Below are 49,351 nucleotides of genomic sequence, written 5' to 3'. Positions count from 1 at the left end.
ATCGGCCTCCGGCCCCGGAAACGGCAACACCGCCATGGCTGCCCTCCGGTTCCGCTTCGCTTCACCTGCGGCCAGCCATGGCGCCGGAGGCAGTTTTACACTAACAAATAACACGGACCACTCGGTGGGGGCCGGTCAATCGCGAATTCAATGCCTGGTGCGGTGCCGGTGATGAAGCGGATCAAGGCACGCAACCGTCAAGCTAAGCCATCAGATTACCTGTTCCTGCCAGAATACGAGAACCGTGAGACGGCATCGAAGATCATTCAACGCCAGTTTCGCGAGGTGATGAAAGCGGCCGGTGTACAGGACGATCCAGCGGCGGGGGTCAAGTATACGATCTATTCCCTACGTCACACGGCGATCTGCATGCGACTGATTCTTTCGCACGGACAGGTGAACATCTTCAATCTGGCCAAGAACGCGGGGACATCGGTTGAGCAAATCGAGCGCTTCTATGCCCGCAACCTGCCCTTGAGTCGCGAAATGGCCATTAATCTTCAGCAGTTTAGCGGACAGGGATGACACTCACATTATCAGTGAACATATTTTGAGGTGGTGCCGACGATGATCACATCAGCAAGGACATGTGATCATGGAACTTAAGTTCAGCGCAACACGGCAGCCTGATGCCGTCAACACAGCAATCCAGCGCCGTCAGAGGCTGGTTCGACGTCTCGTCCAGCAAGTTGACCTCATTCGGAATGCAATAGACGGTGTCTTGCCCCGTATGTCGCTGGTCTGGATGGGCGAGGGCGATGCAGATAGTGCGCACAGGGGATACTGAACCTAACGGTGTACCCCGGATTGCTCGATCAATTTATCGATCTTTGAATCGAACAACGCATCCGGATGGAAGCCATCCGCAAGGCGCTTGGATGCGAAATTCCAAGCCGAACGAATGCCTAACTCAAGCGGAATGTCGCATTGCCATCCGTTAACCAGGCTTTTCAAATTGCTTTGTTCAAAGATAAGGCTGCTGGCCTTGTCTCCCGATAAAGTGGGTTCAAGGTCTGGAATAGCAGTCTCGAGCGGGAGCGTCGGGATCGCCCGAATATCGGGAGTAACGCCGATCGCCGTTGCGACATTCGTCAGAATTTCATTCCATGTATGGCCAGTAGAATCGGTAATGTTGAGGGTCTGCCCGACTGCCCCGCCAAGGCCGCACAAGGCTACAAAAGCTCGCGCAAAATCATCGGCATGGGTCAGCGTCCAGAGGGACTGACCGTCCCCGTGAACGGCGACCGGCTTGCCGCGCAGCAAGCGCCAAGCCAGGTGGTCTCCGCTCACAATTGTGCTCGGCAGTCGGTGGCGATATGTGTGGCTTGGACGGATTATGGTCACCGGTATCTGACCTTCGTCATGGGCCTGCCGATAAAGAGTTTCACAACGCAGCTTAGCCTCAGCATAGGGCGAAAATCGGTTCCCGACTGGCGAAGTCTCGTTGACAGGCAGTTGCAAGACCGGCCTCCGATAGACGGACGCGCTGGACACAAACACAAATTGTCCGCAGCGCCCCTTAAACGTCGTGATGTCCTCAGCCGCGTCGGGTACATCGAACGCAAGGAACTGACAGACGACGTCGAAGTTTTTGGAGGCTAGTTCGGTAAGAGCAACGTAGTCTCTCCGGTCGCCGACAATTTGCTCGACACCTGAAGGCAAGGCCTCACTTGTGTGGCCACGGTTGAACACAGTTACCTGGTGCCCGGCCCTTGCAGCTTCGGCAACACAGGCGAAGGAAATCTCGCCTGTCCCCCCGATGACCAGCAGCCGCAATTCAATAACCCCGGCCGTATAGGTCGGTCACTGGTCCGCGCGATGCCCTACAAGCCTCCGGCAGCTGCTGTTGCCTTTGTGATCCGCCTGCAAGCGGCGGGCCCTTCGACCTAGTGATGGAATGTCGGCGCAATCGGTCCCCCACGCTTCCCTCCTCTGCCTCTGTCCAAAACCAAGCGATGCCTTGCTGCAGCATTGGTTGCATGCTTAATGACATTCTGTCAAATGGTGTACTGATCATAGCGCGGCGTTAGGCCGAGGTGGGGAGCAGGCAATGACCGTGTTTAAGCCGCGTCTACGATGGACGCTTTTCCTGCTCTTGTGTTTGGCCGGCATCTTCAACGCGATGGACCGGCCGATCATTGCCATCCTCAAGCCTGATATGGCCGCCGATTTCGATTGGGATGACCAGGATTTCGGCAATTTAGCCTTTTTAACGCAAATGGCGGCGGCCTTTTCCTTTCTATTCACAGGTTGGTTGGTCGACAAATTAGGGCTGATCAGGGGTACGATCGCCGGCGTTACCACATGGAGCCTAGCAGCGATTTCTCACGGCTGGGCGATGAGCACATCGCAAGTGGTGGCTGCACGGGTGGGACTGGGTGTGACCGAAGCGATACAAACGCCGCTCATCATCAAGGCTTTGGCCGTGCTTTTCCCACCCAATCGGCGGTCCTTTGCATTCGGTACGGGGCAGGCCATCGGTGGACTGGGATCTATCAGCCTTCCTTTCCTCATCCCCATTTTGGCAGCATGGGTGGGTTGGCGCGGGGCGCTCATCTTCGGCGGTCTAGCGGGATTTGTCATCCTAGCGATTTGGCTATTGCTGGCGCGCGGTTCAGCGCTCGCGGCTGAAACTGAGAAAGCAGAACCGCGGCTTAGCGAGACCAGTTCCGAATATGGCGCGGTGCTGGCCGACCGCCGCACCTGGGCAATCGTTATTGCCAAGGCGCTGTCCGATTCTACTTTTTGGATGATGGTCTTTTGGCTGCCTGATTTTTACCGGAAAACCTATGGCCTAACGGCAAAGGAGCTCGCTATCCCGCTCGCGCTAGCCGCGCTCCTTGGCGGTGTCGGTTCCCTAACTTCAGGGTTGGTTTCAACGCGGCTGCTGGAGAGCGGCTGGAGCGTCAATCGCACCCGCAAAACGGTCATGTTCGTTTCGGCGCTGATGGTCTTACCTTTGCCGTTCCTGCTACAAATCCAGTCTTTCTGGGTCGTCGCAGTGCTGGTCGGTGTTGTGATGGCGGGCCATGCCGGCTTTTCCCTCTCTATCTTTTCGATGATTACTGACATCGTGCCGCGCGCAAAGGTTGGCCGTGTCACCGCCTTTGGCGCATTCATGGGGAATATGGGTGGAGCCCTTATCCAGCTTGTCACCGGCGCCGTTCTGACCGCTCAGCTCGGCTTCGGCCTTCTATTCATTTTCGGAGCGGCAACCTACCTAGTCGCTCTGGCTTGGCTGCAACTCATGCTGCCTACCTTGCGCCGTTACGAGGAATGACCGCCAATAAAAAGTTGCTTGCTGATATTTTGTATAATAAGCAAGCGACGTGAGGGGATGACTGCGGCCGGTCTTTTGTCGGCTCAGATCCCTGCAGCGCGATTTGAATTCGCCAAGGGTGAGAATAATCAGCCACAGCAAGCTCATGCTTGAGCACAGACGTATCGTGACAAAAGTGGTTTGGGAGGCATATCTGATGGCAATCACGCATAATGCTGGAACTCGGCTCTCGTCATTCGCTCGCAAGGCAGCAATGCTGAGTTTATTTTCTTCTTCGTTTTTCGCTTATGTCACACCCGTTTTGGCAAAAGACGAGGCAGCCAGCGCAGCTGAGTCCAGTGACGAAATTATTGTTACGGCCCGCCGCCGCGCGGAATCGCTGCAGGACGTACCGATTGCCGTGAGCGTCGTCGGCGGCGATTTCCTTAAAGAGCAAAATCTCAACAACGTGCCCGAACTTATCAGTTTTGTGCCCGCCATTACCCTGCGCCCATCGGGCACAAAGGACACGGGTCTGCTGATCCGCGGCCTTGGCACAATCACCACGTCTCCTGGCGCCGAGCCGACCGTGTCGATGGTGTTGGATGGCGTGGTGCTTGCGCGGCCCGGCCAGATGGTGGCCGACCTTATCGATCTGGAGCGGATCGAGGTGCTGCGCGGTCCGCAGGGCACGCTGTTTGGTAAAAATGCCTCGGCAGGCGTGATCAACGTCATAACCCGTGCGCCGACACCCGAACCAGGCGGATATGCAGAGGCGAGCTATTACAGTGGCGACGAGTATCGACTGACTGGCGTTGCCAATGGTGAATTGGTCCCCGGCTTGCTCAGCGCACGGCTCGCCTTGGTCGCCGCCGACTTCCGCGGCAATGTTAGGAATATCACCACCGGGTCGCAGGTTAATGGCTATAACCGCAAGGGCGCGCGCGCCAAACTCCTGTTTACGCCAAGCCCCGATATCGACATCCTGTTCAGCGGCGATTATCTAAAAAGTAATGCCACCAGCTCAGGCGTCGTCTATATCGGAACGGCCACTGCCGCCTATCCGTCTGGTGTGGTAACCCAAAGTACCACACTGCCGCTGATCCTGCAGGCACAAGGCATTACGGCATCCTTCCGCAACCGCGAATCCGCGTCCGAAATGAACAACCAGTTCAAGGACGAATTCTATGGCGTGTCAGCCCAGATTGATTATCGCTTTGGCGAGTATGAACTGACATCAATCACGGGATATCGTGGCTGGAAGGGGAGCCAATTTGTCGACGGGGATGGCTATAGCGCATTGACAGCGCGGACCCCTTTTCAGCTCGTCGACTTTGGCACAGTGGATTCGACCCAGTTCACGCAGGAAATCCGGCTCGCTTCGCCAAAGAATGTGATCGATTATGTCATCGGCCTATATTATTTTCATTCCAAGAATGATGAAACCTATCGTCGCGACGTAACGGCCATTGCCGGTGCCGGGACTACGTCAAACTTCGGGTTCAACCGCTACAGCGTGGTGTCGGACAATTATTCCATATTCGGCGAAGCGAACATCAACTTCACCGACAACTTCCGGGGCATCGTTGGCGGTAGATTGGTCCGCGACGAATTGAAATTTGTCGCTAACCGCACCTCGACGTCGGCCGTCGCTATCACCGGCGTGCAGCCAGCCTTTGAGGGGAGCGGTTCTAAAGGGGTCACCGATTTTGCTGCGCGCGTCGGCCTTGCGTTTGAGGCAAGTAATGCATTCAACGGCTACCTCACCTATTCGCGTGGCTACAAGGGGCCGGCGTTCAACGTGTTCTTTAACATGATTGCGCGGGACGCCATTGCTCTAGCGCCGGAAACGTCGGACAATTTTGAATTGGGTTTCAAAACGAGCCTGATCGATCGAAAAATCGATCTGAATGTCGCGCTATTCTATGATAAGGTTCAGAATTATCAGGCAAACCAGCCCGATATCGTCGCAGGCGCGATCGTCACCCGACTGATCAATGCCGGTGAAGTGTCAACGCGCGGGATTGAGATTGATGCGGTGGCCCGACTGGCAACCAACTTCACGCTTGCTGCTGATTATGCCCATGTCATTGCGCGCATCGACGCCTTCCGCTGCCCTGTCGGAGCGGCGGCATCCTGTGACGTTAATGGCCAGCCGTTGCCCTTTGCGCCGCGGCACAAGCTCGCACTGCGCGCCTCTTACGAGGCTAATCTTTCCGCGCGTTTGAAGCTGACCCTCAATGGCAATTTCACCTATCAGTCGCGCCAGCAAAACTCGATCACGCAAACGCCGTTCACCATCGCGCCAGGCTATGGCTTGTTGGGCGCATCGATGACGCTATCCGATGAGCCGTCGGGCTTGGACTTCACACTCCTAGTCAAAAATGCAGGTAATAAATTTTATCGCTCTACTTACTCGCAGGCCAATGGCGGGATCTTCTCCGGACTTCCGCGCGATTATCGGCGTTACTTCGGTTTCACTGTTCGCAAGAGTTTCTGAAGCTTCAGGAAGGATGGCACTCCGCCATTTTTTGCCTTCCTGACCTTGCGGACGGCTGCGCTCTGGCGCAGCCGTCTACTTTCCAGGGCTATTTACACAGGGCTGGTTGTGCCTGATGCACAATCAGTCGGGAGGCGCTTTGCCCTATTATAGCTCGCAAACATGGAAATTGAGGCTAATGGGAGCAGCCGAATGGAGAATTGCCGTGTCCGGAAGAGCTCGAACCCCACGACGGATGAACCCCGAAGACCGCGAATCGGCAATTCTCGATTGTGCCGCCACAATCGTGGCTCTAGAAGGCGTCTCGGCGGTGACGATGGACCGGATTGCCCAGGATTCCAATGTCAGCAGATCGCTCATCTATGTCTATTTCAAAAATGTCACCGAGCTCCTGCGCAAGCTTTATTTGCGCGAAACCCTGGCGCTGCGCGAACGGCAAAGGGCGGAATCGGCGAAGGTGCAGGAATTTGAAGCCTATGTTCATTGCCTGACGCGGCTTTTCCTCGAGCATGTTCATGAAAAGGGTGATTTCATGAGCAAGCTCATGCACGAACCGTCGATCACCAACGTCTTGCAAACGGATTTCTTTAACGCGCGGAAAAGTGCAAGTCTGGCTATAGCGGAGCGGATAGCGAAGGAGCATGCTATTCCGGTCTCGCTCGCAGCCCGCCTTGCGGACATGCTGATGGGCCTGACGGCGCGGGCTGGCGAACAAGTCCAGCGCTTTGGCCTGCCGTTTGCCGAGGCCACCGATATTGTGGTCACCATGTTGCTCGGCGCTATCGAAGCAACCGCCAACAAATACCACCGCGGCAAAATTTCCTGGCCAAATGAATATGGCGACTGATCTGGCGTAGCAAAAGAAAGCACCGCCAAATTGGGTAACCCTGCCGCCTGATCTCTGGCCGGCAGTAAGAAGCTGCTGTATGCGCTGACCTAGCTTGGAAGCCTCGGCAACCGAGCCTACCACGCTACCGCGTGAGACGATGTCCACTACCGTCGGAACCGTAGATTCCTTTTCTCCCAATGCGGAATTAGCCATTGGCGCTTGTTGACATTTTGTACAATACTTGTTTGGATCACGAGGCTAAACTGTAGGCCAACCGATCGAGCGAATCGGCCGAATGGTAGCGGTTAGATAAGGTACTGACCGGAGCGGTTCAGAGAGGTTGAGTGACCAAATGATCTGCGGATTTGACCATGTCGTTATTGCCGTATCGGACATTGATGCCGCAATCAGTACCTGGCGCGATGGTCTTGGCTTGCCATTGAGTCACCGCGCCAGCCATCCCGACGCGCATCTGGAGATCGCCTTTTTCCAGCTTGCACATGGGGGCTTCATAGAACTGGTGGCGCCGTTGTCGGACCGGGCGCCGATCCACAAATTCCTGCAAGACAACGGAGAAGGCGTGCGGGTGCTATGCTTGCACGTCGATGACCTCGATCGGGCAGTTGCCGATCTGACCCGCAAGGGTGTGGCGCTTGACGGGGTTGGCACACCATGGGTGTTCGTTCGCCCTGAAGCGGCGAGCGGTGTTTTGCTGCAACTGTGGCCCAAAAATCGGCCCCATCGATGGCGCGACGGGGACATTCAAAAATAGGCAAGTGGAGAGTAACCATGGCATTCCATATTTCGGCCGAGGAACGCACTGCCGGGACCATCGGGTCCGCCAAATTGGCGGCGATTGTACATGACATCCGCACGGTCGGATATGCGGTGGTTCAGGACATTGTGTCGGCAGCGACCTGCGAACTGTTGACCCAGTCCATTCTCGAAGATGTGGAGCGCGTCAGGAGTACTGGAAAGATTACGCGTCATGAGGAAGTTACCGGTCCGGGCCATCTCCAACTCGGCTTGCGGCGCCACGCTCCGTTCGTCACCGGAGATCTGCTGGCCAACCCGTTTATCGAATGTGTGGTTGCGGCTACGCTCGGCCGGGGCGCCTGGCTGGGTTTCTATAACGGCAACGTCAACTGTCCCGGAAGCGGCTATCAGCCGCTGCATTTCGATCGGCCCTATTCATGGAAAACGCCTGAAGATGCAGCGCATGATGGGCAGCCTTGGCCGCCGCTGACGACCACTTTGAGCTGTTCGATAGCACTTGAGGAAATAACCGTAGCCAACGGGGCGACAGAGATTTACCCTGGGAGCCACTTGGAACCTGACGTTGCGACCTGGCCAGTACATAATCGTCTTCAGGACCATCCTGAGCTGTTGGCGCGGCGAAGCCCGGCGCGGATGGAGATACCTGCGCGCAGCGTTTGCTTCCGTGATCCGCGCATGTGGCACCGCGGCGTTACCAATCCTTCCGGCAAACCCCGCGCTATGATTGCCGCGACCTATCACGCAGCTATCTGCAAGCATTGGCGAGGCATTTATGTCCCCAATATCCCTCCTGCAACCTGCGAAGTGCTCGAACAGAATCCAGATTTGCGTATCATGGATAATGGCGAACTTGGCGACGGACGCTTGGTATTTGATGTCGACACCCGCGAGCTGTTCGAAAGGGAAAATTCGCGGCATGGCATTAACCGGAATGTCCGGTTCGTGATGCCGCCTAAGCGCGTGAATCATTTCCTCGATGCCCACGAAGTCGGCGGTGCGCGCATTATCGAACATGTCGAGCCAGCGCCGGTTTAGAACAGCAAACGCATATCCCCGCGCAGTGCCTCTCGGCTGGCAAGCAACTCGAAGTAGTTTGCTGGTTTGGCAGTGACGAATGCTTCGGCTATCGTGGATATGCTACGGTGGCCCGTGTGCAGCACGCACGCGAACCGCGGCAAAGCGGGCAGAGAGTTGTCCTTTGGTGCCGCGTCGCCAACTGACCTTGCGCCATGGAGCCGCCTCTAGCATCGCCTGTGCCGAGACTGCGGTGATGTCGGGTATAGCGTTCTTTCTCGGGCGTCCGCGAGCGGCGACGGGAAATGCCATGGTGACACCGGCTTGATAAACCCTCTGTTTGGACGGGATGCCAACCGCTGAAGTGAGGCCACGCTCGCTCAAGCCCTGCCGAAAGGGTGTAGAGAGACCGTATCCGGACATCTCGAAAAAGTTTGGTGTTCAAACGTGAGAGCCAAAGCAGAGATCGTTTCCTGAGGAATCTTGCGTATCTTAACCTCGGAATAAGGTGGTGCCATTCGTCGAGAATAGGAGGATGGTAGCGTCAAGCTATTGTTGGTTGGAAGGGACCAAGCTCCAGATCGTTTGTGTTGCCTGATCTTAGGCGCCACAGCAGTGACGTTGTTGCCCCTGTTGTTGCCCTACATAACAAAACATCACCTAACGACGAGGCGCTTCGAAAATTTACGCTATTAATACAGGATAATGGTGGTGGACGCACTAGGGCTCGAACCTAGGACCCGCTGATTAAGAGTCAGCTGCTCTACCAACTGAGCTATGCGTCCACACGGGCGGTACTCCGCGAGGTCCCGAATCGTCGGGAGCGCCCCCTATAGCGACCTTTGCGCCGGAGAAAAGGGGTTCTTGCAGCCTTTTTTCATCCAGCCAGGCCAGTGCCGCGCCTGCTCCATCGGTCGACGGCCATGATCGTGCCGAGGCAGATCATGTTGGTCATCATCGATGAGCCGCCGTGGCTCATGAAGGGTAGCGGAATGCCCACCACCGGGGCGAGGCCGACGACCATCAGCAGGTTGATCGCGACATAGAAGAACACCGTGCAGGTCATGCCTGCCGCCAGCAGGCGCGAGAAGCGGTCCGGCGCGTTCTGGGCCACGCGCCAGCCCCAGCGCAGGATCAGCATGAAGACGAACAGCACGGCCAGCATGCCGACGAGCCCCCATTCCTCGGCCATGGTGGCAAAGACGAAGTCGGTGTGAGCTTCGGGGAGGTATTCCAGGTGGCTTTGCGAGCCCTGGCCAAAGCCCTTGCCGAACAGCCCGCCCGAGCCGATCGCGATCTTTGACTGCGAGATGTGATAGCCCGTGCCGAGCGGATCGCTTTCCGGATCGAGGAAGGTCAGCACGCGATTGCGCTGGTAATCGTGGAGCAGGGTGAAGAAGGCGACCGGGGCGATCGCTGCCGCTGCAGCGCCTGCGCCAATGAACCAGCGTAGTGGCAGCCCGGCAAGGAACATCACCGAGACCGCGCCAAAGGTGATGGCCAGACCCGTGCCAAGATCGGGCTGGAGCATGACCAGCCCGGCCGGCACTGCCAGCAAGCCCGCCGCCGGCATCAGTGACCGCCAGCTCTGCGTCATCGCCGGGGGCAAGGCGTCATAGAACCGTGCAAAGGCGAGAACGATGGCCGGCTTCATAAGCTCGGAAGGCTGTAACTGCATGAAGCCCAGGTTCAGCCAGCGCTGGCTGCCACCCCCGACGGCACCGATCAGGTCGACCAGCATCAGCAGGAAAACCAGCCCGACATAGCCCGGATAGGCCGCCAGCTTGAACAGTTCGCGCGGCAGCCGGGCGATGACCATGGCCATGACCAGGAACACCGAGAACCGGATCAGGTGCTGGACTGCCCAGGGGGTCCAGCTGCCGCTCGCAGCCGAATAGAGCACCAGCGCGCCAAACCCGTTGAGCACGCACAGTGGCAGGATGATCCCCCATGGCTGGCGGGCAATCGCGGCCGGGATCACGCCCGCCCTCATCGCGGAGCCTCGCTGGCGGTGGGGGAGGGGGGCGGTTCGGGTGCCGCCGGGGCAGCCGCCGCAGGAGCCGGATCTTCGGGCCGGGGCGATGCGGCTTCGGTCTGTTCGGCCTGCGGCCGGGCACTGGCCGCTTCGGCCCGGGCATTGGCGCTGGCCACCGGATCGTCCTCGGTTGGACGCGGAGCGCTGGTGCCATAGCGCGTCTCGTATGCCCGGTACTTGGCATTCAGGCGTTCCTGAGGCGTCCCGCCCCAGCCCGTTTCCATGCCCAGCAGCACTTCCATCGCCTTCGCCGGATCGTAGAGATAGGTCATCACATCGCGCGCAATGGGATAGGCCGCGGCCGACCCGCCACCATGCTCCACCACCACGGCACAGGCATAGCGCGGCTTGTCGAACGGGGCATAGGCGATGAAATGGCCGTGATCGCGGAACTTCCAGGGGCCGGTCTTGCCATCGGAGATATGCAGGCCAACGACCTGCGCGGTCCCGGTCTTGCCGGCCAGCAGGACATCGGGGACTGGTAGCCTTGCGCGTCCGGCGGTACCGGGTCCGTTGACCACGTCGCTCATCGCCTTGTGGACGTAATCGAGGTGTTCCTGGCTGAAGCCCATGCTGGGTGCTTCGGGCACCTTCTGGTCAAGCAGCAGGCGCGGCTGGAGCAGTCGGCCGCTGGCAATGCGCGCGGCCATCACCGCCTGTTGCAATGGGTTTGACAACATGTAGCCCTGGCCGATGGTGGCATTGACCGTATCGAAGACGGCCCAGGGCTTGTCATACTTGCGCTGCTTCCAGGCGGGATCGGGCACCGTGCCATAGGACTGCGCGACCACCGGCAGGTCGAACTTCTGGCCCATGCCAAGCCGGCGCATCATCCTGGCGATGGGGTCCATCCCGATCTGCTGGGCGAAGTGATAGAAGTAGACGTCACAGCTCTGGTAAATCGCCTTGGCCATGTTGACCGTGCCATGGCCGCGCCGGTTCCAGCACCCGAACACGCGGTTGCCGACGCGCAGCCCGCCGGCGCAGTTGACCGTGGCCTCGGGATCGAGCCCGGCTTCCAGAAAGGCCATCGCCACCCCGGGCTTGACGGTCGAGCCCGGGGGGTAAAGCCCGCGCAGCACCTTGTTGCGCAGCGGCACGTGATCGTCATCCGACAGCATCTTCCATTCGATCCGGCCGATGCCGTCGGAAAAGCTGTTGGGATCGTAGCTGGGCATCGAGGCCATCGCGAGGATATCGCCCGTTAGGCAATCCATCACCACCACCGCGCCCGATTCCGGCCCCAGCCGCCGCGCGGCATAGTCCTGCAGGGGCGCACTGATCGTCAGGCGCAGTGGCTGGCCGGGAATGTCCTCGCGCATTTCGAGGTCGCGCACCACCTTGCCGCTGGCGGTCACTTCCACCCGCCGCGCGCCCGGCGTGCCGCGCAGGTTCTGCTCGAACCGCTTTTCGAGGCCGTCCTTGCCGATCTTGAACCCCGGCGTGATGAGTAGCGGATTGCGCTCCTTCTCGTAGTCCTTGGCCGAGGCCGGGCCGACATAGCCGATCAGGTGGCCCACCGATGGCCCGGTGGGGTACCAGCGCGAGAAGCTGCGCTGCGCCAGCACACCCGGCAGATCGGGCAGGCGCACGCTGATCGCGGCGAAACTGTCCCAATCGAGCCCGGCAGCCACTTCGACCGGCTGGAAGCCATTCGCCTTGTCGAGCTTGTCCCTGAGGTCCTTGAGGCGCACATCGCTGAGCTTGAGCAGGCGGCCCAGTTCGACCAGCGTCCGGTCTGGGTCGGTCAGCCGATCCGGCACCAGATCGACGCGAAAGTCGGCCCGGTTGGAAGCGATCGGCGCGCCGTTGCGATCGAGGATCGCCCCGCGCCGCGGCGGGATCAGCGTCAGGTTGACGCGATTGCTTTCCGAAGCGAGCGTGTACTTCTCGTTCTGGGCGAGGCTGATCCAGGCCATCCGCGCGGCCAGCAGCACGCCAACCCCGGCCTGCAACCCGGCGACAACCAGGGTGCGCCGGTCAAAGCTGTTCTGCAGCGTCCCCGAACTGACATGCGGGATCTTACCCGAAATCATCCCACCTCCCGCACCGGGATCAGACGCAGACGGTCAACCAGCCCGACCAATTGCGCGGCAATGGGATAGGCCAGCACGGCCATGGCCAGCTGCGGCGCCATGGCGATCAGCAGCATGCCATTGCTCGCCGCCCCGGCAAACTGGGCAGCAATCACCAGATAGCCGACGATCACCGCCGAGGCGACCAGCCAGTTGGTGATGAAACCGCGCCACGGGAACCGGGTTTCGAGGTAATCCATCCCGATCGTCGCCACCGACCACAGCAAGACGCCCGAACCCATCGGCTGCCCGCTGAACAGGTCATCGAACAGGCCCAGCGGCAGGCCCGCCCAGACCGGGAAGAGGCCGGGCCGCAGGTGCAGCCAGGCGAGCAGGAACAGAAAGCCGAGCGGCGGCAGAACCGGAGCCGAGGCAATGATCGGCCAGGTCGGGCTGAGGCTGCCGAGCATGACCAATACCCAGGGGAGCGCCAGCGCCAGCACCGAGGAAGGCGCGCGGTTGATCCGCGGCCGCGTCAGGTCCAGCAACGGTTCCGCGAAAGGCCCCGGCATCAGTTCACCGCCGCAGCGGGAGAAGGCGGGGCATCGGTCGCGGTCTGGGGTTCGGTTTCCTGCCACAGCGGCTGGACCGCGACGAATTCCGTCATGCCCGGATCACTGAGCGGGCGGGCGATTGCGCCATCGCGGGTCACGCGGGTGACCACGCCGACCGCCACGCCGGGCCAGTAGAGGCCGCCGGAGCCGGAAGTGACAAAGGCATCGCCCGGCTTCAGCGGATTGAGGCCCAGCGTGATCAGCCGGATCTGCAAGGTGCCGTCGCCACGCCCGGTTGCAAAGGCTGGCACGCCATCGCTGGCCCGCTTGACCGGCACCACGCTCTCGCCGTCGGTAATCAGCAGCACGCGGGCGCTGCGTTGCCCGGTTTCAAGCACGCGGCCGACCAGCCCCAGCGGCGAGCGGACCGGCATGCCAACCTGCACGCCCTGGCCGCTGCCCGCGCCCAGCGTGGCAAACCGGCGGGTGCTGGTGGACGTGCTGCCGATCAGCCGGGCAGTGGCCACGGGGCGCGGCTCGGCCTGTTCCAGGGCGAGCAGGGCCTTCAGGCGGCGGTTCTCATCCGCAACCGCAGCCGCTTCGGCCAGCTTGACCCGGGCGAGTGCCAGTTCGCGCTCGGTCCGAGCGACGTGGCTGCCAAAGGTGAAATATCCGGCGATGGTCGCCCAGACATCCTGGCCGGTGCTGCGACCGGTTGCGGCGGCACTGGCCGTTGGCGCGGTGGCATCGCTGGCGGCGCTGCGCCAGAATGCGAAGGCCCCGGCATTGCCGGTCGAAACGACCAGTAGGATGGCGCCAAGCAGGGCCCCTGCGAAAGCAATCACATAGCTGGCAAAGGTCGAGTATTGCGCCCTGCGCGAACTGCCGGGGCGTCTGTTCGCCGACGGCGCCATGCGGTGCCTTCCTCTCTCTTTGCGGCGCTCAGGCCGTCATCAACACGCCGCGATAGATCGGGTCTTCCATCGCCCGACCGGTGCCGAGGGCCACGCAGGACAGCGGATCTTCGGCAATGCTGACCGGCAGGCCGGTCTCTTCGCGCAGGTAATCGTCCAGCCCCTGGATCAGCGCGCCGCCGCCGGTCAGAACAATGCCCTGGTCGACAATGTCCGCGGCCAGTTCAGGCGCGGTGTTTTCCAGTGCGATCCGCACGCCTTCGACGATCGCCCCGATCGGTTCGGACAGGGCTTCGGCAATATTGGCCTGGGTGATGGTGATTTCCTTGGGCACGCCGTTGACCAGGTCGCGGCCCTTGATCTGGATCGTTTCGCCGATCCCGTCAGCCGGCACCATGGCGCAGCCATAGTCCTTCTTGATCCGCTCGGCCGTCGCTTCGCCGATCAGCAGGTTGTGGTGGCGGCGGACGTAGGAAACGATCGCTTCGTCCATCTTGTCCCCGCCGACGCGGACCGAGGTGGTATAGGCCAGGCCGCGCAGCGACAGGACCGCCACTTCGGTGGTGCCACCGCCGATATCGACCACCATCGAGCCGACCGGCTCGGTCACCGGCATGTCGGCGCCGATCGCGGCGGCCATCGGTTCCAGGATCAGGTAGACCTGGCTGGCCCCGGCGTTGCTGGCGGCATCGCGGATCGCGCGGCGCTCAACCGAGGTGGAACCCGAGGGCACGCAGATCACGATCTCCGGCGGGGAGAACATGCTAGTGCGCTTGCCGTTCACCTTGCGGATGAAGTGCTTGATCATTTCTTCGGCGATTTCGATGTCGGCGATCACGCCATCGCGCAGCGGGCGGATCGCCTCGATGCTGTCCGGGGTCTTGCCCATCATCATCTTGGCATCGTCGCCCACGGCCTTGACGCGCTTGATCCCGTTGATCGTTTCGATCGCCACGACCGAAGGCTCGTTCAGCACGATGCCGCGGTCCTGAACATAGACCAGGGTGTTGGCTGTCCCGAGGTCGATCGCCATGTTTTGCGAGCCAAATTTGAAGAATCGGGACAGGAACGATGCCATCGTGAATTCCATAAGCTTTCCAGCCACTTACTGCAAACAGCGCAGCAGCGTCAGGCCGGTTGGTTGGCGTGAATCGCGGCTCATTACCGCATGGCATCGGCAAAGGCCAAAAATTTGTCGTAAAACCGGGGATTGATCCCCTGCTTCTGTCTCGAATTCGGCGCGCTTCGCCGCTAGGGACTTGGGCCTGATGCCCGTGATCCGCCGCCTGCCCGAAACCCTCGTCAACCGCATCGCCGCGGGCGAGGTGATCGAGCGCCCGGCCGCGGCGCTGAAGGAGCTGGTCGAGAACGCGATCGACGCCGGTTCGAGCAGCATCGCGGTACGACTGGCCGAGGGCGGGCTGGGCCTGATCGAAGTGACCGACGATGGCTGCGGCATGACCCGCGCCGACATGGCCCTGGCGCTGGAACGCCACGCCACGTCCAAGCTGCCGGATGAGGCGATCGAGCTGGTGGCTACCCTGGGTTTCCGGGGCGAAGCCTTGCCCTCGATCGCCAGCGTCGCCCGGCTGACGCTGGAGAGCCGGGTGCGGGGTTTGGACGGTGGCTGGCAGATGGTCGTCGATCACGGCCAGTTGTTGTCCGAAGGCCCTGCCGCCCTGCCGCCCGGCACGCGGATCCGGGTGGAGGACCTGTTCGGCAAGGTTCCGGCGCGCCGCAAGTTCCTGCGCTCTGCGCGCAGCGAATATGCCGCCTGCCTCGACGTGGTCCGTCGCATGGCGATGGCTCGCCCCGAAGTGGGCTTCACGCTGGAACACGATGGCCGCCGGGTGCTGGCGGTGCAGGGCGGGCAGAGCCTGGCCGACCGCGTGGCACAGCTGGTGGCGCGCGAACTTGCCAGCGATGGCGTGGTGATCGACCTTGAACGCGGCGAAACGCGGCTGACCGGGGTGGCGGGTCTGCCCACCTTCAATCGCGGGGTCGCGGATCATCAGTACCTCTTCGTCAATGGCCGTCCGGTGAAGGACCGGCTGCTGGTCGGCGCGGTGCGCGGGGCCTATGCCGATATGCTGGCGCGCGATCGCCATGCCGTGCTGGCGCTGTTCCTCGACCTCCCGCCACAGGAAGTGGACGTGAACGTCCACCCGGCCAAGACCGAGGTGCGGTTCCGCGATCCGGCTTTTGTGCGCGGGTTCATTGTCTCGGGCCTGCGCCATGCGCTGGACAGTGAAGGCCGCCGCACCGCCCAGGCGCCCGCTGCCCCAGCCATGGCCAATTGGCAGAGCGAGCCGATCAGTCGACATGATCCCGCACCTGCGCTGGGATCGCTGTTCACCAATCCCGCGCCCTCAGCGGCCGTGCGCGAGGCGGGCCAGCAATGGCGCAGCTACGAAGCGAGTGTGCTGGCCCCGGCGGCGCGGGCGGAAGTGGCCGAAGCCGCGCCGGAGCCTGCCGCTTCGCATCCCCTGGGCGTGGCGCGGGGGCAAGTGGCGGGCACCTATATTGTGGCCGAGGCCGAGGATGGGCTGGTGATTGTTGACCAGCATGCCGCGCACGAACGGCTCGTGCTCGAACGGCTGAAGGCAGCGGGGGCACAAGGGGCCATGGCGGCATCACAGGCGCTGCTGATCCCCGAAGTGGTCGAACTCGACGAGCCGGACTGCGACCGCCTGGCCGAGGCCGCACCGCAACTGGCCGAGCATGGCCTGGCGCTGGAGCGGTTCGGCCCCGATGCCATGCTGGTCCGCGCCGTCCCGGCCGCGCTGGCGGGCGGCAATGTCCAGGCCCTGGTTCGCGACATCGCCGATGACCTCGCGCAGAATGGCGCTGCGCTATTGCTGGGTGAGCGGCTCGAACATGTCCTCGCTACCATGGCTTGCCACGGCTCGGTGCGGGCCGGGCGGGTGCTGTCGGTCGCGGAAATGAACGCCCTGCTGCGCGAAATGGAGCGCACGCCGCGCTCGGGCCAGTGCAACCACGGCCGCCCGACCTGGGTCAAGCTGGCGCTGGAAGATGTCGAGAAGCTGTTCGGGCGGCGCTAGTCCGGCTGACCGGGGTTCCGCACCGCGATCAAGCCGATCGACTTGAAGCTCATCACGCAGACATCGTCCTGGTTGAACACTTTCACGATCGAGCGGAAGCTGCCCATTTCCGGGCGCGAACGGCTGCGGGTCTTTTCCAGCAGTTCGGTTTCGATCCGCAGCACGTCGCCGGGATAGACCGGCTTGTGCCAGCGCAGCTCGTCCTGGCCGGGTGAACCGAGCCCGGCCTGCTTGCGCTCGGTAATGTTGTCCACCAGCATGCGCATGGTCATGGCGCAGGTGTGCCAGCCGCTGGCCGAAATCCGCCCGAAATGGGTTTGCGCTGCTGCCTCGTCGCTCAGGTGGAAGGGCTGGGGATCGTACTTGGCCGCAAACTCCAGCACTTCCTCACGCGTCACTTCATAGCGGCCGAAGCTGGCCTTCGTGCCGATTTCCAGGTCTTCGAAGTACAGCAAGTCATCACTCATTCCCTGTTTCCCGTCTCTGGCAATGTATTGGCCCCGTTCCGGTCATGGGAGAGCGTACCGGTACATCTGTCAAGCCGTCGGACGCTTGATCGCCTACAAATGTAGACATAACTACGAATGTAGACGAATTGACGGAGGCTCGATCATGCGGACTCACCACCACCTTGCGGCGGCTCTGACCCTGGCACTTGCCGCGCTGGCTCCGGAAGCCGCCTTGGCCAGCCCATGCCCGGTCCTGCCCGAAACGGAACAGGGCGAGAAGCATTGTGCCAGATCCGCTCATGGCATTGCCATTGCCGCAACCCCAGAGCGCGCTGAACGGTTGCTGGCGCTTGGCGAGGCGGCCCGGGCCCGGTTCGGCACGCTGTTTGCCCGCAGCGCCAGTCGCTATGCCATCGTCGAGATGGGCACTTCGGGCTTTTCCGGCGCGGCCCGTGCGGCCTTGCGACAGGCGGGCTATTCGGTGGTTCTGCCCTGGCTTTCGCCCCAGGCCTATCGCGATCAGGCCGTGGCATCGGTGCGGCGCGGACTGGAAGGGCGGCTGGCGGGGCTTCCCGAAGAATCTCGGCTGGCTGCGCTGAAATCGGCCGAAGCCCAGATGGAACGCCAGTTTTCCGAAACGGCAACGAATGATCGGGATGCCACCGCCATTCCCCACGAATTGGGTCACATGTGGCTGATCGAGGCATTTTGGCCGGGTCAGGGCAAGATCGATGGCGGCCATTATGGCGGACCAGGCCCCGATTGGCTGGATGAAATGGCGGCCATCGTGCTTGAGCCTGATTCCTCTGCCGAGCGCCGCCGCAGCCTGTTTGCCGAACGCTATCGCAAACATTTAGCCAGCGGTGGCGGCAGCGACGGCGGCCTGCTCGATCTGGCCGACTATTTCACCAAGGCGCACCCGGTAGGGGAGCAGGCGCGGGCACTGGTGGGATCGGCGGCGAACGAAGGCGGAATGCAGGTGCGCGTGCTGTCCGGCGAAGAGGCGCAGCGCTTTGCCGGGGACGGGATCCGGTTTTATCTGCAAAGCCGGGCGGTGGCGGACTATCTGCTCGACGAGGGGCGCAATCCCGCGCTGCTGGGTGAGATTGCCGCACACGTCGCGAAGGGCGGCACTTTCGCGAGCTGGCTGGCCAAGTCTGGCCCGAGGCATGGTTTGGTGGACGAACTTGACCGCTTCAGCGCAGACTGGCTCGCCTGGCTGGCCCGGCGCTATCCGCCCAGGGATTAGGCCTTCAACGTCATTAGACGTTGAACTTGAAGTGCATCACGTCGCCGTCCTGCACCACGTATTCCTTGCCTTCCTGGCGCAGCTTGCCGGCATCCTTGCACGCGGTTTCGCCGCCCAGCGCCACGTAGTCGTCATAGGCGATGGTTTCGGCACGGATGAAGCCGCGCTGCATGTCGGAGTGGATCTCGCCTGCCGCCTCGGAGGCCTTGGCGCCCTGGTGCACGGTCCAGGCGCGGGCTTCCTTGGGGCCGACGGTGAAGAAGGTGATCAGGTGGAGGAGGTCATAGCCCGAGCGGATCACGCGGGCGAGGCCGGTTTCGTGGAGGCCGATCTCTTCCAAGAACATCAGCCGCTCGTCCGGATCCATTCCGACCAGCTCGCTTTCGATCGCGGCGGAAACGATCACGGCGTTGGCGCCCTCGGCCTTGGCCTTTTCGAACACTTTGGCGGAGAACGCGTTACCATTGGCGGCTGCGCTTTCCTCGACGTTGCAGACATAGAGCACCGGCTTGGCGGTGAGCAGCTGGGCCTGGTTGAACACGCGCAGCTCGTCGTCGCCTTCCGGGCGGGCGAGGCGGGCGGGCTTGCCCTCGCGCAGCAGTTCCAGCGCGGGCTGGAGCACGGCGGCGATCAGCTTGGCTTCCTTGTCACCCTGGGCAGCCTTCTTCTGCGCGGCGGGGACGCGCTTTTCGAGGCTTTCGAGGTCAGCCAGCATCAGTTCGGTTTCGACCGTTTCGGCGTCCGAGACCGGATCGACCCGGTTGTCGACGTGCTGGATGTCATCATTTTCAAAGCAGCGCAGCACGTGGACGATCGCATCCACTTCGCGGATATTGCCCAGGAACTGGTTACCCAGGCCTTCGCCCTTGCTCGCCCCGCGGACCAGCCCGGCGATATCGACGAAGCTCAGCTGGGTGGGGATGATCTTGGCGCTGCCGGCGATCTTGGCCAAGGTATCGAGGCGCGGATCGGGCACGCCGACATTGCCGACGTTTGGCTCGATCGTGCAGAACGGATAGTTCGCCGCCTGCGCCGCCTGCGTCTCGGTCAGCGCGTTGAACAGCGTCGACTTGCCGACATTGGGCAGGCCCACGATCCCGCAACGAAAACCCATCTTGCACTCCACTTGCCTTTGCGAGCGGCGCCCATAGCGGGGTGCGGCGGGTTTGGCCAGTTGCCGCGCGGTTTCACCGATTTTTCAGGGATCGGGGCTATGGCGCCGGTCATGCGCAAACTCATCATCCTCTCCGCCCTTGTCCTTGCCGCCTGCACCGCCAGCCCGGCAGAGCAATATGCCGAGGCACAGGCCGCCTTTGCTGCCAACGACTATGCCAAGGCCCGCATCCTGATCGCCGCTTCGCTGGAGAGCGAGCCAGGGAATCCCGACAAGCTGCTGCTGCAGGCGCGAACGCTGCTGGCATTGGGCGATGGTGACGGCGCAGGCACTGCCTTGCAGAAACTCGCGGCGCTGGGCCCGCGTCCGGGTCTCGCGGAGCTGACCGCCGAAGCTGCCTTGCTGCGGAAGGCGCCGCAACAGGCGCTGGCTGCACTCGAAGGGGCGGATTCGTCCGAAGCCGATCGCCTGCGCGGCCTTGCGGCGCTGATGCAGGGCGATAGCGGCAAGGCTGCGGACTTCATCGCCCGGGCCACCGCGCAGGGCGACAATGCCCGCGCCTTTGCCGACATGGCCCGGTTGCGGCTGATGGAAAAGGATGTCGCCGGGGCCGAGGCCCAGCTCAAGCAGGCCGCCGCGCTTGAGCCGCAGGCAATCGACACGCTGCTGGTGCGCGGCCAGATTGCCCTGATCAAGGGCGATCTCAAGGCCGCGCTCGACGCCTATTCCGCCGCCAACAAGCGCTATCCGGCCAGCCTTGCCGCCCTGACCGGCAAGGCGGCAACGCTCGGCGATCTCGGCCGGTTCAAGGAAATGGAAGAAGCAGCCGGACAGGCGGCGCAGGTTGCCCCGCGCAACCCGCAGGTCGCCTATCTCAGGGCCCGTGCGGCACTGGCGCAGAAGGACTGGGAAAAGGTTCGCACCACCGTCCAGCCGCTTGAGGCGGAATTGCCCGAACTCGATCCCGTTCGGCCGCTCTATGCCGAGGCCCTGCTGCGACTGGGCCGACCGGAGCTGGCCGCGGCCCAGCTGGTGCCGATCGTGCGTGCGCAGCAGGGCAATCGCCAGGTCGCCGCATTGCTGGCTGAGGCGCGGTTGGCGAGCAAGGACCCACGCGGGGCCATGACCGCGCTGCAAGCGATTGCCGACAGTCCCCAGGCGCGCCCCGAAGAGCTGGCGCTCATGGCCCGGGCGGCCAAGGCGGCCGGCGATCCGCGCGCTGCGGATTACGAGCGGCGCGCCCGCCAGCCAGCGGTGCAGGTGCTGGCGGCCGACCTGTCCGAGGCCGATGCCGCGATCCGTCGCGGGGATTGGGCCAAGGCGGCGATTGCCTATGACCGGATCATCGCGGCCACCGATGGTCGAAGTGTACTGGTGCTCAACAACATGGCCTATGCCCAGTCGATGTTGGGCAACCATGCCAAGGCGCGCGATTTTGCTGACCGGGCGCTGCAGTTGGCACCTGAAAATGCCTCGGTGCTGGATACGGCGGGCTGGGTGCGGTTCCGCTCAGGCCAGGACCTGGATGAAGCGAGGCGCCTGCTCCGCCGGGCAGCGGAACTGGCGCCCCAGAATCAAACCATCAAGTTGCATCTGGCCGAAGCCAGTCGCACCGGAACCTGAAGTCAGGCGTAGACGATGCGAACCGTCTGGCGGCGGCGGCGGGCCAGCGCCATGCCGGCCAGTGCCAGACCCAGCAGGCCAAGCATGCCGGGCTCCGGCACGGGTGTGCCACCCGACGAGGTCGTGGTGGTGGTGCCGCCCGAAGTGCTCGTCAGCGTGCCGCTGCCAGTGGCCGAGGTGATCTTGCCCGCGCCGGTGATCGACTGGTAGCGAACGAAAAAGTCGCTCAGCGTCAGCGAGCTGAGTGGCTGGGCGAAGTTCAGTGTAAAGCTGCCGGTCCCGTTCTGGCCATCGAACAGGCCGCCGCCACCACCACCGGCGCAGCTGCCGGTCGAAGCGCCCTTGAAGCACACGTCCACGCTGCCAATCCCGTTGGGATAATTGCCGCCCAGGGTCGTGTAGCTGAACGCGCCGGTCGAGGTCGCGCTGGCGATGTTGGGATTGGTGTTGAACGCGAAGCCCGAAACCCGCGAATCCAGCGGATTACTGGTGGTGTTGGTCAGGCTGTAGCTGAAGGTATAGCTGGTCGGGGTCACTGCAGTCAGCGTGAAGCGGGTGGTCGCGGTCAGCCCGGTAATGGTCTTGCCGCCGGACGACCCATCAAAGTTGAAATCCCAGCTCTGGCCAATGTCGGTCGGGTCGAGCGTGATCGCATCGGCCCAGGCGGGCGTCGCCACCAGCGCCAGGCCAGCGACTGCGGTCAGCTGTGCGATCGAACGGGTCAGATTCATGGTACACCCTTGCGTTGAATTGGTTTACGCAAATCAATGCAAAGGGTGTGCCAAACGATGGAATTCGAGCGATACGTTGGTTAACGCTGCTTCGCCTGCTGGCTGAATGTAAAGTGACCCGACAGATACGGTCAGTCGTGGACCGCCTTGACCCAGGGGCCGAGCGGCGAATTGCCCAGCATGGCGAGCTGCGTTTCGGCCGAAACCCGGTTGATCGCTTCCTGTGGGCGGTTGCCGGGATGGACCGCGCGGCGCAGCGGACGGCGCCCGGCCGGCAGGGCGATGATTTCGGCAATCGCCTTGGGCACGTCGAGCGGATCGGCAGAGCGGCCACCGCCGGTTTCGGTGCCCATCCGCGCCACCAGCGCGCCATAGGCCGCAGCGCGCTCGGCATCGATCCGGCCCTTCAGTTCCTGGTTGTAGCGGTTGCGGTTCGACCAGACCTTGGTGGGATAGCCGCCCGGCTGGATGATGCAGACCTCCACCCCGTGCGGCACCAGTTCATAAGCGGCCTGTTCGCTGAGCGCCTCCAGCGCGAACTTGGTCGCGGAATAGGGGCCGCCCGAGGGGATGATGACCCGGCCAAGCTGCGAGGAGATGTTGAAGATCAGCCCGCTCTTGCGCTGGCGCATGGCGGGCAGGGCCGCGCGCATCAGCCGCTGAACGCCATAGACATTGGTATCGAAGGCCAGGCGCATGGCTTCCATGTCCTGCACCTCGATCGGACCGGATTGGCCGATCCCAGCGTTGTTGATCACCACATCGAGCGCGCCACCGGCCATCCTTTCGGCATAGGCCACTGTCTCGATAACCTGGGCATCGTTGGTGACGTCCAGCGGCAGGACGGTGATGTCCAGTTTCTGCGCGGCGGCCAGATCGACCAGTTCGTTGCCCTCGGCCCGGGGCAGGCCGCGCATCGTGGCGAAGACCTTGGCACCAAGGCGGGCATAATACTCTGCGCCGATCCGCCCAAAGCCCGACGAGGCTCCGGTGATCAGGATCGACTTGCCCTTGAGCGAGGGCGCGGCAGGTTCGGCCGCGATGGTGCGGGTCGCGGCAAGGGCGGCGGTGGAAGCGGCGGTGGCGGCGATCAGGCTGCGGCGGGTAAGCTTGGTCATGGGGCGCTCCGTCTTGAGGGGGATGCGCCCAGACTAGCTGTCCGGCCAGTGGCTTCAAGCCCGGTCCAAAGACCCTAGCCAGCGATCGGTCTCATCCGGCCGCGCGAAGCGGTGAACCGTGCCGGAAAAACCGCGCAGCGCCGCGGCATTGCGGGCTTGCCAGGCATTCCGGAAGTTGAGGACATAAAGCAGGAATTCGAGATTGAGGTTCTCTGGGCAGCCTTCGGTCATGTCCGGCCGGGCCCGGCCACGGTATTGCCACCAGCGCTTGAATACGCGGGCGAGGCACAGCGAGGTAGGGTAATCCAGCCAGACGATGGTATCCGCGCGGGCTACGCGCATTGGCAAGGTCGAGCCGTAGTTCCCGTCAATGATCCAGCGCTCGCCTGCCAGGACTTCCGCCAGTTCGGCGCGTCCCTCGTCGCGGTTGCGCTCGACCCAGCCCGGCAACCAGAACAGTTGGTCCAGGTGAACCAGCGGCAGATCGGTGCGGTAGGCAATGTGATGCGACAGCGTCGACTTACCCGCGCCGGGCGAACCGATCACGAGGACGCGTTGCATGACAGTCAGGCCTGCAGACGCAGGGCAAGATCGCTCATGAAGCGGGTATCGTCACCGCGTGCCAGCCATTCCGCCTCGGCCGCGATGGCGCCGAGCATGGCGGCGAGATCGTCGCCTTCGGATTTTGCGTAATTGCCCAGCACGTGCCCCGTCACCCGATCCTTGTGTCCGGGGTGTCCTATCCCGATCCGCACGCGGCGGAAATCGGGCCCGAGGTACTGGTTGATCGAACGCAGGCCATTATGCCCCGCAAGGCCCCCGCCGCTGCGGACCTTGACCTTGAACGGGGCCAGATCGAGCTCGTCATGGAAGACGGTGAGGGCGTCTGCATCCAGCTTGTAGAACCGCAGCGCCTCGGCCACCGAGCGGCCGCTCTCGTTCATGAAGGTCGCGGGCTTGAGCAGCAGGATCTTGGTCCCGCCGATCCGGCCTTCGCGCAGCCAGCCCTGGAACTTCTTCGCCTCGGGGCCGAAACTGTGCACCTCGGCAATGGCGTCGAGCGCCATGAAGCCGACATTGTGCCGGTGCAGCGCATACTGCGGACCAGGATTGCCAAGGCCAACCCAGAGCTGCACGTCCATCCTCCAAAACGAAGCCGGGCCGCATTGCTGCGGCCCGGCCTGTGTGGGGCAGCAGGGCCGCCCCGGTCAACCGGCAGGGCTGGTTAGCCCGCGTCGGTCTTGCTGTTATCGCCTTCTTCGCTGCGCAGGCCCGAGGGGGCAACGATGGTGGCGATGGTGTCGTCACGATCAGCGTGGGCGGCGGTTACACCGGCCGGCAGCTTGACGTCGTGGATATGGATCGAGGCGCCGACTTCGAGGCCGGTGACGTCGATCACGACTTCGTCAGGGATGTTGTCGGGGGCGCAAACGACGTCAAGATCGTGCAGGACGATGTTGAGCACGCCTCCGCGCTTCAGGCCCGGCGAGGCATCTTCGTTGGCGAAGTGGACCGGCACGTTCACGTGGACCTTGTGGTCCTTCGAAACGCGCAGGAAGTCCGCGTGAAGCGGACGGTCGCTGACGGGGTGGAAGGCAACGTCCTTGGGGAGCGTGCGCAGGGTCTTGCCGCCAACTTCAACCTCGACGATCGAGTTGAAGAAGTGACCGGTGCCGAGCTGCTTGACGAGCAGCTTTTCTTCGACGTGGATCGCCAGGGGCTCTTCATTGCCACCATAGACGACGGCGGGGACGCGGCCTTCACGACGCAGGGCACGGGAGGCTCCCTTGCCTGCCCGTTCGCGCGTCTCGGCCGGCAGGTGCAGCGTATCGCTCATTGCATTGCCTTTCAAAACTCTGGATCAAACAACTTCTCCGTCACGCCTCCAGGGATGACCATGACGGGAAGCGCGGGCCGTTAGCGGCAAAGTGGCGGAAAGGCAAGGTCCAAGCGGCGTTACTGCAGGCGCGTGACCGTGAAGCCCCGTGCCTGCAGCCCGGCAACCAGCCCATCCTGCCCGACCAGGTGCAGCGCGCCGACCGCCACCAGCGGCTTCGCTCCCGCCTTGAGCATGGGTTCCAGCTGGTCGAGCCAGGCCCGGTTGCGGCCGACCAGCAGGGCCTGGCGCAGCTCCGGATCGGCCAGCAGGCCATCGTGATCGAGCGCGACGAGGGCGGCGACATCGCCGCGCAGATAGGCCTGTTGCAGCTTCAGGCTCTCGGTCCTGGCCTCTCCGGCCGAGCGGACCACGGCGCCCAGCAGATCGCGCTGTTCGCTCTCCGGCAGGGCATCGAAAATCGCCAGTTGGCGCTCAGCGCCCTCGAATTCGGTCACAAGCTTGCCGCGCATGGCGCGCAGCACCAGCCGGTCGATCCCGTTGGCGCTGCTGTCGCCGCTGCGGGAGGAGAGGGTCTGCGCGAGGGTCAGCGCGGCAGCCCAGGTGTCCATCTGGCCAAAGTGATCGGGCGGCAGTTTCGCCTGGTCGAGCAGGGCGGCCAGTGCGGCGCGATCCTGCGGATGGGCGCGCGCGGTAATCGGCGGCGCGGCGGCCACGGCCGAAAGCTTGTGAAAGGCCAGCGCGGTCTGCCGGTCATCCTCCAGCGCGGCCACTTCCACCACCAGCCGATCGGCCTCGGCCATGGCGCGGTTGAAGGCCGGGCTTTCAAGGCTGACGGGATCGGGCAGGGCGTGGATCGTGCCCAGCAGCCAGGCCCGCTCCCCGCCGGGGCCATCGACCTGCCACAGCGCCGGGCGAGCAGTTTGGGGGGCGGGCTGGCAGGCGGCGAGCAGCAGCGCCGCCAGCGCGATCAGGAACCTATTGCACACGTTCGGACTTCACCCCCAGCCGGTCGAGCTGGTCCTGCACCGATCCCGTGCCGCCCAGATGCCCTGCGCCGACGGCCAGGAACACCGTGCCCGGCCGGTCAAGGCGCGCCGCGATCCATTTGGCCCAGTCGCGGTTGCGCTTGGTCAGCAGCGCCTCGATCATCGCCGGATCGTCTTCCTCGGCGTTCATCAGGCTGGCCAGCTTCGCCGCGTCGCCCTCGTGCCAGGCGGAGACCATTTGGGTCACTTCCTTGTCGAGGTCGGGCAGGGCGGCAATCACTTCGAACAGGTAGCGGCGCTGCACCGTAGCGGGGAAGCTGTCGAACAGGCCCAGCTGGTAATCGAGCGTTTCCAGCCCGATCCGGGGCCGCCCCAGCGCGGTATTGCGGGCGGCAAGGTCGGTTTCTACGCCGTGGGCCAGCGAATAGCCCTTGCGCTGCAGCGGCAGGGTGGCGAGCACCACCGCCGCATACCAGGGCTTGAACCGGTCAAAGGCGTTAAGCGGCAGCTCGTAACTGGCCAGCGTCCGCTCGAACAGGGCGCGCTGTTTGGGATCGAACTGGTCGCGCAGGCTTTGCCCGGCGGGCAGCATCCCGCGCTTGAGCAGCACGGCCTGGCTGGTCTCGGCATCGACCTCGGGTATCTCGGTCACCAGCTCGTCGCTGAGGGCAAAGGCCTCGGCCAGCGGGCCCCGGAACCAGTCAAGCCCCTCGGGCAGCAAGTGGATCGTGCCGAACAGGTAGATCGTGGTGTCGGCATCGGCCACCTTCCACAGCGCGGGGTGGACTTCGGCGGCAACCCGTTCGGCCACCACGGGTTGCTCAGTCGGCAGCGATTGCTGCTGGGCCGGGGCCGCGGCGGAAAGAAACAGGGCGAAAGGAGCAAGCAGGCGCGCGATCATGCCCTCGGTATAGCGCCGCTTTCATGCGCGTCGATGAACGAATCCGCGCAACGCCGAAGGTTGACCACTTGCGGGGCTTCCGCCAAAGGCCAGCCCCATGTCGGACACTTCGCGACCACTCTCGTTCCAGGAAATGATCCTGCGGCTCCACGCGTTCTGGAGCGCGCAGGGCTGCCTGATCCTGCAGCCTTATGACATGCGCATGGGCGCAGGCACGTTCCACCCTGCCACGACCCTGCGCGCGCTGGGGCCGGAGCCGTGGAAGGCCGCCTATGTGCAGCCCAGCCGCCGGCCGACCGATGGCCGCTATGGCGAGAACCCGAACCGGCTGCAGCACTATTACCAGTACCAGGTGATCCTGAAGCCGAACCCGGAAAACCTGCAGGAGCTGTACCTGCAATCGCTGGCCGAAATCGGCGTCGATCCGCTGGCGCACGACATCCGCTTCGTCGAAGATGACTGGGAAAGCCCGACGCTGGGTGCCTGGGGCCTGGGCTGGGAAGTGTGGTGCGACGGGATGGAAGTGACCCAGTTCACCTATTTCCAGCAGGTCGGCGGGTTCGACTGCAAGCCGGTGGCGGGCGAGCTGACCTATGGGCTCGAGCGCCTCGCGATGTACATCCAGGGCGTCGACAACGTCTATGACCTCGCCTTCAACAATGAAGGCGTCAGCTATGGCCAGGTCTTCCTGAAGAACGAGCAGGAGCATTCGAAGTACAACTTCGAAGTGGCCGATACGGCCCAGCTGTTCGAAGGCTTCAAGAATGCCGAGCGTGAATGCCAGCGCTGCATCGAAGCCCAGGTGCCGCTGGCCGCCTATGACCAGGCGATCGAGGCCAGCCACCTGTTCAACCTGCTTCAGGCGCGCGGCGTGATCTCGGTCCAGGAACGCGCCAGCTACATCGGCCGGGTCCGCGATCTGGCCAAGGGATCGTGCCAGGCCTGGATCGAAAAGAACAAGGCCGAATGGGAAGCAAAGTTCCCGGGGTGGACGGTATGAACCACACTCCCGTTCCGTCTTTTCGTCATCCTGAACTTGTTTCAGGATCCATGCCTCGTTTTGCCCAATGCTTGGTAGACCGTGCATCGCGAAGGCGTTCAGCCAATCCGGCGACCGCCGGGTGTGCGGCTCGATGGACCCTGAAACGAGTTCAGGGTGACGGGTTTGGATTGTGCGGCGGAGTTGCCCATGTCTGACTTCCTCCTTGAGCTGCGATCGGAGGAAATCCCCGCGCGGATGCAGGCCGGCGCGCGCGCTGACCTGGAAAAGCTGTTCCGCAAGGAAATGGAAGCGGCTGGCGTCGCCGTGGGCGAAGTCACCGTCTGGTCCACCCCGCGCCGCCTCGCGCTGATCGCGCGCGGGCTGCCCGCCGCGACGGCTGCCGTTTCGGAAGAGGTAAAGGGCCCGCGCGTCGGCGCGCCGCCGCAGGCGCTGGAAGGCTTCCTGCGCAAGACCGGCCTCAGCGAAGACCAGCTGGTCGAGCGCGATGGCGTGCTGTTCGCGATCACCGAAAAGCCCGGGCGCGCCACGGCCGAAGCGCTGGCCGAAGCGATCCCCGCGATCGTCCGCGCCTTCCCCTGGCCCAAGAGCCAGCGCTGGGGCGCCGCCTCGATTTCCACGGAATCGCTGCGCTGGGTGCGTCCGCTCTCGGCCATTGTCGCGCTGTTCGATGGGCAGGTGGTCGATTGCGAAGTCGGCGGGATCAAGGCCGGTCGCCTGACCAGAGGGCACCGCTTCCACTCCAGCGGCGAAATCAGCATCGATGGCGTGGATGATTACGCCGCCAAGCTGCGCGCTGCCCATGTCATCGTCGATCACGCCGAACGGCAGGACCTGATCCGCGCCAAGGCCAGCGAAGCCGCCGCTGCGGCGGGCCTCAAGCTCGTCGCTGACGAAGGCCTGGTAATCGAGAACGCCGGCCTCACCGAATGGCCGGTGCCGCTGCTCGGCCGGTTTGACGAACAGTTCCTCGAAGTTCCGCCCGAAGTGATTCAGCTGACCGCGCGGACCAACCAGAAGTATTTCGTCTGCGAGGACGCCAGCGGAAAGCTGGCCAATGCCTTCGTCTGCACCGCCAATATCGTTGCCAGCGATGGCGGCGCGGCGATCGTTGCGGGCAACCGCAAGGTCCTCGCCGCGCGCCTGTCCGACGCGCGCTTCTTCTGGGAGCAGGATCGCAAGACCGCGCTGTCCGATCACGCGAAGAAGCTGGAGCGGATCACCTTCCACGAAAAGCTCGGCACCGTGGCCGACAAGGTCGAGCGGGTGGCCAGGCTGGCGCGCTGGCTGGTGGAAGAGGGGATCGTGAAGCCCTCTACCGTCACCCCGGACTTGATCCGGGGTCCCGCTGCCTTGGCAACGGCGGGTGACGAAGCGGGACCCCGGGTCAAGCCCGGGGTGACGAAGGAAGAGCTCGCCGACCAGGCCGAACTCGCCGCGCGGCTATGCAAGGCCGATCTCGTCACCGAAATGGTCGGCGAGTTCCCCGAACTGCAGGGCCTGATGGGCGGCTATTACGCCCGCGCCGAGGGTCTGCCTGATGCGGTCGCCGATGCGATCCGCGATCACTACAAGCCGGTCGGGCAAGGCGATGAAGTGCCGACCGCGACGGTGACGGTGGCAGTGTCTCTGGCTGACAAGCTGGATACCATTCGAAGCTTCTTCGCTATCGATGAAAAGCCGACCGGTTCGAAGGATCCCTTCGCCCTGCGCCGGGCGGCGCTCGGTATCATCCAGCTGATCACCACAAACGGCCTTCGTTTTGGCGTGGGCGAGGGCGACGTGCTCGCCTTCTTCGCCGACCGCCTCAAGGTCCAGCAGCGCGAAGCCGGGGTCCGCCATGACCTGATCGATGCGGTCTTCGCGCTGGGTGGCGAGGATGACCTCGTCCGCCTGCTTGCTCGCGTTCACGCGCTCCAGGCCTTTATCGGCACCGAGGACGGCACCAACCTGCTCGCCGGGTACAAGCGCGCCGCCAATATCCTCAAGAAGGAGGACTTTGCCGGGGCACAGGAAATAGCGCTTTCCTACACCCCCGAACCGGCGGAAGAGGCGCTCGTCAGCGCCCTGGCCGAGGCCGGTCCGCGCGCCGCTGCGGCGGTGGCGGCGGAGGACTTTGGCGGAGCGATGGCGGCCCTCGCCACGCTGCGCGCGCCGATCGATGCCTTCTTCGAGCAGGTGACCGTCAACGATGCCGATACCGCAAAGCGGACATTCCGACTCTCGCTGCTGGCGCGGCTGCGCGATGCGGTGCACGGAGTTGCCGATTTCTCGAAGATCGAAGGCTGATTTTTTCACTCCAGGACAGTGGTCCATGTGGTCCATGTCCGCAGCGACAGGGCCGGTTGAATGAGCAAGCAGGTCTACACTTTCGGCGGCGGTGCCCACAGCGATGATCCGCGCAGCCGGGACAAGACGATTGTCGGCGGCAAGGGCGCGAACCTGGCGGAGATGGCGGCGATCGGCCTGCCGGTGCCGCCGGGCTTCACGATCACGACCGAGGAGTGCGTCCGCTACCTGAAGGAAGGCGGCGAGTTCTCTGACGCGCTGAAGGCCGAAGTCGCGGCCGCGCTGGCCCATATCGAAGCTGCCGTCGGCAAGAGGTTCGGCGATCCGGCCGATCCGCTGCTGGTCTCGGTTCGCTCGGGCGCGCGCGTCTCCATGCCGGGGATGATGGACACAGTGCTCAACCTTGGCCTCAATGACGTCACGGTGCAGGGGCTGGCGGCTTCCTCGGGTGATGCCCGCTTTGCCTGGGACAGCTATCGCCGTTTCATCCAGATGTATTCCGACGTGGTGCTGGGGGTGGATCACCACCTGTTCGAGGACGCGCTGGAAATCACCAAGGAAGACAATGGCTTCTATGCCGATGTTGAGATGCAGTCCGAACACTGGCAGGCGCTGGTCAAGGAATATGAGGACATCGTCCAGCGCGCGCTGGGCCAGCCGTTCCCGCAAGACCCCACCGAGCAGCTGTGGGGCGCGATCCGTGCGGTGTTCGATAGCTGGGATGCCGACCGGGCCAAGGTCTATCGCCGCCTGAACAATATCCCCGGTGACTGGGGCACGGCGGTCAACGTCCAGGCCATGGTCTTTGGCAACATGGGCGATACTTCGGCCACGGGCGTCGCCTTCACCCGCGATCCGGCGACCGGCGAGAAGGCCTATTACGGCGAATGGCTGATCAACGCCCAGGGTGAGGACGTGGTGGCCGGCATCCGCACGCCGCAATACCTCACCAAGTATTCGCGTGAACGCGCCGGGGCCAAGCCGCTGAGCATGGAAGAGGCCATGCCCGCGGCCTATGCCGAGCTGGCCGCCGTGTTCGAGCTGCTCGAAAAGCATTACCGCGAGATGCAGGACATCGAGTTTACCGTCGAACGCGGCAAGCTCTGGATGCTCCAGACCCGGACCGGCAAGCGCACCGCCAAGGCCGCGCTGAAGATGGCGGTCGACATGGTGGCCGAGGGCCTGATCGACGAGGCGACCGCGATCCGCCGGGTCGATCCGATGGCGCTTGATCAGCTGCTGCACCCCACGCTCGATCCCGAGGCCTCGCGCGAAGTGCTGACCACCGGCCTGCCGGCTTCGCCCGGTGCGGCATCGGGCGCGATCGTGCTCGATGCCGATACGGCCGAAAAGCGCGCCGAACGCGGCGAAGCGGTGATCCTGGTCCGCGTCGAGACCAGCCCGGAAGACATCCACGGCATGCACGCGGCCAAGGGCATCCTGACCGCGCGCGGCGGCATGACGTCACACGCCGCCGTGGTGGCGCGCGGCATGGGGCGCCCTTGTGTCTCCGGCGCATCGGGCGTCTCGATCGACCTCGCCACCCGCACGCTGCGGATCGGCAGTCGCGAGCTGAAGGAAGGCGATCTCATCACCCTTGATGGCGCCAATGGCCAGGTCATGGCCGGACTGGTGCCGACCATCGAGCCGGAACTGGTGGGCGACTTTGGCGTGCTGATGGCCTGGGCCGACCAGCACCGCCGGATGAAGGTGCGCACCAATGCCGAGACCCCGGCCGACTGCCGGATGGCGCGCCAGTTCGGGGCCGAAGGCATCGGCCTGTGCCGGACCGAGCACATGTTCTTCGACGACAAGCGGATCGCTGCCGTGCGCCAGATGATCCTCGCCGAGGACGAGGCCGGCCGCCGCGCTGCCCTGGCCAAGCTGCTGCCGGAACAGCGCGCGGACTTCCACGCGATCTTCGAGGTGATGGCGGGGCTTCCCGTAACCATCCGCCTGCTCGACCCGCCGCTGCACGAGTTCCTGCCCCATGCCGACGCAGACTTTGCCGATCTGTCTGACGCGATCGGCGTGGGGGTGGACCGGCTGAAGCGGCGCGCGGCGGAACTGCACGAGTTCAACCCGATGCTGGGCCATCGCGGTTGCCGCCTGGGGATCACCTTCCCCGAGATCTACGAGATGCAGGCTCGCGCGATCTTTGAGGCGGCCTGCGACGTGGCGGCGCAAGGCGGGGAAGCGCCAGTCCCCGAAGTGATGATCCCGCTGGTCGCCACGCGCAAGGAGCTGGAAATCCTGAAGGCGCTGGTCGATCGCACCGCCGCCGCGGTCTTTGCGGAAAAGGGCCAGACGCTGGACTATCAGGTCGGCACGATGATCGAGCTGCCGCGCGCCGCGCTGATGGCGGACCGGATCGCCGAAGTGGGCGAGTTCTTCTCGTTCGGCACCAATGACCTGACGCAGACCACTCTGGGCCTCAGCCGCGACGATGCGGCCAAGTTCCTGGGGGCTTATGTGGAGCAGGGCATCTTCGCGCGCGATCCGTTCGTCAGCCTCGATATCGAGGGCGTGGGCCAGCTGGTCGAACTGGCGGCTGAGCGCGGGCGCAAGACCCGGCCCGACATCAAGCTGGGCATCTGCGGCGAACACGGCGGCGATCCCGCCAGCATCGCGTTCTGCCAAAAGGTCGGCCTCGATTACGTCTCAGCCAGCCCCTATCGCGTGCCGATTGCCCGGCTGGCGGCGGCCCAGGCGGCGCTGGCCTCAGGCCACTGACGGGCGCTTCCACCCGCTGAGGGTCAGGATCTCGAACCGCTCGACCGTGCCCGTCCCGAAGGCGGCACGGGCCGTGGCGAGCTGGCTGCGGGAAAGGATCGGGCCGGGGCTGGCGAGGACATTGCCCAGCGCCTGCGCGCGCAGGTCGGCCACCAGGCTGTCGAGGCTGCGGAACCGCACCTCCAGGCTGCGGCTGTCGACCACAGGGTTGGCCCAGCCGGCCCGCTGGAGCAGTTGCCCCCCGGCGCGGACATCGACCGCCGGGTGGAGGCGCGGGGCGGGGCGGTCGCCATCGGCGGCCAGCATGGCCTCGCGTAGCGCCGGCAGGCTGCCCGCGCCGCTGAAGCTGGCCAGGGCCAGGCCACCGGGGGCAAGGGCGTTGCGGATATGGATCAGCGCGCCGGGCAGGTCGTTGACCGTATCGAGCGTGCCCAGGCTGGCGATGAAGTCAAAGCCCTGGTCGGGGAAAGGCAGCTCGTCATCCCAGCCGGTGGCCGGATCGGCCAGGGTGACAGCCGCGCCGAGGGACTGGAGGTGCTGGGCGAGCATGGGATCGATCATGCCGATCAGCAGTGCCCGCTGCGGCACATGGCGCAGGAAGCCAAGCCGCTCGATCACATCCTCTGCCATGTCGGCCATCAGGTAGCGCGCGGCTTCGGGGGCGGCCTGCAGCGCCAGCGCGCGGCGGCGGGCAGCCAGGCGGCGGGTGGGGGCGAAGATCCGGGGCGGGGCGGTGCCAGTCACGCCGTCGCCCTGCCTTGCGCCGGGCGACGGTGCAAGCGATAGTCATCGGCGATGCAGGTTCCCCCAAGCCTCGCCCCGGTGGTCGATCTGGTCTTGCCCCCGCGCTGCCCGCTCTGCGGTGAGGCGCTGGCGGCACACGGCGGCCTCTGTTCGGCCTGCTGGGCCGAGCTGGTCATCCCGGGTGAGCTGGCCTGTGCCAAGTGCCAGCGCCCGCTGGGGGATGGCATGGCCGCCGGATCGGTCTGCGCGCCGTGCCTCGCCAGTCCGCCACTCCATGACGGCATCGCGGCGGCGACGCTCTATAATGATGCTTCGCGCAGGCTGGTGCTGGCGTTCAAGCACGGGCGGCGGATTGCCCTGGCCGACCAGCTGGCCCGACTGATCCTGCCGCGAATCGGGCAGGTGGGCGCGGACTGGCTGATCGTGCCGGTGCCCTTGCACCGCTGGCGGTTGTGGCGACGCGGCTTCAACCAGTCGGCGCTGCTGGGGCGCGAGGTCGCGAAGGCGAAGGGCGCGCGGCTGCTGGTCGATGGCCTGGTGCGGCGCAAGGCCACGCCCATGCTGGGCGGACTGGGTAGGGCGGCGCGGATGCGGGTGCTGAGCGGGGCGATTGCGGTCAACCCGAAGCGGGCGGGCACGATCAGGGGGGCGAAAGTCCTGTTGGTCGATGACGTGCTGACCAGCGGTTCGACCAGCGAAGCCTGCGTCAGGGCGCTGAAACGCGCCGGGGCGGAGCAGGTGGTGGTCGCCTGCTTCGCGCGGGTGCTGGACGAGGCGCTGGATCTGGCCTGAACAGGTCTGGCCCAACGAGAAAACGCCCGGAACCGAAGCTCCGGGCGCCCTCGTGACGAAACCGTGGGGCGTCGCTTTCGCGATTAGGCGCTCCCCCTTGAACGCCTCGCCCGATCCCTCATGCGGTGGCTTGACTTGCCATGGGTCCCTGAACCCGGGCCGCTTGCGCTGTCCGCATGCGATCAATCACCGAATTGCGGGTCGATGGAAAGTGGCGAGCAAGATCGGGGCAGATTTTGGTCGACACATGTGGTTATCCTGCAACAAGGAACTCCGTCATGACCAACACCGACCCCACCGATCGCGAACAGGGCAGCGCCTTTTTGCCCCGCTTCGATGCCAATGGCCTGGTGACCGCCGTTGCGGTCGATGCCGATAGCGGCACCATGCTGATGCTGGCCCACATGGATGCCGAGGCGCTGGCCAAGACGCGCGAAACCGGGCTGGCGCACTTCCATTCGCGCTCGCGCGGGCGGCTGTGGATGAAGGGCGAAAGCTCGGGCCATGTCCTGCGGGTCGAGGAAATCCGCGTGGATTGCGATCAGGACGCCCTCTTGCTGATCGTCCGCCCGGCCGGTCCGGCCTGCCACACCGGCGCGACCAGCTGTTTCTATCGTCGGCTCGATGGCGACTGGCTCGTGCGGGTCAGTGATTGACGCTTACGTAAAGGGAACCTATTTCGCGGTACATGGAATCGGCCGCGAAGATCACGCCTGTGCACGATGGCGCTCACCTTGAGCGGCCAGACGCGTTGGAACGCGAGCATTTCACGATCTCCGACCTGACGGCCGAGTTCGGCGTAACCGCCCGCGCCCTGCGCTTTTACGAGGACGAGGGCCTGATCGCCCCCGCCCGCAGCGGCCTGTCGCGGATCTACTCCAAGCGCGACCGGGCCCGCCTCGCCTGGATCATGCGGGCCAAGAACGTCGGCTTTAGCCTGACCGAGATCAAGGAGATGATCGACCTCTACGACCTGGGGGATGGCCGGGTCGAGCAGCGCCGGGTGACCATCGCCCGCTGCAAGGAACAGGTCGAGCGGATGCAACAGCAGCGGGCCGATATCGATTCGGCGATTGCAGAACTGACGCAATTCATCGCCCGGCTCGAAGACCTCGAAAACGCGCCCAAGGCGTAACCCTCCCAATACCGAAGGACCCATCATGCCCGTCTACAAGGCACCGACTCGCGACGCCCGCTTCCTGATCAATGAAGTGCTGCGCCTGCAGGACCACGCTGCATTGCCCGGCTTTGCCAGCGCTACGCCCGACATGGTCGATGCCGTGGTCGAGGAAGCCGGCAAGTTCTGCTCAGAAGTGCTGGCGCCGATCAACCTGGCCGGTGACCAGGAGGGCTGCACCCGGCATCCTGACGGCACTGTAACCGTTCCTTCGGTCTACAAGGACGCCTTTGCCCAGTTCCGCGCGGCGGGCTGGTCGACCCTCTCGGTGCCCGAGGAGTTTGGCGGTCAGGGCTTGCCGCATGTGCTGGGCATGCTGATGGAAGAGTTCATGTCGTCCGCCAACCAGGCGTTCGGCATGTATCCGGGGCTCACCGCCGGGGCGATCTCGGCGATCCTGGCCAAGGGCTCGCCGGAGCAGAAGGCCAAGTACGTGCCCAAGATGGTGGCCTGCGAATGGCTGGGCACGATGAACCTGACCGAGCCCCAGTGCGGCACGGACCTGGGCCTGATCCGCACCCGCGCGGTGGCGCAGGCCGACGGCAGCTATGCCATCACGGGTACCAAGATCTTCATCTCGTCGGGCGAGCACGACCTGACCGAGAACATCATCCACCTGGTCCTGGCCAAGACACCCGATGCGCCGGATTCGACCAAGGGCATCTCGCTGTTCATCGTCCCCAAGGTGCTGGTGAACGACGATGGCTCGCTGGGTGCGCGCAATGCCGTCTCGTGCGGGTCGATCGAACACAAGATGGGCATTCACGGCAATGCGACCTGCGTGATGAACTATGACGGGGCGACCGGCTACCTGGTGGGTGAGGAGAACAAGGGCCTCGCCGCCATGTTCATCATGATGAATGCGGCGCGGCTTGGTGTCGGTATCCAGGGCCTGGCCCAGGCCGAGGTCGCTTACCAGAATGCGGTCAAATATGCCGGCGAGCGCCGCCAGGGCCGCGCCCTGACCGGGGCGGCCGAGCCGGCCGAGAAGGCCGATACCCTGTTCGTCCACCCGGACGTGCGCCGGATGCTGATGGATGCCAAGGCCTTTACCGAAGCCATGCGCGCGCTCTGCATGTGGGGCGCGTTGCAGGTCGACCTGAGCCACAAGGCTGCGAGCGAGGAAGAGCGGCAGAAGGCCGACGACCTGATCAGCCTGCTCACCCCGGTGATCAAGGGCTATGGCACCGACAAGGGCTATGACGTGGCCACCAACATGCAGCAGGTCTTCGGCGGCCATGGCTACATTGAGGAATGGGGCATGAGCCAGTTCGTGCGCGATGCCCGCATCGCCATGATCTATGAAGGCACCAACGGCATTCAGGCGATGGACCTCGTTGGCCGCAAGCTGGCCCAGAACGGTGGCCGCGCAGTGCAGACCTTCTTTGCCATCGTCGATGCCGAATGCGCCGCGGCCAAGGCCAAGCCGGAACTGGCCGGGCTGGCGGCAGCGGTCGAGGCGGCAAATGCCGATCTCAAGGCCGCGACCATGTGGCTCATGGCCAACGGCATGGCCAATCCCAACCAGGTCGGCGCGGGCGCGCACCATTACATGCACATCATGGGCATCGTCGCGCTGGGTTCGATGTGGCTGCGGATGGGCGAAGTGGCGCTCGAAGCCTTGGCCAAGGGCGAGGGTGACAAGGCGTTCTACGAAGCCAAGCTGACCACGGCGCGTTACTTCGGTGAGCGGTTCTGTCCGGACAGCGCTGCGCTGCGCCGCAAGATCGAAGCCGGTTGCGAAGCGGTCATGGCCCTGCCGGTCGAGGCCTTCGCCACGGCCTGACGGTCAGTCTGCCCCGCTGTGGCCCGCCACCCGGTCGCGGTGGCGGCCCCAGTGCCAACCGGCCACGGCTCCGGCCAGACCGCCGGGGATGGAGAAGGCCATCCAGCCGATTCCATCGGGGAACAGGCCCGCCATGAGGAACGGCAGCGATCCCGCGATCAACCCGGCAAGGACATAGAACCGTCCGCGCTCATGGCCCGAGCGGGTGAGCAGCCAGGTTATTGGCAGGCCAACCATCACCATGCCGCCAAGGGTTGCCGGCCAGGCTACGATCAGCGGGGCCAGCATGACGCCGAAGCCGCCAGCCTGCCCATCCTGCAAGATCGCGACACCGACCGGCACGGTGACGAGCAGGAAAGGCAGCCCTCCGGCCACGCCGCCCCACAGCACTGCTTTTGCAAAGGCCAGCAGCGCCGCGCGGTTGAGGGCTTCGATCAAGCCAGCACCTCGTCCAGCAGGCCCATCAGCGCCGCCCAGCTCTGCCGGTCGGCGCTGGCATTGTAGGCGGGATTGGGTTCCCCGACGGGGGTCAATGGGTTGGTGAAACCATGGTCGACCCGGGCATAACTGTGGAAATGCCAGTTGGCCTGCACCGCATCCATCTCTTCCCAGAAAGCCTTGACATGACTGCGCGGCACGAGGAAATCGACATCGCCGTGGCAAACCAGGATGCGCGGCTTGATCGGCTGCGCTGCCGGTAGCGGGGTCTGCAGCAGGCCGTGGAAACTGGCGACCAGTTCGAGGTCCGCCCCGTCGCGAGCGAGTTCCAGCACGGCGAGGCCGCCGAGGCAGAACCCGATGGCCACCTGCGGCACGCCCGGTTCAAGCTCACCAAGCTTGGTCAGCGTGGCGCGCAGGCGAGTCCGCATGGCATGTGGATCGGCGCGCAGGCGCATCATCGCACTATTGGCCGAATCGAAATCGTGCGGCGATTCCGGGCCATAGAAGTCCGCGACGAAGGCCGTATAGCCCGCGTCCGCCAGCGCCCTGGCCTTGTTCGCCACGCCTTCAGTGATGTTCATGAAGGTGGGGAACACAGCCACGGCGGCGCGCGGCGTGCCGGTGGGACGAACGAGATGCCCGATCAGCGGGGTCTCGCCGTCAGAATAGTCGATCCGGGTCATCGCGCTCATTCCGGCAGGAAGTCCGGCACCGAAAGGTAACGCTCGCCGGTATCGTAATTGAAGCCCAGCACACGGCTGCCAGCGGGCAGTTCCTTCAGCTTCTGGGCAATGGCGGCCAGCGTGGCGCCAGAACTGATCCCGACCAGCATGCCTTCTTCCCGGGCGGAGCGGCGGGCCATTTCCTTGGCATCGGCCGGATCGACCTGGATCGCGCCATCGATCGCCTGGGTGTGGAGGTTGGCCGGGATGAAGCCCGCGCCAATGCCCTGGATCGGGTGCGGGGCAGGCTGGCCACCGGAAATCACTGGCGAGAGCGTCGGCTCGACCGCCCAGGCCTGCATTTTGGGCCACTTGGCCTTCAGCACTTCGGCGCAGCCGGTCAGGTGACCGCCGGTACCTACCCCGGTGATCAGGGCATCGATTGGCGTGTCGGCGAAATCGGCCAGGATCTCCTGCGCGGTGGTGCGCACATGGACCGCGATATTGGCGGCATTTTCGAACTGCTGCGGCATCCAGGCACCGGGCGTGGTGGCAACCAGTTCGTGCGCGCGCTCGATCGCGCCCTTCATGCCCTTTTCGCGCGGCGTCAGATCGAAGGTCGCGCCATAGGCCAGCATCAGCCGCCGCCGCTCGAGCGACATCGATTCGGGCATGACCAGCACCAGCTTGTAACCCTTGACCGCGGCCGCCATGGCCAGGCCGATGCCGGTGTTGCCGCTGGTCGGCTCGATGATCGTGCCGCCTGGCTTCAGGCTGCCATCGGCCTCGGCCGCCTCGATCATGGCGAGACCGATCCGGTCCTTGATCGAGCCACCGGGATTGGCCCGCTCGGCCTTGATCCAGACCTCGTGGTCCGGGAACATGCGCGACAGGCGGATGTGCGGGGTATTGCCGATAGTGGCGAGGATCGATTCAGCCTTCATGGCGGTGGTCCTTCGGTTCGAGCAGGTGAGGGGCGATATTGTGGGGCAAATGTCTTTGCGCGGCGTAGCTCGGGATATAGCACGGCCCATGCGGCAGTCACTACTATGGCCCCGATCCCGCCGAACACGACTGCGCCAACCGCACCGAAAAATGCGGCCGCCAGACCCGATTGCATCTCGCCCAGCTCGTTCGAGGCGGAAATGGCCAGGCCCGAGATCGAGGAGACCCGCCCGCGCATGGCATCGGGGGTGTTGAGCTGGATCAGCGTACCGCGGATGAACACCGAAACCTGGTCCGATGCGCCGAGCAGCGCGAGCATGGCAAGCGAGAGCGGGAACGAGGTGGAGAGGCCGAAGACCACGGTCGCCGCGCCGAACACGACCACAGCCCACAGCATCTTGACACCGACATTGCGTGAGAGCGGGAAAAAAGCGAGGAACAGGGCGACCAGCGCCGCGCCCAGCGCGGGCGCCGCTCGCAGCAGGCCAAGCCCTTCATCGCCCACCTTCAGGACGTCATAGGCAAAGGCCGGCAGCATCGCCGTTGCGCCGCCGAGCAGCACGGCGAACAGATCAAGCGTGATGCAGCCCTGGAGGAAGCGTTCGCGCCAGACGAACTTTGCCCCTTCGGCCATCTGGCGGAGCGGGGTCTCGCCGCTTGGCTTGGGCACCGGGGGTAGCGGGCGGATGTTCAATAGTGCGGTGATCGCCGCCGTCAGCAGGATGGCGGACATCACATAAGGCCAGGCATCATTCCCGGCGAGCAGGAAACCGGCTGCTGCGGGGCCGATGACAGAGGCGCTCTGCCAGGCGATCGATCCGGTGGCGACGGCTTTTGGCAGGAGCTCCGCCGGCACCACGTTGGGCACGATCGCGCTGATTGCCGGGCCAATGAACACTCGTGCCGCGCCATGCAGCGCGGCCATGGTGAACAGCAATGGCAACGAAATCGCACCGAGCGAATTGGCTGCAACCAGGCTCAGCGCGATCGTCAGGTCGAGCAGGCACGAAGCGGCTCCGACGAAGCGCCGATCGAGCCGGTCAGCGACCAGCCCGGCCACCGGGGTCAGCAGCAGGAAGGGAATGAATTGCGCGAGGCCCAGCGTCCCGATCAGGAACGCGGCCTCGCGCGTTGAATAGCCGTATTCGCCGCGCGCCAGTTGGTAAGTCTGCGCTGCGACGATGACCACCATTGCGGTGGTCGCGGCGACCGAGGTGAACCGCGCCAGCCAGACCAGGCGATAGTCGCGGATCTGGAGGGGATGGGTCGGCTGGCTCACCTTCCCCGCATGGCAGCGCGCCGGGCGCTTGCCAAGCGGGGAGATGCTAATGTCCTCAGAAGGCGAGCTTTGCCGAGACGCGGATGTCGCGGCCGGCCAGCGGCACGAAATCGCGCGTGAACGAGGCGGCGCGGCGAGCGCTGACGTTGAACAGGTTGTTCCCTGCCAGGGTAAAGGTCAGCGGGCCGTCATCGCCCATCGGGTGCCAAACGGCCGACAGGTTGACCATGGTAAAGCCATCGACCGGCGTTTCGAACCCGGCCACGCGGTCCTGCGCGTCATTGTGCTCGACTTCGCCGCGCAGGTGGACGTTGCCGAGTTCCAGTTCGGCCCCACCGCGCAGACGCAGCGGCGGGATGCGCGGAACCGGGCCGACGCCCTTCAACTGGGCGTGGGTATAGTCCGCCTGGGCATCGATTGTCAGGCTGCCACCGGTCCACTGCATCACGCGGGCGCTGGCCGAAGCCTCGAAGCCCTGGAAGCGGGCCTTGCCTTGGGTATATTCGAAGACCGGGAACCCGTCTTCCTCGTCACCATTGGGCAGGGCGGCGATGAAGCTGTCAAAGTCGGTGAGATAGCCGGTAAGCGCGAGGTTCACGGCCCCGCCATCGTACTTCAGGTAGACTTCGCCGCCCTTGCTGGTTTCCGGGCGGAAAGTGGGGTTGCCCACTTCATAGGCCTGGGTGGCAATGTGCAGACCGTCGGACAGGAGCTCTTCCGGGGCCGGTGCGCGGGCGCCGCGGATGAAGCTTGCGCCCAGCTTCCAGTCCTGGGCAAAGCGCCAGGAGGCACCCAGCGCGCCGCTCCACAGGTCGAAGCTCTTGTTGAAGCTGACCGAATTGGCGCGCACATTGGCCCGCTCATAGCGGCCAGCTGCTTCCAGTTCGACCTGACCAAGCCGCAGTGATTGCAGGGTGAAGACGCCAAAGCGGCTGACATCGTTCGAGGGGGCAAAGGCCTCGGCCCCAACGATGTTCAGCTTGCGGGTGAAATACTGCACCCCGCTGCGCCCGCGCCAGCCGTTTTTCTCGTTCTGGACCAGGTCGAGCCGGGTTTCGACCCCGCTGCCGGAGAATGTGGTGCCAACTTCGTCGCCCTCGAATTCGATGTGCTGGTAATCACCGAATGCGCCGCGGATCTGGATGCTGTCGAACAGGCCTTCGCCCAGCTCGACCGCGCCGCGCAGATCGACGCGGGTCTGGTCGAGATCGATCGAGACGTCTTCATCATGGCCGCCATGCCCACCGCCGTGGCCACCATGCCCATGGCCATGTCCTGCGCCCGGCCGCATCGGCAGGCCATAGCGCATGTCCTGACGCTGGATCGAAATGCCGAGGTTGCCGCCTTCGTCGATGAAGGCGAGGCCTGCCCCAAAGGTCGTGCTGCGCGCGGCCGTGTTCGGCACCTTGCCGGTCAGGTTGGCCAGTTCCTCATATTCTTCGGCTTCTTCGGGTTCGCCATCGGCGCGATATTCGGCCGCTTCGTCGAGCAGGTAATCGCGCAGGGCCGGCGAGTTGACGAAGCCGAGGACCTTGAGGTCGTCGCTCTTGCGCCATGAGGCGTCGATATGCGCCGCCCAGCGATCCGCCAGGCGGAACTGCGCCGCGCCAGAGGCCGAACGTTCATTGGCAGTCGAGCCATACCCGCCCAGCGCGGTAACGTTGATGCCTTCGGGCACCGAACGGGGGATGCGCTTGTCGAGCGCGTTGACCGCGCCGCCGATCGCCTGCCCGCCAAACAGTAGAACTGCGGGTCCGTGCAGCACGTCGATGTGATCAACCGTGAGCGAATCGAAGACCACCGCGTGGTCGGCCGAAACGCTGGATGCATCGATCGCGCCGATGCCGTCGGTCAGCACACGGATCCGGTCGCCATCGAAGCCGCGCAGGATCGGGCGCGAGGCGCCAGGCGTGAACGAGGTCGAGGAGACGCCCGGTAGCACGGCCAGCGTTTCGCCGAGCTGGCCACGGCGGTTTATCAGCAACTTGTCGCCTTCCAGGGTGCTCGTGCTGCTAAGCAGCGCGAAATCCACCGGGGGATGGCCGACGACGACGATCCCGTCATCTTCCTTGTGGGCTTGCTGATGCGGATCACCGGTCTGCTCCTCATTGGCGAGGGCGGCGGCGGGGGCCAGGGCGATGGCAAGGGCGGTGAGGCTGGTGGAGAGCTTGGTCATGGCGAGCCGCCTACAGGCTATGATATACTATATCAAGGTCTGATTTTGCAAATTGGCGCTATCCTGCGCCGGTTCGGCTCAGGAGGGTCGGCGCGGACGCAGACGGGGGTTTGGCTGGAGCGTATCGATCAGCCGCATGAAGTCATCGAGCCGGATGATCCGTTCGAATTGAAAGCCCGAACGATCATCGGTCGACCAGATCATGTGGGCTTCGATCCGGCCCACCACGGGCAGGCGGATGATCACCCGTTCGCCCCGTTCAAGGTCCAGTTCGCCCGAGACCATGAAGCCGTGCGCTGACAGGTTCACGATATGCATGTGCACGTCGCCAAGACGGCGGTGCTCGCCGATGACCTTATGATCGACCGGATGCCGGGTCGAGCGGCGCAGGTCGGTTACTGTCAGTTGCGCTCCGGATACCATGCTCCGTTCGCCTCCATTCCTTGGCAGTCAGGGGCAAACCTATGCCCGCAAACCACAAAGAAAGGGTAAACCGGCTGCGAATCGGAGGTACCGGTGCAGCGTCGATCAGGCCGGACGCAGCACCCCGTGCTTCTTCTTGCCTGCGGAAATCCGAACTTCGCGGCCACCGGGGATGCGATGGGCCTCGTCGGTGATCGCCGTGCCATCGACCCGCGCGCCGCCGCCGGCGATCAGCCGCTTGGCCTCGCCCTTGCTGGCGGCAAAGCCGATCCCGACCAGCGCATCGATCAGGCTGAGGCCGTCGCTCGGCAGTTCGAGCTCGGGCAGGTCTTCGCCAACCCCGCCGGCGGCAAAGGTGGCCTGCGCGGTCGATTCGGCCGCTGCGGCAGCCTCCTTGCCACGGCACAGCGCGGTCACCTCGTTGGCCAGGACGACCTTGGCGGCGTTGATTTCACTGCCGGGCAGGGCTTCCAGCCGAGCAATCTCGTCCAGCGGCAGATCGGTGAACAGGCGCAGGAACTTGCCGACATCGCGGTCGTCGACATTGCGCCAGTACTGCCAGAAATCGTAGCTGGGCAGGGCATCGTCGTTCAGCCAGACGGCCCCGGCCGCGGTCTTGCCCATCTTGGCCCCGTCAGCCGTGGTCAGCAGCGGGGTGGTGACCCCGAAGACCTCGGTCTGGTCCATCCGGCGCGACAGTTCGACACCGTTGACGATGTTGCCCCACTGGTCGCTGCCGCCCATTTGCAGCCGCACGCCCATGGTCCTGGCCAGGTGGCGGAAATCGTAGCCCTGGAGGATCATGTAGTTGAATTCTAGGAAGGTCATCGGCTGTTCGCGTTCCAGCCGCAGCTTGACCGAATCGAAGGTCAGCATCCGGTTAACCGTGAAGTGCGTGCCCACTTCCTGCAGCAGCTCGATATAGCCCAGCGTGCCGAGCCAGTCGTGGTTGTTGACCATCACCGCGTCGGTCGGGCCATCGCCAAAGGTCAGGAAACGTTCGAAGATGGTGCGGATCGAGGCGATGTTGGCCTCGATCGTCGCGTCGCTTAGCATCTTGCGGCTTTCATCGCGCCCGGTCGGATCGCCGATCCGGGTCGTGCCGCCACCCATCAGCACGACCGGCTTGTGCCCGGCCTGCTGCAGGCGGCGCAGCAGCATGATCTGCACCAGACTGCCGACATGGAGCGAGGGCGCAGTGGCATCGAAGCCGATATAGCCGGGCACGACCTGCTTCGCGGCCAGGGCATCCAGCCCTTCGGCATCGGTCATCTGGTGGATGTAGCCACGCTCTTCGAGCAGGCGCAAAAGGCTGGAAGTGTAAGTCATCGCGCCGCGCCCATAGCAGCGGTTGCGGACAAGACCAAATCTCGGATTGGGCCAAATGCAGGATTACCTGCCGCTTGCCGGGGCGCGGGGCAGCGGGCATTAGGCGGCGATGCACAAGCTTGTCCTGCACCCCGGATGCGCGCCCGGATCGGTTCACACGATCGAGGCCGAGGTGACCGCCACCAGCGATGGTTGCCGCGCCACCTTCATTGCCCATGGCGATATCGCCAGGATCGCCGTGCCCGTGGTTGCGACTCCGGGACGGTTCGACAACCTCTGGAAGACGACCTGCTTCGAGATCTTCTGGAGCCACGACGGCACCAGCTATCGCGAATTCAACCTTTCACCCTCGACCCGCTGGGCCTGCTATGATTTCGATGGCTTCCGCGAAGGGATGCGCGATGCGCCGGCCGAAGTGGAGATCGCCGTGGCGGTGACCGGCGACACCCTGCGGCTTGATGCAATCATTCGTTCCGACCTGCCGGTTCCGGCCACGGTCGCGCTGAACGGGATCATCGAGGATGGCGATGGCGTGAACCGGTTTTGGGCGCTGGCCTTCCGTCCCGGAGCGCCGGAATTCCACGCCAGCGAATGCCGCGCGCTGGAGCTGCCGGCATGACTGTGCGGTTCGGGATTGACCGGTTGCTGGCCGAACCGGACCTGCGCACCCCGCTGGCCGGGCGGCGCGTGGCGCTGGTGGCCCATCCCGCCAGCTTGACCGCGGACCTGACCCATTCGCTCGATGCGCTGATCGCTGCCGGGGTGAACGTGACCGCCGCCTTTGGCCCACAGCACGGGTTGAAGGGCGACAAGCAGGACAACATGGTCGAGACCGAGGACGAGCTCGATCCGGTCTACAACATCCCCGTGTTCAGCCTTTATGGCGAGGTTCGCCGCCCGACCGGCCAGATGATGAGCACGGCCGACGTGTTCCTGTTCGACCTGCAGGACCTGGGCTGCCGGATCTACACCTTCGTCACCACGCTGCTTTACCTGCTCGAAGCGGCGCACGGCACCGGCAAGGAAGTCTGGGTGCTGGACCGGCCCAATCCGGCCGGCCGACCGGTGGAAGGCACGCTGCTAGTGCCGGGGCAGGAAAGCTTCGTCGGCGCCGGGCCGATGCCGATGCGGCATGGTTTGACCCTGGGGGAAATGGGCCACTGGTTCATCGAACATTTCAAGCTGGACGTGCCCTATCGCGTGATCGCGATGGAAGGTTGGCAGCCTGAAGGCCCCGGCTTTGGCTGGCCGGACAGCCGGATCTGGATCAACCCGAGCCCCAATGCCGCCAGCCTCAACATGGCCCGCGCCTATGCCGGCACCGTCATGCTGGAAGGCGCGACGCTGAGCGAGGGACGTGGGACGACCCGCCCGCTCGAAGTGCTGTTTGGCGCGCCCGATGTCGATGCCAAGGCTGTGCTGGCCGAGATGCACCGGTTCGCGCCCGATTGGCTGGCAGGTTGTGCGCTGCGTGAATGCTGGTTTACGCCCACTTTCCACAAGCATGCCGGGCAATTGTGCAACGGCCTGATGATCCATGCCGAGGGCGCATTCTACGATCATAACGCCTTCCGCCCCTGGCGGCTGCAGGCCCTGGCATTCAAGGCAATCCGGCGGCTCTATCCGGAATACCCGATCTGGCGCGATTTCCCATATGAGTACGAGTTCGAGCGGCTGGCGATCGATGTGATCAACGGCGGCCCGGCCTTGCGCGAATGGGTCGACGATCCGGTGGCATTACCCGGCGATCTTGAGGTCCGGACTGGGGCTGACGAGCGCGTCTGGACCGAAACCGTTCTAACGTTGAGGCTCTACTGACATGACCATCGATCAGCCTCAGCCACGCTTCAGCGAGAGTGACGCCGAAGCCCGCTATGGCCGTAACCGGCGCGATGCCGCTGCCATGCTCGCGCTGGCCGATCACCGGATGCTGGCCCAGGACTGGCGTGGGGCGATGCGCTGGTATGGTGCAGTGGACTACCTGGCCTCGCAGGGCGGTGCCGTGTCCATGCTCGACCGCCGCCGGACGCTGGACGCCATCGACTGGCTGAAGGCCCGCTTCCGCGATGTCTTGCTGCGGGATCTGGATGCGGTCGGGCTTACCCGGGCCGAACGCCACCCTCGGTTTCAGAAATCGCTGGAGTTCATGCTGGGGGATCGACCGCGCGAGCAGGTGGGCGATGCCTGGCCGCAATTGCCGCAGACCTATTTTTATCCGGATCTTCCGCTGGTTGGCTATGCCGATGCGGCCCAGTTCGACTGGCGCGAGGCGCTGGAAGCGCAGACCGGGTCGATCCTTGAGGAGGCGCTTAGCCTGATGGCCGATGCCCGGTCGTTCACTCCCTATGTGCAGCAACAGGCCGACCGGCCGCAGGGCGATGTGCACGGCCTGCTGGGCAACTCTGATTGGAGTACCTGGGAGCTGACCGATGGTGGTGCCGTCTCGGACGAGCGGGCGGCGCTTGTCCCGCGGACCCATGCCGCGCTTGATGCGCTGCCGCTGTGTCGCATCTCCAGCCGCGCGCCGACCCTGATGTTCTCGCTGCTGCGCCCTCATTCCCGCATCCCGGCCCATACCGGGATGATCAACGCGCGCTTCATCTGCCATTTGCCGCTGGTGGTGCCGGATGGGTGCGGATTTCGCGTTGGTGGTGAAACTCGGGAATGGCGCGAGGGGGAACTGATGGTGTTCGACGATTCGGTTGAACACGAGGCCTGGAACGACAGCAACCTTGATCGCCTGATCCTGATTTTCGATGTCTGGCGCCCTGAAGTGACCGAGACTGAGCGAAGCCAGATCGAAACTCTGTTTCGGATCGTTGATGCCAATTAGCACCGCTTGACCGGGGGCAACGGGACAGCCAACTTGGTTTCGGATGGGATTCGCGGCGCAGTCAAGCGCCGGGGCATGAGAGGATGATGGATGAACCAGGTTGCGGCGGGCCAGAAGCCCGCGAATTCGCTGCGCGTCACACTCTGGATCCTGTTGATTGTCTACATCTTCAATTTCCTGGATCGCCAGATCGTCAACATCCTGGCTGAACCGATCAGCCGTGACCTGGGGCTGTCCGATACCCAGATCGGGTTGATGACCGGGATTGCCTTCGCCGCGTTCTATACTTTCCTGGGTATCCCGATCGCGCGCTATGCCGATCGTCCGTCAACCAACCGGGTCAGCCTGATTTCGATCTCGCTGGTGATCTGGTCGGGGATGACCGCGGTGTCGGGCATGGCCCAGAACTTCGTGCAGCTGCTGTTGGCGCGGATCGGCGTGGGGGTGGGGGAGGCTGGCTGCACGCCTGCCGCCCACTCGCTGATCGCCGATCTCGCCCCGCCCGAAAAGCGCGCTTCGGCGATCTCGTTCTATTCGTTGGGCATTCCTATTGGCGGCCTCCTGGGCATGGTCATGGGCGGCCTGATCGCCGATGCTTATGGCTGGCGAATCGCCTTCTTCGTGGCCGGCCTGCCGGGCATCCTGATGGCGCTGGTGGTGTGGTGGGTTCTGCGCGATCCGCGCATGTCGACCGTGCTGGAAACCCGTCAGGCTGCGCCCACGCTTTCGACCAAGGAAGCGATCCGCGAGGTGCTGAGCTCGCGGGCCTTCGTCTATCTGATGATCGCCGGTTCGGCCGCTGCCTTCCTAGGCTATGGCAAGGCCACCTGGACCACGATCTTCTTCCAGCGCACTCATGATCTGTCGCCGGGCGATGTGGGCCTTTGGTTCGGGATCGGCGGCGGGATTGCCGGGGTGTTGGGTACCTGGGCCGGAGGCTGGTTCGCCGACCACTATGGCAAGACCAACCGCCGTCACGTGCTGACCGCGCCGGCGATTGGCATGACCGTGGCAATCCCCATCGCGATCGCTGCCTATTGGGCTCAGCAATGGTGGGTCGCGCTGATCCTGATCATGCTGCCGACCGTGCTGAACGGCCTCTATCTCGGCCCGACCTATTCCTGCGCACAAGGGCTGGTGCCGCTGCGGGCGCGGGCCATGGCCGCTGCCGTGCTGCTGTTCGCGCAGAACCTGATCGGGCTGGGGTTGGGGCCGCTGTTCTTCGGCATCCTGTCGGACTTTATCAAGCCGATGGCCGGGCCCGACAGCGTTCGCTACGTGCTCTATGGCGCCGCCGTGATGGGGCTGATCCCGTCGTTCTTCTTCTGGCGCGCTAGTCTGCGGCTGAACGAGGAGCTCGACAAGAAGGGGTGAGCAGTCAGACGAAGTTGGCGATCCAGGCCACGGCCTGGGCCGCCGGCAGGAACAGCGCCTGGGCCAGCAGCGTGCCGGCGAGGCGGCTGAGGCTGATCCACACGATCGTGCGGCGGAACATCGCCTCGCTGACCCGGCCCTCGACCACGTCATCGGTCATGACTGACAGTTGCGGGTCGATCAGTGCGAACAGCAGGATCGTGGCGAAGCCGTTGACCACGGCCGAGAGCTGCGAGGCGGTGACGCGGAATTCGGGGTTGAGGTACCCGGCATAGAGCGAGGCAACCACCCCGACCGTAATCAGCGCCTGGGCCAGGCAGTTTGCCAGCAGTACACCCCAGCCGACACCGCGATCCCTAACCAGTTCCTTGAGGATCTTCGGACTGGGCGGGGTCAGC

At 64.2% G+C, this 49,351-nt stretch carries 45 protein-coding genes, 1 tRNA gene and 1 pseudogene (1 of these 47 running past the window's edge); 21 read left to right on the top strand and 26 right to left on the bottom strand.

Going from position 1 to position 49,351, the window contains the following annotated elements; all coding sequences use genetic code 11:
- On the top strand, positions 1 to 104 hold a 104-nt coding region (locus O9281_RS06550), incomplete at its 5' end, for an integrase catalytic subunit (RefSeq protein WP_298183894.1).
- Positions 105 to 171: 67 nt separating this feature from the next.
- The gene (locus O9281_RS06545) at positions 172 to 525 is read left to right on the top strand and encodes a hypothetical protein (RefSeq protein WP_298183892.1); all 354 of its coding nucleotides are present in this window, start codon (positions 172 to 174) and stop codon (positions 523 to 525) included.
- A gap of 264 nt (positions 526 to 789) precedes the next feature.
- Here the strand turns inward: O9281_RS06545 and O9281_RS06540 are convergent, their stop codons facing one another.
- Positions 790 to 1,776, bottom strand: a complete 987-nt coding sequence (locus tag O9281_RS06540) for an NAD-dependent epimerase/dehydratase family protein (protein ID WP_298183891.1) — start codon at positions 1,774 to 1,776, stop codon at positions 790 to 792.
- A 274-nt stretch (positions 1,777 to 2,050) separates the two neighbouring features.
- On the opposite strand from O9281_RS06540, the gene O9281_RS06535 reads away from it, so the two are divergent.
- The 5 genes from O9281_RS06535 (at position 2,051) to O9281_RS06515 (ending at position 8,400) form a co-directional block, all read left to right on the top strand.
- Positions 2,051 to 3,280, top strand: a complete 1,230-nt coding sequence (locus O9281_RS06535; RefSeq protein ID WP_298183890.1) for an MFS transporter — start codon at positions 2,051 to 2,053, stop codon at positions 3,278 to 3,280.
- Positions 3,281 to 3,476: 196 nt separating this feature from the next.
- The gene (locus O9281_RS06530; protein ID WP_298183889.1) at positions 3,477 to 5,759 is read left to right on the top strand and encodes a TonB-dependent receptor; all 2,283 of its coding nucleotides are present in this window, start codon (positions 3,477 to 3,479) and stop codon (positions 5,757 to 5,759) included.
- A 235-nt stretch (positions 5,760 to 5,994) separates the two neighbouring features.
- Positions 5,995 to 6,606, top strand: a complete 612-nt coding sequence (locus O9281_RS06525; RefSeq protein WP_298183887.1) for a TetR/AcrR family transcriptional regulator — start codon at positions 5,995 to 5,997, stop codon at positions 6,604 to 6,606.
- A gap of 334 nt (positions 6,607 to 6,940) precedes the next feature.
- Positions 6,941 to 7,360, top strand: a complete 420-nt coding sequence (locus O9281_RS06520) for a VOC family protein (protein WP_298183886.1) — start codon at positions 6,941 to 6,943, stop codon at positions 7,358 to 7,360.
- Between the two features lie 17 nt (positions 7,361 to 7,377).
- Positions 7,378 to 8,400, top strand: a complete 1,023-nt coding sequence (locus O9281_RS06515) for a phytanoyl-CoA dioxygenase family protein (RefSeq protein ID WP_298183884.1) — start codon at positions 7,378 to 7,380, stop codon at positions 8,398 to 8,400.
- Positions 8,401 to 8,505: 105 nt separating this feature from the next.
- On the opposite strand, the pseudogene O9281_RS06510 reads toward O9281_RS06515, so the two are convergent.
- From O9281_RS06510 to O9281_RS06480, 7 genes and pseudogenes are all read right to left on the bottom strand, one after another.
- Positions 8,506 to 8,799 (bottom strand): annotated as a pseudogene (locus O9281_RS06510) (transposase); the annotation flags it as partial.
- Between the two features lie 289 nt (positions 8,800 to 9,088).
- A tRNA-Lys gene (locus O9281_RS06505) sits at positions 9,089 to 9,164 on the bottom strand.
- Positions 9,165 to 9,256: 92 nt separating this feature from the next.
- Positions 9,257 to 10,372: a rod shape-determining protein RodA gene (gene rodA / locus O9281_RS06500; RefSeq protein WP_298183883.1), complete on the bottom strand. Its 1,116-nt coding sequence runs from the start codon at positions 10,370 to 10,372 to the stop codon at positions 9,257 to 9,259.
- The gene (gene mrdA / locus O9281_RS06495; protein WP_298183882.1) at positions 10,369 to 12,450 is read right to left on the bottom strand and encodes a penicillin-binding protein 2; all 2,082 of its coding nucleotides are present in this window, start codon (positions 12,448 to 12,450) and stop codon (positions 10,369 to 10,371) included. The genes rodA and mrdA overlap by 4 nt, the downstream gene beginning before the upstream one ends.
- Positions 12,447 to 13,001, bottom strand: a complete 555-nt coding sequence (locus tag O9281_RS06490; RefSeq protein WP_298183881.1) for a rod shape-determining protein MreD — start codon at positions 12,999 to 13,001, stop codon at positions 12,447 to 12,449. Before O9281_RS06490 ends, mrdA begins: the two co-directional genes overlap by 4 nt.
- On the bottom strand, positions 13,001 to 13,897 hold the full coding sequence (gene mreC / locus O9281_RS06485) for a rod shape-determining protein MreC (RefSeq protein WP_298183879.1): 897 nt from the start codon (positions 13,895 to 13,897) through the stop codon (positions 13,001 to 13,003). Before mreC ends, O9281_RS06490 begins: the two co-directional genes overlap by 1 nt.
- A gap of 28 nt (positions 13,898 to 13,925) precedes the next feature.
- On the bottom strand, positions 13,926 to 14,975 hold the full coding sequence (locus O9281_RS06480) for a rod shape-determining protein (RefSeq protein ID WP_298183877.1): 1,050 nt from the start codon (positions 14,973 to 14,975) through the stop codon (positions 13,926 to 13,928).
- Positions 14,976 to 15,165: 190 nt separating this feature from the next.
- On the opposite strand from O9281_RS06480, the gene mutL reads away from it, so the two are divergent.
- Positions 15,166 to 16,959 (top strand): DNA mismatch repair endonuclease MutL, encoded by a 1,794-nt coding sequence (gene mutL, locus O9281_RS06475; RefSeq protein WP_298183875.1) that lies wholly within the window; start codon positions 15,166 to 15,168, stop codon positions 16,957 to 16,959.
- Here the strand turns inward: mutL and O9281_RS06470 are convergent.
- Positions 16,956 to 17,414 carry a MaoC family dehydratase gene (locus tag O9281_RS06470; RefSeq protein ID WP_298183941.1) on the bottom strand — a complete coding sequence of 153 codons (459 nt, stop codon included), beginning with the start codon at positions 17,412 to 17,414 and terminating at the stop codon, positions 16,956 to 16,958. The genes mutL and O9281_RS06470 overlap by 4 nt on opposite strands.
- 157 nt (positions 17,415 to 17,571) lie before the next feature.
- Here O9281_RS06470 and O9281_RS06465 point away from each other — a divergent pair, with 157 nt between their 5' ends.
- Positions 17,572 to 18,657: a hypothetical protein gene (locus O9281_RS06465; RefSeq protein ID WP_298183873.1), complete on the top strand. Its 1,086-nt coding sequence runs from the start codon at positions 17,572 to 17,574 to the stop codon at positions 18,655 to 18,657.
- 13 nt (positions 18,658 to 18,670) lie between these two features.
- On the opposite strand, the gene ychF is transcribed toward O9281_RS06465, so the two are convergent.
- Positions 18,671 to 19,771 carry a redox-regulated ATPase YchF gene (ychF, locus tag O9281_RS06460; protein ID WP_298183872.1) on the bottom strand — a complete coding sequence of 367 codons (1,101 nt, stop codon included), beginning with the start codon at positions 19,769 to 19,771 and terminating at the stop codon, positions 18,671 to 18,673.
- A gap of 111 nt (positions 19,772 to 19,882) precedes the next feature.
- Here ychF and O9281_RS06455 point away from each other — a divergent pair, with 111 nt between their 5' ends.
- Positions 19,883 to 21,394 carry a tetratricopeptide repeat protein gene (locus O9281_RS06455; RefSeq protein ID WP_298183870.1) on the top strand — a complete coding sequence of 504 codons (1,512 nt, stop codon included), beginning with the start codon at positions 19,883 to 19,885 and terminating at the stop codon, positions 21,392 to 21,394.
- 2 nt (positions 21,395 to 21,396) lie between these two features.
- On the opposite strand, the gene O9281_RS06450 is transcribed toward O9281_RS06455, so the two are convergent.
- From O9281_RS06450 to O9281_RS06420, 7 genes are all read right to left on the bottom strand, one after another.
- On the bottom strand, positions 21,397 to 22,125 hold the full coding sequence (locus tag O9281_RS06450; protein ID WP_298183868.1) for a cistern family PEP-CTERM protein: 729 nt from the start codon (positions 22,123 to 22,125) through the stop codon (positions 21,397 to 21,399).
- A 131-nt stretch (positions 22,126 to 22,256) separates the two neighbouring features.
- Positions 22,257 to 23,243, bottom strand: a complete 987-nt coding sequence (locus O9281_RS06445) for an SDR family oxidoreductase (protein WP_298183866.1) — start codon at positions 23,241 to 23,243, stop codon at positions 22,257 to 22,259.
- A gap of 54 nt (positions 23,244 to 23,297) precedes the next feature.
- Complete coding sequence (locus tag O9281_RS06440; RefSeq protein ID WP_298183864.1) at positions 23,298 to 23,804, bottom strand: topology modulation protein; 507 nt, start codon at positions 23,802 to 23,804, stop codon at positions 23,298 to 23,300.
- Positions 23,805 to 23,809: 5 nt separating this feature from the next.
- Positions 23,810 to 24,379: an aminoacyl-tRNA hydrolase gene (gene pth / locus O9281_RS06435; RefSeq protein WP_298183862.1), complete on the bottom strand. Its 570-nt coding sequence runs from the start codon at positions 24,377 to 24,379 to the stop codon at positions 23,810 to 23,812.
- An 89-nt stretch (positions 24,380 to 24,468) separates the two neighbouring features.
- Positions 24,469 to 25,080, bottom strand: coding sequence for a 50S ribosomal protein L25/general stress protein Ctc (locus tag O9281_RS06430; RefSeq protein ID WP_298183861.1), 612 nt, complete (start codon positions 25,078 to 25,080; stop codon positions 24,469 to 24,471).
- 119 nt (positions 25,081 to 25,199) lie between these two features.
- The gene (locus O9281_RS06425) at positions 25,200 to 26,069 is read right to left on the bottom strand and encodes a TraB/GumN family protein (protein ID WP_298183860.1); all 870 of its coding nucleotides are present in this window, start codon (positions 26,067 to 26,069) and stop codon (positions 25,200 to 25,202) included.
- Complete coding sequence (locus tag O9281_RS06420; protein WP_298183859.1) at positions 26,059 to 26,970, bottom strand: TraB/GumN family protein; 912 nt, start codon at positions 26,968 to 26,970, stop codon at positions 26,059 to 26,061. Before O9281_RS06420 ends, O9281_RS06425 begins: the two co-directional genes overlap by 11 nt.
- A gap of 97 nt (positions 26,971 to 27,067) precedes the next feature.
- On the opposite strand from O9281_RS06420, the gene O9281_RS06415 reads away from it, so the two are divergent.
- The 3 genes from O9281_RS06415 (at position 27,068) to ppdK (ending at position 32,992) form a co-directional block, all read left to right on the top strand.
- Positions 27,068 to 27,970 (top strand): glycine--tRNA ligase subunit alpha, encoded by a 903-nt coding sequence (locus O9281_RS06415; RefSeq protein WP_298183858.1) that lies wholly within the window; start codon positions 27,068 to 27,070, stop codon positions 27,968 to 27,970.
- 189 nt (positions 27,971 to 28,159) lie between these two features.
- Positions 28,160 to 30,259, top strand: a complete 2,100-nt coding sequence (glyS, locus tag O9281_RS06410) for a glycine--tRNA ligase subunit beta (RefSeq protein WP_298183857.1) — start codon at positions 28,160 to 28,162, stop codon at positions 30,257 to 30,259.
- A 60-nt stretch (positions 30,260 to 30,319) separates the two neighbouring features.
- Positions 30,320 to 32,992, top strand: a complete 2,673-nt coding sequence (gene ppdK, locus O9281_RS06405; protein WP_298183855.1) for a pyruvate, phosphate dikinase — start codon at positions 30,320 to 30,322, stop codon at positions 32,990 to 32,992.
- Here the strand turns inward: ppdK and O9281_RS06400 are convergent.
- Positions 32,981 to 33,736 carry a methyltransferase domain-containing protein gene (locus tag O9281_RS06400; protein WP_298183854.1) on the bottom strand — a complete coding sequence of 252 codons (756 nt, stop codon included), beginning with the start codon at positions 33,734 to 33,736 and terminating at the stop codon, positions 32,981 to 32,983. The genes ppdK and O9281_RS06400 overlap by 12 nt on opposite strands.
- 51 nt (positions 33,737 to 33,787) lie before the next feature.
- On the opposite strand from O9281_RS06400, the gene O9281_RS06395 reads away from it, so the two are divergent.
- From O9281_RS06395 to O9281_RS06380, 4 genes are all read left to right on the top strand, one after another.
- Complete coding sequence (locus O9281_RS06395; RefSeq protein ID WP_298183852.1) at positions 33,788 to 34,528, top strand: ComF family protein; 741 nt, start codon at positions 33,788 to 33,790, stop codon at positions 34,526 to 34,528.
- A gap of 278 nt (positions 34,529 to 34,806) precedes the next feature.
- Positions 34,807 to 35,184 carry a phosphoribosyl-AMP cyclohydrolase gene (hisI, locus tag O9281_RS06390; protein WP_298183850.1) on the top strand — a complete coding sequence of 126 codons (378 nt, stop codon included), beginning with the start codon at positions 34,807 to 34,809 and terminating at the stop codon, positions 35,182 to 35,184.
- Between the two features lie 32 nt (positions 35,185 to 35,216).
- A complete protein-coding gene (locus O9281_RS06385; RefSeq protein ID WP_298183849.1) occupies positions 35,217 to 35,663 on the top strand; it encodes a MerR family DNA-binding transcriptional regulator in 447 nt (148 codons plus the stop codon).
- A 25-nt stretch (positions 35,664 to 35,688) separates the two neighbouring features.
- Positions 35,689 to 37,491, top strand: coding sequence for an acyl-CoA dehydrogenase C-terminal domain-containing protein (locus O9281_RS06380; protein WP_298183848.1), 1,803 nt, complete (start codon positions 35,689 to 35,691; stop codon positions 37,489 to 37,491).
- A gap of 3 nt (positions 37,492 to 37,494) precedes the next feature.
- Here the strand turns inward: O9281_RS06380 and O9281_RS06375 are convergent, their stop codons facing one another.
- From O9281_RS06375 to tyrS, 7 genes are all read right to left on the bottom strand, one after another.
- Positions 37,495 to 37,929 (bottom strand): hypothetical protein, encoded by a 435-nt coding sequence (locus tag O9281_RS06375; RefSeq protein WP_298183847.1) that lies wholly within the window; start codon positions 37,927 to 37,929, stop codon positions 37,495 to 37,497.
- Positions 37,926 to 38,624, bottom strand: coding sequence for a dienelactone hydrolase family protein (locus O9281_RS06370; protein WP_298183846.1), 699 nt, complete (start codon positions 38,622 to 38,624; stop codon positions 37,926 to 37,928). The genes O9281_RS06375 and O9281_RS06370 overlap by 4 nt, the downstream gene beginning before the upstream one ends.
- Positions 38,621 to 39,538 carry a cysteine synthase A gene (gene cysK, locus O9281_RS06365; protein ID WP_298183845.1) on the bottom strand — a complete coding sequence of 306 codons (918 nt, stop codon included), beginning with the start codon at positions 39,536 to 39,538 and terminating at the stop codon, positions 38,621 to 38,623. Before cysK ends, O9281_RS06370 begins: the two co-directional genes overlap by 4 nt.
- Positions 39,535 to 40,818 carry an MFS transporter gene (locus O9281_RS06360; RefSeq protein ID WP_298183843.1) on the bottom strand — a complete coding sequence of 428 codons (1,284 nt, stop codon included), beginning with the start codon at positions 40,816 to 40,818 and terminating at the stop codon, positions 39,535 to 39,537. The genes cysK and O9281_RS06360 overlap by 4 nt, the downstream gene beginning before the upstream one ends.
- 55 nt (positions 40,819 to 40,873) lie before the next feature.
- Positions 40,874 to 42,994, bottom strand: coding sequence for a TonB-dependent receptor (locus tag O9281_RS06355; RefSeq protein ID WP_298183841.1), 2,121 nt, complete (start codon positions 42,992 to 42,994; stop codon positions 40,874 to 40,876).
- Between the two features lie 78 nt (positions 42,995 to 43,072).
- A complete protein-coding gene (locus tag O9281_RS06350; protein WP_298183840.1) occupies positions 43,073 to 43,417 on the bottom strand; it encodes a PilZ domain-containing protein in 345 nt (114 codons plus the stop codon).
- A gap of 105 nt (positions 43,418 to 43,522) precedes the next feature.
- Positions 43,523 to 44,746 carry a tyrosine--tRNA ligase gene (tyrS, locus tag O9281_RS06345; RefSeq protein WP_298183839.1) on the bottom strand — a complete coding sequence of 408 codons (1,224 nt, stop codon included), beginning with the start codon at positions 44,744 to 44,746 and terminating at the stop codon, positions 43,523 to 43,525.
- Positions 44,747 to 44,855: 109 nt separating this feature from the next.
- On the opposite strand from tyrS, the gene O9281_RS06340 reads away from it, so the two are divergent.
- The 4 genes from O9281_RS06340 to O9281_RS06325 all read left to right on the top strand — a co-directional run bounded on the left by O9281_RS06340 (position 44,856) and on the right by O9281_RS06325 (position 48,953).
- Positions 44,856 to 45,365 (top strand): hypothetical protein, encoded by a 510-nt coding sequence (locus O9281_RS06340; protein WP_298183838.1) that lies wholly within the window; start codon positions 44,856 to 44,858, stop codon positions 45,363 to 45,365.
- Between the two features lie 2 nt (positions 45,366 to 45,367).
- Positions 45,368 to 46,564, top strand: coding sequence for a DUF1343 domain-containing protein (locus O9281_RS06335; RefSeq protein WP_298183940.1), 1,197 nt, complete (start codon positions 45,368 to 45,370; stop codon positions 46,562 to 46,564).
- A 1-nt stretch (position 46,565) separates the two neighbouring features.
- Positions 46,566 to 47,579 carry an aspartyl/asparaginyl beta-hydroxylase domain-containing protein gene (locus O9281_RS06330; RefSeq protein ID WP_298183837.1) on the top strand — a complete coding sequence of 338 codons (1,014 nt, stop codon included), beginning with the start codon at positions 46,566 to 46,568 and terminating at the stop codon, positions 47,577 to 47,579.
- A gap of 90 nt (positions 47,580 to 47,669) precedes the next feature.
- Positions 47,670 to 48,953 (top strand): MFS transporter, encoded by a 1,284-nt coding sequence (locus O9281_RS06325; protein ID WP_298183836.1) that lies wholly within the window; start codon positions 47,670 to 47,672, stop codon positions 48,951 to 48,953.
- Between the two features lie 4 nt (positions 48,954 to 48,957).
- Here O9281_RS06325 and O9281_RS06320 read toward each other — a convergent pair whose 3' ends face one another.
- On the bottom strand, positions 48,958 to 49,351 hold the 3' portion of the coding sequence (locus O9281_RS06320) for a lipid II flippase Amj family protein (RefSeq protein WP_298183834.1). 410 nt of this gene lie beyond the right edge of the window; the window shows 394 of its 804 coding nt (coding positions 411-804); its start codon lies beyond the right edge, outside the window; its stop codon occupies positions 48,958 to 48,960.

This window comes from Novosphingobium sp. (assembly GCF_027531025.1).
GTDB lineage: Bacteria > Pseudomonadota > Alphaproteobacteria > Sphingomonadales > Sphingomonadaceae > Novosphingobium.
The sequence above is the reverse complement of the archived record's forward strand: the minus strand, read 5'-3'. Positions and strand labels throughout refer to the sequence as shown.

Bases quoted from the DNA above. Each gene is read 5' to 3' on its own strand.
- O9281_RS06545 (WP_298183892.1), top strand. From the start codon at position 172: ATGAAGCGGATCAAGGCACGCAACCGTCAAGCTAAGCCATCAGATTAC.
- O9281_RS06535 (WP_298183890.1), top strand. From the start codon at position 2,051: ATGACCGTGTTTAAGCCGCGTCTACGATGGACGCTTTTCCTGCTCTTG.
- O9281_RS06530 (WP_298183889.1), top strand. From the start codon at position 3,477: ATGGCAATCACGCATAATGCTGGAACTCGGCTCTCGTCATTCGCTCGC.
- O9281_RS06525 (WP_298183887.1), top strand. From the start codon at position 5,995: ATGAACCCCGAAGACCGCGAATCGGCAATTCTCGATTGTGCCGCCACA.
- O9281_RS06520 (WP_298183886.1), top strand. From the start codon at position 6,941: ATGATCTGCGGATTTGACCATGTCGTTATTGCCGTATCGGACATTGAT.
- O9281_RS06515 (WP_298183884.1), top strand. From the start codon at position 7,378: ATGGCATTCCATATTTCGGCCGAGGAACGCACTGCCGGGACCATCGGG.
- rodA (WP_298183883.1), bottom strand. From the start codon at position 10,372: ATGAGGGCGGGCGTGATCCCGGCCGCGATTGCCCGCCAGCCATGGGGG.
- mrdA (WP_298183882.1), bottom strand. From the start codon at position 12,450: ATGATTTCGGGTAAGATCCCGCATGTCAGTTCGGGGACGCTGCAGAAC.
- O9281_RS06490 (WP_298183881.1), bottom strand. From the start codon at position 13,001: ATGCCGGGGCCTTTCGCGGAACCGTTGCTGGACCTGACGCGGCCGCGG.
- mreC (WP_298183879.1), bottom strand. From the start codon at position 13,897: ATGGCGCCGTCGGCGAACAGACGCCCCGGCAGTTCGCGCAGGGCGCAA.
- O9281_RS06480 (WP_298183877.1), bottom strand. From the start codon at position 14,975: ATGGCATCGTTCCTGTCCCGATTCTTCAAATTTGGCTCGCAAAACATG.
- mutL (WP_298183875.1), top strand. From the start codon at position 15,166: ATGCCCGTGATCCGCCGCCTGCCCGAAACCCTCGTCAACCGCATCGCC.
- O9281_RS06465 (WP_298183873.1), top strand. From the start codon at position 17,572: ATGCGGACTCACCACCACCTTGCGGCGGCTCTGACCCTGGCACTTGCC.
- ychF (WP_298183872.1), bottom strand. From the start codon at position 19,771: ATGGGTTTTCGTTGCGGGATCGTGGGCCTGCCCAATGTCGGCAAGTCG.
- O9281_RS06455 (WP_298183870.1), top strand. From the start codon at position 19,883: ATGCGCAAACTCATCATCCTCTCCGCCCTTGTCCTTGCCGCCTGCACC.
- O9281_RS06450 (WP_298183868.1), bottom strand. From the start codon at position 22,125: ATGAATCTGACCCGTTCGATCGCACAGCTGACCGCAGTCGCTGGCCTG.
- O9281_RS06445 (WP_298183866.1), bottom strand. From the start codon at position 23,243: ATGACCAAGCTTACCCGCCGCAGCCTGATCGCCGCCACCGCCGCTTCC.
- O9281_RS06440 (WP_298183864.1), bottom strand. From the start codon at position 23,804: ATGCAACGCGTCCTCGTGATCGGTTCGCCCGGCGCGGGTAAGTCGACG.
- O9281_RS06430 (WP_298183861.1), bottom strand. From the start codon at position 25,080: ATGAGCGATACGCTGCACCTGCCGGCCGAGACGCGCGAACGGGCAGGC.
- O9281_RS06420 (WP_298183859.1), bottom strand. From the start codon at position 26,970: ATGATCGCGCGCCTGCTTGCTCCTTTCGCCCTGTTTCTTTCCGCCGCG.
- O9281_RS06415 (WP_298183858.1), top strand. From the start codon at position 27,068: ATGTCGGACACTTCGCGACCACTCTCGTTCCAGGAAATGATCCTGCGG.
- glyS (WP_298183857.1), top strand. From the start codon at position 28,160: ATGTCTGACTTCCTCCTTGAGCTGCGATCGGAGGAAATCCCCGCGCGG.
- ppdK (WP_298183855.1), top strand. From the start codon at position 30,320: ATGAGCAAGCAGGTCTACACTTTCGGCGGCGGTGCCCACAGCGATGAT.
- O9281_RS06395 (WP_298183852.1), top strand. From the start codon at position 33,788: ATGCAGGTTCCCCCAAGCCTCGCCCCGGTGGTCGATCTGGTCTTGCCC.
- hisI (WP_298183850.1), top strand. From the start codon at position 34,807: ATGACCAACACCGACCCCACCGATCGCGAACAGGGCAGCGCCTTTTTG.
- O9281_RS06385 (WP_298183849.1), top strand. From the start codon at position 35,217: ATGGAATCGGCCGCGAAGATCACGCCTGTGCACGATGGCGCTCACCTT.
- O9281_RS06380 (WP_298183848.1), top strand. From the start codon at position 35,689: ATGCCCGTCTACAAGGCACCGACTCGCGACGCCCGCTTCCTGATCAAT.
- O9281_RS06370 (WP_298183846.1), bottom strand. From the start codon at position 38,624: ATGAGCGCGATGACCCGGATCGACTATTCTGACGGCGAGACCCCGCTG.
- cysK (WP_298183845.1), bottom strand. From the start codon at position 39,538: ATGAAGGCTGAATCGATCCTCGCCACTATCGGCAATACCCCGCACATC.
- O9281_RS06355 (WP_298183841.1), bottom strand. From the start codon at position 42,994: ATGACCAAGCTCTCCACCAGCCTCACCGCCCTTGCCATCGCCCTGGCC.
- O9281_RS06350 (WP_298183840.1), bottom strand. From the start codon at position 43,417: ATGGTATCCGGAGCGCAACTGACAGTAACCGACCTGCGCCGCTCGACC.
- tyrS (WP_298183839.1), bottom strand. From the start codon at position 44,746: ATGACTTACACTTCCAGCCTTTTGCGCCTGCTCGAAGAGCGTGGCTAC.
- O9281_RS06340 (WP_298183838.1), top strand. From the start codon at position 44,856: ATGCACAAGCTTGTCCTGCACCCCGGATGCGCGCCCGGATCGGTTCAC.
- O9281_RS06330 (WP_298183837.1), top strand. From the start codon at position 46,566: ATGACCATCGATCAGCCTCAGCCACGCTTCAGCGAGAGTGACGCCGAA.
- O9281_RS06325 (WP_298183836.1), top strand. From the start codon at position 47,670: ATGAACCAGGTTGCGGCGGGCCAGAAGCCCGCGAATTCGCTGCGCGTC.